The 57671-nt window shown below is 37.7% G+C and carries 53 protein-coding genes and 1 tRNA gene (2 of these 54 cut by a window edge); 23 read left to right on the top strand and 31 right to left on the bottom strand.

The window, feature by feature from the left end; genetic code table 11:
* Together rluF and PKC55_RS11880 are read right to left on the bottom strand one after the other, a co-directional pair.
* A protein-coding gene (gene rluF / locus PKC55_RS11885; protein ID WP_291128226.1) for a 23S rRNA pseudouridine(2604) synthase RluF crosses the window boundary here: on the bottom strand, positions 1 to 497 show its 5' portion. Its footprint begins 373 nt before the window's first position; 497 of the gene's 870 nt are visible here — the first part of the coding sequence; its start codon is at positions 495 to 497; its stop codon lies beyond the left edge, outside the window.
* A 244-nt stretch (positions 498 to 741) separates the two neighbouring features.
* Positions 742 to 1755, bottom strand: coding sequence for an NAD-dependent epimerase/dehydratase family protein (locus PKC55_RS11880; protein WP_291128229.1), 1014 nt, complete (start codon positions 1753 to 1755; stop codon positions 742 to 744).
* A gap of 183 nt (positions 1756 to 1938) precedes the next feature.
* On the opposite strand from PKC55_RS11880, the gene rpmB reads away from it, so the two are divergent.
* From rpmB to PKC55_RS11845, 7 genes are all read left to right on the top strand, one after another.
* A complete protein-coding gene (rpmB, locus tag PKC55_RS11875; RefSeq protein ID WP_006842175.1) occupies positions 1939 to 2178 on the top strand; it encodes a 50S ribosomal protein L28 in 240 nt (79 codons plus the stop codon).
* Between the two features lie 17 nt (positions 2179 to 2195).
* A complete protein-coding gene (gene rpmG / locus PKC55_RS11870) occupies positions 2196 to 2384 on the top strand; it encodes a 50S ribosomal protein L33 (RefSeq protein WP_006842174.1) in 189 nt (62 codons plus the stop codon).
* Between the two features lie 14 nt (positions 2385 to 2398).
* On the top strand, positions 2399 to 2560 hold the full coding sequence (locus tag PKC55_RS11865) for a DUF4295 domain-containing protein (protein WP_135103598.1): 162 nt from the start codon (positions 2399 to 2401) through the stop codon (positions 2558 to 2560).
* 146 nt (positions 2561 to 2706) lie between these two features.
* On the top strand, positions 2707 to 3660 hold the full coding sequence (gene ftsY, locus PKC55_RS11860) for a signal recognition particle-docking protein FtsY (protein WP_252638239.1): 954 nt from the start codon (positions 2707 to 2709) through the stop codon (positions 3658 to 3660).
* Positions 3661 to 3663: 3 nt separating this feature from the next.
* A complete protein-coding gene (gene rimO, locus PKC55_RS11855) occupies positions 3664 to 4959 on the top strand; it encodes a 30S ribosomal protein S12 methylthiotransferase RimO (protein ID WP_135103596.1) in 1296 nt (431 codons plus the stop codon).
* Positions 4960 to 4976: 17 nt separating this feature from the next.
* On the top strand, positions 4977 to 5267 hold the full coding sequence (locus PKC55_RS11850; RefSeq protein WP_006842170.1) for an HU family DNA-binding protein: 291 nt from the start codon (positions 4977 to 4979) through the stop codon (positions 5265 to 5267).
* Complete coding sequence (locus PKC55_RS11845) at positions 5260 to 6597, top strand: HU family DNA-binding protein (protein ID WP_291128233.1); 1338 nt, start codon at positions 5260 to 5262, stop codon at positions 6595 to 6597. Before PKC55_RS11850 ends, PKC55_RS11845 begins: the two co-directional genes overlap by 8 nt.
* Here PKC55_RS11845 and PKC55_RS11840 read toward each other — a convergent pair.
* From PKC55_RS11840 to PKC55_RS11810, 7 genes are all read right to left on the bottom strand, one after another.
* Complete coding sequence (locus PKC55_RS11840) at positions 6592 to 7398, bottom strand: LicD family protein (RefSeq protein ID WP_291128236.1); 807 nt, start codon at positions 7396 to 7398, stop codon at positions 6592 to 6594. The genes PKC55_RS11845 and PKC55_RS11840 overlap by 6 nt on opposite strands.
* Complete coding sequence (locus PKC55_RS11835) at positions 7398 to 8399, bottom strand: glycosyltransferase family 2 protein (protein WP_291128239.1); 1002 nt, start codon at positions 8397 to 8399, stop codon at positions 7398 to 7400. Before PKC55_RS11835 ends, PKC55_RS11840 begins: the two co-directional genes overlap by 1 nt.
* A gap of 184 nt (positions 8400 to 8583) precedes the next feature.
* Positions 8584 to 9459, bottom strand: coding sequence for an alpha-1,2-fucosyltransferase (locus PKC55_RS11830; protein WP_291128241.1), 876 nt, complete (start codon positions 9457 to 9459; stop codon positions 8584 to 8586).
* A 323-nt stretch (positions 9460 to 9782) separates the two neighbouring features.
* The gene (fucP, locus tag PKC55_RS11825) at positions 9783 to 11123 is read right to left on the bottom strand and encodes an L-fucose:H+ symporter permease (RefSeq protein ID WP_291124428.1); all 1341 of its coding nucleotides are present in this window, start codon (positions 11121 to 11123) and stop codon (positions 9783 to 9785) included.
* Positions 11124 to 11145: 22 nt separating this feature from the next.
* Entirely contained in the window at positions 11146 to 12606 is a 1461-nt protein-coding gene (locus tag PKC55_RS11820; RefSeq protein WP_291124430.1) for a rhamnulokinase, read from the bottom strand.
* 4 nt (positions 12607 to 12610) lie between these two features.
* A complete protein-coding gene (locus PKC55_RS11815) occupies positions 12611 to 13255 on the bottom strand; it encodes a class II aldolase/adducin family protein (RefSeq protein WP_291124432.1) in 645 nt (214 codons plus the stop codon).
* 29 nt (positions 13256 to 13284) lie between these two features.
* Entirely contained in the window at positions 13285 to 15072 is a 1788-nt protein-coding gene (locus tag PKC55_RS11810) for an L-fucose isomerase (protein WP_291124434.1), read from the bottom strand.
* Positions 15073 to 15716: 644 nt separating this feature from the next.
* Between PKC55_RS11810 and PKC55_RS11805 the strand changes: the two genes are divergently transcribed.
* The 3 genes from PKC55_RS11805 to PKC55_RS11795 are packed head-to-tail and all read left to right on the top strand — an operon-like array spanning position 15717 to position 17763.
* A complete protein-coding gene (locus PKC55_RS11805) occupies positions 15717 to 16088 on the top strand; it encodes a bactofilin family protein (RefSeq protein WP_135103586.1) in 372 nt (123 codons plus the stop codon).
* A gap of 52 nt (positions 16089 to 16140) precedes the next feature.
* A complete protein-coding gene (locus PKC55_RS11800) occupies positions 16141 to 17163 on the top strand; it encodes a ParM/StbA family protein (RefSeq protein WP_135103585.1) in 1023 nt (340 codons plus the stop codon).
* Positions 17164 to 17199: 36 nt separating this feature from the next.
* Positions 17200 to 17763, top strand: a complete 564-nt coding sequence (locus PKC55_RS11795; RefSeq protein WP_291124436.1) for a bactofilin family protein — start codon at positions 17200 to 17202, stop codon at positions 17761 to 17763.
* A 68-nt stretch (positions 17764 to 17831) separates the two neighbouring features.
* Here PKC55_RS11795 and PKC55_RS11790 read toward each other — a convergent pair.
* Positions 17832 to 17904, bottom strand: a tRNA-Lys gene (locus PKC55_RS11790).
* A gap of 226 nt (positions 17905 to 18130) precedes the next feature.
* Here PKC55_RS11790 and PKC55_RS11785 point away from each other — a divergent pair.
* The 4 genes from PKC55_RS11785 to queF all read left to right on the top strand — a co-directional run bounded on the left by PKC55_RS11785 (position 18131) and on the right by queF (position 21423).
* Entirely contained in the window at positions 18131 to 18502 is a 372-nt protein-coding gene (locus PKC55_RS11785) for a BlaI/MecI/CopY family transcriptional regulator (protein WP_291124438.1), read from the top strand.
* Entirely contained in the window at positions 18502 to 20133 is a 1632-nt protein-coding gene (locus tag PKC55_RS11780) for a M56 family metallopeptidase (RefSeq protein WP_291124440.1), read from the top strand. Before PKC55_RS11785 ends, PKC55_RS11780 begins: the two co-directional genes overlap by 1 nt.
* Positions 20134 to 20297: 164 nt before the next feature.
* Positions 20298 to 20954 carry a 7-cyano-7-deazaguanine synthase QueC gene (gene queC, locus PKC55_RS11775; protein ID WP_291124442.1) on the top strand — a complete coding sequence of 219 codons (657 nt, stop codon included), beginning with the start codon at positions 20298 to 20300 and terminating at the stop codon, positions 20952 to 20954.
* A 1-nt stretch (position 20955) separates the two neighbouring features.
* Positions 20956 to 21423 carry a preQ(1) synthase gene (gene queF / locus PKC55_RS11770; protein ID WP_291124444.1) on the top strand — a complete coding sequence of 156 codons (468 nt, stop codon included), beginning with the start codon at positions 20956 to 20958 and terminating at the stop codon, positions 21421 to 21423.
* 34 nt (positions 21424 to 21457) lie between these two features.
* On the opposite strand, the gene PKC55_RS11765 is transcribed toward queF, so the two are convergent.
* Positions 21458 to 22831: an MATE family efflux transporter gene (locus PKC55_RS11765; protein WP_291124446.1), complete on the bottom strand. Its 1374-nt coding sequence runs from the start codon at positions 22829 to 22831 to the stop codon at positions 21458 to 21460.
* Between the two features lie 9 nt (positions 22832 to 22840).
* Positions 22841 to 24160 carry a YihY/virulence factor BrkB family protein gene (locus PKC55_RS11760; RefSeq protein WP_291028919.1) on the bottom strand — a complete coding sequence of 440 codons (1320 nt, stop codon included), beginning with the start codon at positions 24158 to 24160 and terminating at the stop codon, positions 22841 to 22843.
* Between the two features lie 289 nt (positions 24161 to 24449).
* On the opposite strand from PKC55_RS11760, the gene dnaG reads away from it, so the two are divergent.
* Complete coding sequence (gene dnaG / locus PKC55_RS11755; RefSeq protein ID WP_291124448.1) at positions 24450 to 26450, top strand: DNA primase; 2001 nt, start codon at positions 24450 to 24452, stop codon at positions 26448 to 26450.
* A gap of 122 nt (positions 26451 to 26572) precedes the next feature.
* Here the strand turns inward: dnaG and PKC55_RS11750 are convergent, their stop codons facing one another.
* Entirely contained in the window at positions 26573 to 26854 is a 282-nt protein-coding gene (locus tag PKC55_RS11750) for a hypothetical protein (RefSeq protein ID WP_006844569.1), read from the bottom strand.
* A 416-nt stretch (positions 26855 to 27270) separates the two neighbouring features.
* On the opposite strand from PKC55_RS11750, the gene PKC55_RS11745 reads away from it, so the two are divergent.
* Together PKC55_RS11745 and PKC55_RS11740 are read left to right on the top strand one after the other, a co-directional pair.
* Positions 27271 to 28080: a metallophosphoesterase family protein gene (locus PKC55_RS11745; RefSeq protein ID WP_291124450.1), complete on the top strand. Its 810-nt coding sequence runs from the start codon at positions 27271 to 27273 to the stop codon at positions 28078 to 28080.
* Entirely contained in the window at positions 28061 to 28702 is a 642-nt protein-coding gene (locus PKC55_RS11740) for a hypothetical protein (protein WP_291028922.1), read from the top strand. Before PKC55_RS11745 ends, PKC55_RS11740 begins: the two co-directional genes overlap by 20 nt.
* A 3-nt stretch (positions 28703 to 28705) precedes the next feature.
* On the opposite strand, the gene PKC55_RS11735 is transcribed toward PKC55_RS11740, so the two are convergent.
* The gene (locus PKC55_RS11735) at positions 28706 to 29770 is read right to left on the bottom strand and encodes a tetratricopeptide repeat protein (protein ID WP_291124452.1); all 1065 of its coding nucleotides are present in this window, start codon (positions 29768 to 29770) and stop codon (positions 28706 to 28708) included.
* Positions 29771 to 29883: 113 nt separating this feature from the next.
* Complete coding sequence (locus PKC55_RS11730; protein WP_324373135.1) at positions 29884 to 31974, bottom strand: dipeptidyl-peptidase 3 family protein; 2091 nt, start codon at positions 31972 to 31974, stop codon at positions 29884 to 29886.
* Positions 31975 to 32248: 274 nt separating this feature from the next.
* On the opposite strand from PKC55_RS11730, the gene PKC55_RS11725 reads away from it, so the two are divergent.
* Entirely contained in the window at positions 32249 to 34156 is a 1908-nt protein-coding gene (locus PKC55_RS11725) for a TlpA family protein disulfide reductase (RefSeq protein WP_291126629.1), read from the top strand.
* Positions 34157 to 34253: 97 nt separating this feature from the next.
* Here PKC55_RS11725 and PKC55_RS11720 read toward each other — a convergent pair whose 3' ends face one another.
* The 12 genes from PKC55_RS11720 to PKC55_RS11665 all read right to left on the bottom strand — a co-directional run bounded on the left by PKC55_RS11720 (position 34254) and on the right by PKC55_RS11665 (position 46194).
* Positions 34254 to 35375 carry a universal stress protein gene (locus tag PKC55_RS11720; protein ID WP_006844563.1) on the bottom strand — a complete coding sequence of 374 codons (1122 nt, stop codon included), beginning with the start codon at positions 35373 to 35375 and terminating at the stop codon, positions 34254 to 34256.
* Between the two features lie 145 nt (positions 35376 to 35520).
* Positions 35521 to 35775 carry a DNA-binding protein gene (locus PKC55_RS11715; RefSeq protein WP_135103488.1) on the bottom strand — a complete coding sequence of 85 codons (255 nt, stop codon included), beginning with the start codon at positions 35773 to 35775 and terminating at the stop codon, positions 35521 to 35523.
* A gap of 78 nt (positions 35776 to 35853) precedes the next feature.
* A complete protein-coding gene (locus PKC55_RS11710) occupies positions 35854 to 36549 on the bottom strand; it encodes a phosphatase PAP2 family protein (protein WP_006844561.1) in 696 nt (231 codons plus the stop codon).
* Between the two features lie 44 nt (positions 36550 to 36593).
* The gene (locus tag PKC55_RS11705) at positions 36594 to 37436 is read right to left on the bottom strand and encodes a tetratricopeptide repeat protein (RefSeq protein ID WP_291126632.1); all 843 of its coding nucleotides are present in this window, start codon (positions 37434 to 37436) and stop codon (positions 36594 to 36596) included.
* Positions 37437 to 37447: 11 nt separating this feature from the next.
* Positions 37448 to 39283 (bottom strand): aerotolerance protein BatD, encoded by a 1836-nt coding sequence (batD, locus tag PKC55_RS11700; protein ID WP_135103485.1) that lies wholly within the window; start codon positions 39281 to 39283, stop codon positions 37448 to 37450.
* A gap of 52 nt (positions 39284 to 39335) precedes the next feature.
* On the bottom strand, positions 39336 to 40190 hold the full coding sequence (locus PKC55_RS11695) for a BatD family protein (RefSeq protein WP_324373129.1): 855 nt from the start codon (positions 40188 to 40190) through the stop codon (positions 39336 to 39338).
* A gap of 2 nt (positions 40191 to 40192) precedes the next feature.
* Complete coding sequence (gene batC, locus PKC55_RS11690) at positions 40193 to 40990, bottom strand: TPR repeat aerotolerance protein BatC (RefSeq protein WP_291028930.1); 798 nt, start codon at positions 40988 to 40990, stop codon at positions 40193 to 40195.
* 110 nt (positions 40991 to 41100) lie between these two features.
* A complete protein-coding gene (locus tag PKC55_RS11685) occupies positions 41101 to 42129 on the bottom strand; it encodes a vWA domain-containing protein (RefSeq protein WP_135103479.1) in 1029 nt (342 codons plus the stop codon).
* 24 nt (positions 42130 to 42153) lie between these two features.
* The gene (locus PKC55_RS11680; RefSeq protein WP_135103478.1) at positions 42154 to 43137 is read right to left on the bottom strand and encodes a vWA domain-containing protein; all 984 of its coding nucleotides are present in this window, start codon (positions 43135 to 43137) and stop codon (positions 42154 to 42156) included.
* 11 nt (positions 43138 to 43148) lie between these two features.
* Positions 43149 to 44210, bottom strand: a complete 1062-nt coding sequence (locus PKC55_RS11675) for a hypothetical protein (RefSeq protein ID WP_324373126.1) — start codon at positions 44208 to 44210, stop codon at positions 43149 to 43151.
* Between the two features lie 23 nt (positions 44211 to 44233).
* Complete coding sequence (locus tag PKC55_RS11670) at positions 44234 to 45103, bottom strand: DUF58 domain-containing protein (RefSeq protein WP_324373124.1); 870 nt, start codon at positions 45101 to 45103, stop codon at positions 44234 to 44236.
* Positions 45104 to 45201: 98 nt separating this feature from the next.
* Positions 45202 to 46194: an AAA family ATPase gene (locus tag PKC55_RS11665; protein WP_296949238.1), complete on the bottom strand. Its 993-nt coding sequence runs from the start codon at positions 46192 to 46194 to the stop codon at positions 45202 to 45204.
* 556 nt (positions 46195 to 46750) lie between these two features.
* On the opposite strand from PKC55_RS11665, the gene PKC55_RS11660 reads away from it, so the two are divergent.
* Positions 46751 to 48013: a phosphoglycerate kinase gene (locus tag PKC55_RS11660; protein ID WP_135103471.1), complete on the top strand. Its 1263-nt coding sequence runs from the start codon at positions 46751 to 46753 to the stop codon at positions 48011 to 48013.
* 91 nt (positions 48014 to 48104) lie between these two features.
* Entirely contained in the window at positions 48105 to 48434 is a 330-nt protein-coding gene (locus PKC55_RS11655; protein WP_291126039.1) for a hypothetical protein, read from the top strand.
* Positions 48435 to 48505: 71 nt separating this feature from the next.
* On the opposite strand, the gene bglX is transcribed toward PKC55_RS11655, so the two are convergent.
* From bglX to PKC55_RS11640, 3 genes are all read right to left on the bottom strand, one after another.
* Positions 48506 to 50779, bottom strand: coding sequence for a beta-glucosidase BglX (gene bglX / locus PKC55_RS11650; RefSeq protein WP_291126041.1), 2274 nt, complete (start codon positions 50777 to 50779; stop codon positions 48506 to 48508).
* A 25-nt stretch (positions 50780 to 50804) separates the two neighbouring features.
* The gene (locus PKC55_RS11645) at positions 50805 to 53147 is read right to left on the bottom strand and encodes a hypothetical protein (protein WP_291126043.1); all 2343 of its coding nucleotides are present in this window, start codon (positions 53145 to 53147) and stop codon (positions 50805 to 50807) included.
* 213 nt (positions 53148 to 53360) lie between these two features.
* Positions 53361 to 54107, bottom strand: coding sequence for an NUDIX hydrolase (locus PKC55_RS11640; protein WP_291126045.1), 747 nt, complete (start codon positions 54105 to 54107; stop codon positions 53361 to 53363).
* Between the two features lie 181 nt (positions 54108 to 54288).
* Between PKC55_RS11640 and PKC55_RS11635 the strand changes: the two genes are divergently transcribed.
* On the top strand, positions 54289 to 56715 hold the full coding sequence (locus PKC55_RS11635; RefSeq protein ID WP_291126047.1) for a beta-glucosidase: 2427 nt from the start codon (positions 54289 to 54291) through the stop codon (positions 56713 to 56715).
* A gap of 96 nt (positions 56716 to 56811) precedes the next feature.
* On the opposite strand, the gene PKC55_RS11630 is transcribed toward PKC55_RS11635, so the two are convergent.
* A complete protein-coding gene (locus tag PKC55_RS11630; RefSeq protein WP_291126049.1) occupies positions 56812 to 57243 on the bottom strand; it encodes an energy transducer TonB in 432 nt (143 codons plus the stop codon).
* Positions 57244 to 57323: 80 nt separating this feature from the next.
* On the opposite strand from PKC55_RS11630, the gene PKC55_RS11625 reads away from it, so the two are divergent.
* Positions 57324 to 57632 carry a DUF4286 family protein gene (locus tag PKC55_RS11625; RefSeq protein WP_283686900.1) on the top strand — a complete coding sequence of 103 codons (309 nt, stop codon included), beginning with the start codon at positions 57324 to 57326 and terminating at the stop codon, positions 57630 to 57632.
* A gap of 1 nt (position 57633) precedes the next feature.
* Positions 57634 to 57671 carry the 5' portion of a crossover junction endodeoxyribonuclease RuvC gene (gene ruvC, locus PKC55_RS11620; protein WP_283686901.1) on the top strand. It continues 523 nt past the right edge of the window, so only the first 38 of its 561 coding nucleotides appear in the window; its start codon is at positions 57634 to 57636; the stop codon falls past the right edge of the window.

The raw sequence follows: 57671 nt of genomic DNA, 5'->3' as shown, positions 1-57671 counted from the left end.
GTCCCCGTTTTAACGACTTCACATTTACGAGTAACAACTCCTAAAATTGACACTCCGCCTTGCATCTTTTTAACGAAATCCTCATTTATAAGCTTATCCACAGTTACATGGTATTCTTTTTCATGATTATTGTCGACGCGCAGCATCTTATTCACCATATCTCCTTCATTGGTCAGGATTATAAGACCTTGCGAATCTTTATCAAGCCTCCCTATCGGAAATATTCGTTCGTCATGCCCAACGGCATCAATAATATTATTGGGTTCATCCACATCTGTGGTACTTACAATTCCAATCGGCTTATTGTAAGCAATAAAGACAGGCTCAGTATTACAGGTAACTGTCTCTCCATAGACTTTCACTTCTTGCCCGGCCAGCACCTGACTTCCGATAGAAGCTCTTTTTCCATTAATTGTAACACTCCCCTGTTCTATCAGTTTATCAGCCTCTCGTCGCGAACAATAACCGCTATCGCTGATATATTTATTTATACGCATTTACTTTATTTAAGATGTTTTTTGTTAGAAACAATTTGAGATATTTCTTCGAAGTTACAAGACCGACAATAGAAGAATCAAAAAAAATTAGTGGCACATATTTTACGGATATAGATAAACTAAGATGTGCCAGATGAAAAGTAGGCAACCCCACTTTACGCATTAAATATTTTGAGGTCTACTCATCTTTTTTCAGCACGAACCTCTATGTAAAGTTACACATTTTTAGCGATAAACGCTAATTCTACAACCATCCATTTTCTTTATACCAACTCACAGATTCTTCGAGCCCATCCTTCAAGTTGTATTTAGCAGTAAAACCCAGATCGTTTACAAGAGGGGTTATATCACACTCCCAATTGCGCTGTTTCATTATTATATATTTATCCCTATTCAAGGTCGAAGGCTTCTTTGTTATCCTGGAAATACTTTCAGCCACAATAGAAACAGTCTTCAATATCCACAAAGGAACTTTAAGACTCAATACATGTTTCTTTTCTATAACTTGCTTTACCAACTGCGTATACTCCTTGTCTGTATACACATCTCCGTCGGCTACAAAATAAGCTTTATTCTTGAGTTCCGTCTTCAGCGCAAGAAATACGGCATCCACCAAATCTTTCACATATATGAAAGTCAGGTGTTGTGGCTTAAAACCGGCACCCACATCAAGTCCGGATTTGACAGTCTTTATCATCAGAAAGTAATCCTTTTCTCGAGGTCCATATACACCTGTAGGACGTAATATTATATAAGGGAAATCGTCCATAGAGCGCAGATAACATTCTGCTTTCAGCTTACTCTTCCCGTATGCCGTATTAGGATTCGGCGTATCGGTTATCTTAATAGGAGTATAATTTTCTTCATCTCCTACACCAAAAGCACTGAGACTGCTCATCAAGACAAATTTATCGGGAACAGCTTCTACTTCTCGCAATGCATCGATAAGGTTGGCTGTATATCGAAAATTTATTTTATCAAAATCTTCAGCATCTAAACATTTAGTGACTCCGGCATTGTGTACGACATAATCAAACTTGCCATATTTCTTTTTAAAGTCAGATAGCTGTTCTTTCAATTTATTTTTATCCCCAAAGTTCAGGTCTAAAAATTGAATACGATCATCCTTCAGATACTCACGACTGCTGCTTTTACGCACGCCTGCCCAAGTTTCACACCCTTCCTCCAAAGCCTTCTCGACAAGAAAACTCCCTATAAAGCCACTGGCTCCTGTAATCAAAATACGTTTGGTACTCATATCGAGAACAAATTTACAACAATCTGCGTATTCCTTACATTTTCAAAATCAATTAATTTATTTATTGCGTTTAGTGTAACTTTAACCTTTTAAATATTTGTAGGTTTGAAAAATATAACTAAATTTGCAACCCGATTTTGCACGATAAAACTAAAAAATAAACATATAATAAATACAATAGCAATGTCCAAGATTTGTCAAATTACAGGAAAGAAAGCTATGGTTGGCAATAATGTTTCTCACTCAAACAGAAAGACTAAGAGAAAATTTAATGTCAATCTTTTCAGAAAAAAATTCTACTGGGTAGAAGAAGATTGTTGGATCAGCCTGAATGTTTCTGCTGCCGGTCTTCGTACAATCAATAAAATTGGATTGGATGCTGCGCTTAAAAGAGCGGCTGAAGATGGTTTTTTGAACGCATAAATTAGGAGGATCAAGAAATGGCTAAGAAAGCAAAAGGAAATAGAATCCAAGTGATACTTGAGTGCACAGAGCACAAAGCAAGTGGTATGCCAGGCACATCACGTTACATCACTACAAAGAATAGAAAAAATACTACTGAAAGATTAGAATTGAAAAAATACAATCCTGTTCTTAAGAAAGTTACTGTACATAAAGAAATAAAGTAAAAACAATATAAACCATGGCAAAGAAAGCAGTAGCAGGTTACCGCGACGCTTCAACGAAAGACGGTCGTAACTATGCAAAAGTAATCAAAATGGTAAAATCTCCTAAAACAGGAGCTTACACATTTAAAGAAGAAATGGTTCCGAATGAATCAGTAAAAGACTATTTCACGAAATAATCTTGTTAAAAATATCTAAAAAACCTCCTTCATTTTCATGTGGGGAGGTTTTTTATTATCCATTTCGTAGCTTTGTATAGCAGGAAATAAGCCTGTTTTAACATTAAACAAGTATGCGATAATTACTTGATAATAAAGAGTAAACTATGGGACTATTCGATTTCTTTTCGAAGCAAAAAAAAGAAACTCTAGATAAAGGTTTAGAGAAAACCAAAGAATCTATGTTTTCTAAACTGTCACGTGTTGTAGCCGGCAAATCGAAGGTAGACGATGACGTATTAGATGATTTGGAAGAAGTACTCATTACTTCGGATGTAGGAGTGAATACTACATTAAAAATCATAGAAAGAATAGAGAAAAGAGTTGCAAAGGATAAATATATCAACACAGATGAACTAAATTCAATTCTTCGGGAGGAAATTGCTCATCTGCTGACAGAAAACAACACCACAGATACAGAAGGTTTCTCTACACCCGAAAATTACAAGCCTTATGTGATAATGGTTGTCGGAGTAAATGGTGTTGGGAAAACAACGACAATCGGGAAATTAGCAAATCAGTTTAAGAAAGCGGGCAAATCAGTTTATTTAGGAGCTGCGGATACATTCCGTGCTGCTGCTGTAGAACAATTGGTTATTTGGGGAGAAAGAGTTGGCGTACCTGTAATAAAACAGGCAATGGGCTCCGATCCAGCATCAGTTGCTTTCGACACGCTGAGCTCTGCTAAAGCAAACAATGCGGATGTTGTAATTATAGATACTGCCGGACGCTTGCACAACAAGGTTGGCCTGATGAACGAACTTACCAAAATAAAAAAGGTAATGGAAAAGATTGTTCCCGAGGCTCCCCATGAAGTTCTGCTTGTGCTTGACGGCTCAACAGGACAAAATGCTTTTGAACAAGCCACTCAGTTTACAGCCGCTACCGATGTTACGGCTTTAGCTATAACAAAACTGGATGGTACGGCAAAAGGAGGTGTAGTCATCGGCATTTCCGATCAATTTAAAATTCCGGTAAAATATATTGGATTAGGAGAAGGAATCGACGACTTGCAAGTTTTCACACGCAAGGAATTTGTCGATAGTCTTTTTGGAGCATAAAGAATGAAAAAAAACAGAATCGATGTCATAACACTGGGTTGTTCTAAAAACCTGGTGGATTCAGAGTTGTTGATGAAACAGCTTTTAGCAAATGGATATACAGTAAAGCACGACCCCGATAAACCGGAAGGAGAGATTGCTGTAATCAATACTTGCGGATTTATAGGGGATGCAAAAGAAGAATCCATAAATATGATTCTCGAATTTGCAGAAGCAAAGAAAGCAAGAAAGCTTAGTAAACTTTTTGTGATGGGATGCCTCACCGAAAGGTACATGGATGAACTGAAAGCCGAAATCCCGGAGGTAGATAATTTTTATGGTAAGTTTAACTGGAAAATGCTCATCTCTGATTTGGGTAAATCATTCAAACAAGATATAGCTTTGGAACGTAGCATAACAACTCCCAAGCATTATGCTTATTTGAAAATATCGGAAGGATGTAACAGAACTTGCTCTTACTGCTCAATTCCTATCATGACGGGCAAACATCAATCTCGTCCGATAGAAGAAATAGAAGAAGAAGTTAGGAATCTGGTAGCTACGGGTGTAAAAGAGTTTCAGGTGATAGCGCAAGACCTGTCATTCTATGGATACGACAATTATAAGCAAGCCAAACTCCCCGAATTGATCGAACGTATTGCAAAAATAGAAGGGGTGGAATGGATACGCCTCCACTATGCATATCCGGCAAACTTCCCTTACGATCTGCTAAGAGTGATGCGAGAAAACGATAATGTGTGCAAATATCTGGATATAGCTCTACAACATGTTAGCGATAATATGCTTACTAAAATGCGACGCAACATATCCAAGCAAGCAACATACGATCTGATGAAGCGTATCCGAGAAGAAGTACCGGGTATACATCTGCGTACAACATTAATGGTAGGTCATCCGGGCGAAACAAAGAAAGACTTTGAAGAACTATTGCAATTTGTAAACGATATGCGTTTCGAGCGAATGGGAGCTTTCCCTTATTCTCATGAAGATGGCACATACGCATACGACAATTATAAGGACAGCATATCAGACGCTACAAAGCAAGAACGAATGGACTTGTTGATGTCGGCTCAAGAAAAAATAGCTTTCGAGACGAATGAGGAGAAAATAGGCAAAACACTGAAAGTGGTTGTAGATAAAGAGGAGAGCGACTATTACGTAGGTCGTACCGAGTACGATTCGCCGGAAGTTGATCCCGAGGTCTTGATAAAGAAAAATAAAATGCTTAATATTGGGGAATTTTATAATGTTAAGATAACTGACACCCAATCGTTTGATCTGTACGGAGAAGTTATTTAACCTTAATAGGAATATCTATGACGAACCAGGAATTAATAGCCGCACTGGCAAAACGTTTGAGCTGGACACAGCGTCAGACATCAGAAGTGTTGGAAGCCACAGTTTCTATCATCAATTCAAACCTAGAAGAAAACAACTCTGTTAATATTCAGGGATTTGGATTGTTTGAAACAAAAAAGAAGGCTGAGCGTATTTCTGTCAATCCTGTTTCGAAACAGCGTTTTCTGGTTCCACCTAAAATCACTTTATCTTTCCGCCCCGGACAAACTATAAAAGAGAACCTCAAAAAACTTGAAATAAATGAATGAACGTCTTAGTCTACAGGATTTGATTGATCTTCTGGCTAAGAAACAGGAGATTACAAAAAAAGAAGCCGAAGTATTTCTGCGTGAGTTAATAGCTGTTATATCAGAAACGATAGAAAGCAACGAGTCTCTAAAGATAAAAGACTTTGGGACTTTTAAACTAGTAAAAGTAAATGCACGTAAAAGCGTAGATGTAAATACCGGCGAAGCTATCGAAATAGCGGCTCATTACAAACTGAGCTTCACTCCTGACAAGTTACTAAAGGAAGCTATAAACCGTCCTTTCGCCCACTTCGAGAGCGTCGTTTTAGAAGAAGGTGTTTCTTTTGATAATATAGAAAAAGACGAAACAGTAAATATAGAAGAGGCTGATGAGGAAGAAGATGTTTCTGTAGATGAAGAAACAAATGAGGCCTCACCTACCCCAACAGCAGATCCACAGCAAGTAGAGAATGAAGACTTCACGCCTGAATTAGTGAGTGAAGACACCACTATAATAGAGACAGAAAACACTTCCCCTAATACAGAGGAAGAGCAACTAGAGGAAATAAATAACCGGGAAGAAGAAGCACGACAATCTGATAATGAAGCAATAGCTCCAAGTGAAACTGAAAATATATCTGAACCAATAACTGATGAGGTCTCTGAAGAAAGAATACTAGAGTATAAGCAGAGGATTGAAGAGGCTAAATTAGCTGCTAAAGAAAAAGATCTGGAATACGAAAGGCTCGTGAAAGAGACGAGACAGGCTGCTAAGAGAAGAAAGAAATTCGTTTCCTTAGGATTCTTCATATTCCTGATTATCGCAGCATTTCTGATCGGGGGATTGTATTTCCAAGAAATTGCCAGATTCCTGACCGAAGGCCCCACAGGAAACGGTAATACAGCCATAGTTGCTGACAACCAAAATATTGACGACAAAAAAACTGATACTCTTGCCGTATCCTCCGACTCTATAGCTAAAGCGAAAGAACAAGATTCAATTGCCATTGTAACGGAGAAAACCTTGGCTAGCGAAAACTCGATAAAGCCTCAGACTCAAAAGACAGAGCAACCAACAGCCACAAAAGGAAATACACCTCTGGCAATCATAACGATAGAACCGGGTAATACCTTACGTAATATTTCACTAAAGTATTATGGACACAAATCGTTCTGTGTATATATCTACGAGGAAAACAAAGATAAAATAAAGAATATCAACAGTATACCTCTTGGAACTAAACTAACCATCCCTTCTCCATCAAAGTATGGAATAAATATTCAGGATCAAGCATCTCTAGACAAGGCAAAAGCGAAAGAAAGAGAGCTCTTCAAGACGATGGGACTATAAATATTCAACTTTAAGAAAGTGAGTTGCCCGCTTCTCTTTGGGAGGAATGGTAATGTAATCGCCATATTGCTTTTTCAGATATGTTTCAGGTTCCTTAGGTGATGAAAACTCTTTCCCTTCGAACATAACTTTTCCTACCGGAAACAGATACCCTGCATTGTGATTCGTAGAGTTTCCTATTCCATAGCTATGTAGTATATTATCAGGTTTTGTTATAGAACAAATCCCTCTAGCTGTATATTTCAACAACAACCCTATAGGGTATAACAACAAAGACGTTGCGTATTCATAAAAATATGTCAGTGAAAAGAATGGCCTCCCTCTCTTTAGACGCCTAAAAGCTCTTCCATAGAAAAAGTCAACAATATTCTTCATCCACCGATAGCTTCTTTCCTCAGGAAAGATATCGATGAATATACCTTTCTCCTTATAGCTTGCCATATCCTCCTCTTCGGAATAAACAATAGAATGTCTGTCTCTCACCTTAGAGAACAACAACCTATAACTTTTCTCTTTGGGAGTTTGCAGATACAGATTGTCCGGCAACTCCTTAGGCAGTATTTTCAATAACTTCTGATAGTCGGGAAAAAGCAATTCGATATCAATATCATCATCCCAGGGAATAAACCCTCCATGCCGGATAGCACCAAGCAAAGTACCGCCGCTTATCCAATATGGGATATTATGCTTGTCACATATATTGGCTACAATAGATAATATATCCAGCATCTTCAGCTGTAGCGTCCTTAATTCAGAACCATCAGGATTGTATATTTCTCTAAGTTCTTCTGTATCTGTCATTATTTTTTTCTTAAGAAAAAGATCAATTTTATTAATCGGCTCAATATAGCGGGATTGTATTTAGCAAAAGGAGGGAATAAAACTTTCCCATACTTCTTTTGCGAAATGCACAACACAGTCCAGCGAGACCAAAGAAAAGCAACCAGTGCCGGCTGTAAATAAATATGCTTTATTTCATTTTGTCGAATCAGCTTCGTAAACCAATTGGCTATATCTTCAAATCGGTCAACGGGGACATCCAACTTATTCCCCAAAGCATACAATTGGAAAGTTACTTTATGACAGTATAGCTCCAATTCGGTAGGAATTAAGTCGAGTCGGCTCAACTCTCTTTTTATAAGTTCATCTTTCAGTTCACGCTGTACTTCACTATTTAAAACCGACACATTGCTGTCGTGCCATCTGTATCGGAGCAGTTCATCATCAATATTTGCAACCTTGCCGAGCTTGGCTATCCTGCACCACAAGTCATAGTCTTCCACATGCTTATACGCCTCATCGTACTTATTCTGTTTCAGCACTTCGGTGCGAATCATCATACTCGGATGAATAAAAGAAGGGGAAAACATCAGGTTGATCTGAAGATAATCATCACTAGTCAGATTATGAATATTTCCGGTCTTCTTCCCACTATTATCAATCACCGTAGCGGCAGTGCCACACATCAGTACTTGAGGATGTGAATCGAGGAACTCAACTTGACGCTTCAATCTATCGGGGTGACAAATATCATCGGCATCCATGCGAGCTATATATTGTCCACCGCAATAATCAATACCCTTATTTAGCGTTTTTATCAATTTCAGATTGACAGGATTCTTTATATAAAAAATACGTTCGTCATCATAGTCCATAATAATAGACTCGCTGCGATCGGTAGACCCGTCATTTATAAGTATCAGCTCCCAATCTTCGAAGCTCTGCGATACAATACTGTCTAAAGCCTGAGACAAATATTGCTCGGTATTATAAACTGGCATTAATATCGATACTTTTGGCATAATCGGCTATTTTAATAAAAACTGTCACTTTTTGTAAAACACTCATTTCAAACAGTATAATCTTACAATTATGTTAAAAGGTGACAAAAGTGACACTTTATTGTATGTTTTTATACTGTTACCTTTTTCTCTCCTGAAAGGCTCAACCGTATATAATAAGATAATCTTGACACTAAAATATATATCAGATCTTGATCCACCCTTGAGGATAAAAACAATCTAGCAATTCATTTTTTTGCTCATCTACAAACCATCGCTTGGGAGCAATTATCTTTTTCTCTTCATTGTTGTTAAGCCACGCACTCCACCAACTAAAGCTACTGTTGGCTATAATATTATGTTTACACAAGCTCATCAGCTGCATGTCTATATAGCTGTCTTTTCCTTTATTCCAATCTATAAAAGTAACAGGAAATTCTTTAAAGTTAAGATTATCCTTTATCCAATCAAAATCCTCTGAGAAAACATAAAATTCAGGATTCTTTACATGCGCAGATATATAGTTGATGGCATTCTCGTAATAGTCTTTTTCAAGGATAGCAAAATTCGATTGTGAATTCTTATTCAGATAATCCCCTCTGCGTATATGAACGGCAATAGACTGATTTTCTGAAACCTGCCCTGCAATATCTTTATTTTTTCCGGTTAATGGATATTTGAAGGAAAAATCCTTCCGTAAAAGCTCAGATATATTATTGAAGTATGATTCATTCTGAAAATAGCCGGACATTATCACGTCTCCTGTCAGAGCTTCAAAAGCCGGTTGGTATAAGATTGCATACGTATCGGTAAACACTCCTAATCTCTGAAAAAAAGATCTGTACTTTTGAATAAAGGGTCTGGCTTTAGTTACAGCTTTTGCTTTCAGAGACGAGGTTTCTACTACATCTTCTATATTAAATATACCCAGTTCGTAGGGACGTATGGTAGCTTGCGTTTTTTTAGAAAATGTATATAGATCAACAGACAGAGTCGTATTTAAACGAATAGCCAACGACTTGGCAGCCGCATACTGAAACATCTGATTCCCCAATCCACCCGATAATAATACTGTAACCATTGAGTTTCCATTCGTTTTACAAGTATCTGCAAAGGTATTAAAATGCTCCGACAATATGCCTGCATTCTTATTATTGTTAAATCATTTCGTGCTCTTTTCCGATAATTCTTTTTGCTTTACATATTCGCTCAGTAATATAGGGTGAGGCTGAAACTTGCTTTTTATAATATGATGGATAAAAATATATAGAGCAATAAATTAAAAGATTGATTAAATCATCAAAAAAAACATATTAAACGAATGAGAAAGGGACTACTCCATAGAAGATAGTCCCTTATTTAATTAAAGTAATATATAAAAACGAAAAGAGTGTTTTATTCGATTTAAGCTTTTATCCGGCTACCTACATATCCAAAAAACGATATATATAAGAAGCAGATCAGCGGTATAATAAATCCGACATTCATACTTTCGGCACCCAATATCCCCATCAACGATGGGGCGATGGCTCCACCCACAACTGTTAGAACCAAAATGGATGATGCTGTTTTTGTCTTATCACCCAGATCTCTTAAACCCAGCGCAAAAATAGATGGGAACATGATAGACATAAATAAGTAACAGCTGATCAGAGCGATTATTCCAAACCGATTATGATTCATGATAACAAAAAACATCAGTAATGTATTTATAGCAGCACACAAACCAAGCAGAGATCCCGGCTTCATCTTCTGCATAATCATACTTCCCGAAAATCTTCCGACTGCAAATAACGACATTCCGCCTAAGCCAAGTAACAAACCGGCCTGTATTTCGGTCAGTTGCAACTCTTTTACTTCTATTGCGTAATTTATAAAAAAGCTACCAATACCCGTCTGCGCTGCTACATACAAAAATTGAGCAACGACCGCCAACACAAAATGTCTTTGTTTTATCAATGGCAGATCTCGCGTTACGGTATTATTATTTAGGATTGACGTATCTTTATGATTATCCGATTTTATTTCAGGTAGTTTTGCAAACAAGAAAAACACCAACACCAGAACTACCACACAACCCAATCCTACGTATGGAAACATCAAAACAGAATTGCTCGTATGATCTCCAACCGTTTCTACAATATTTGCAACCGCGTCATTAGCACCAAGAAAAACTTTTTTAATAGCATCAACAAATAATTCGATCGTCGACCGATCCGACTCATTTTTAAATATAAGAACAGAGCCTACAAGGGGTCCTAAAATCCAACCGATAGCATTAAAAGTTTGAGCCAGATTGATACGGCTTGCTGAAGTTTCGGGCGAACCTAAAACAATAGTATACGGATTGGCGACTGTCTCAAGGCAAGTAAGCCCGCAAAACAAGATCAGCAGTCCTAAAAGAAAAGCCCAAAAAGTATTTATCTCTACGGCAGGAACAAACCAGAAAGCCCCCAATGCAAAAAGAGCTAATCCGACAACGACTCCGCTTTTATAACCAAATTTACGAGCAATTAATCCCGCAGGGATAGCCATCAAAAAATATGCCCCATAAGCCGAAGCCTGAACAGCTCCCGATTGCGCCTTTGATAAATGTAGCGAGTCTTGAAAGTGCTTGTTTAACACATCCAGCAGACTATGGGCAAATCCCCACAAAAAGAACAAAGAGGTTATCAGAATAAAAGGGAACAAATAGTTTTGCCCATCCTTTCCGATAAATAAAAGCTTTTCTGATTTGGTCTTCATATTGGTCTTAAATTTGTTGTTTTTACGTTATCAAATGCTCCATTCTAGTAGCAAACAACTCCCACTCTCTCGAATTCTGAGGATAATAGGTTTTAAAGTTAAAGCTGTTTTTTACAATCTGATGTCCCTCCCTTATATTTTTTATTTTTTTATCTGTTACTGCTTGCTGAATAATATTTCCGATTGCTGTAGCCTCTGTTAGCCCGGTTACAACCTCTACATTCAGAGCATCTGCAATAAATTGATTTAACTGTTCGTTGCGGCTTCCCCCTCCTACTACCGAAAGATATTTAATCGTTCTGCCAGAACACTGCTCCAATTTCTTCATCACAAAATGATATTTCACAGCCAGTGATTCGAGAACACAGCGAACTAACTCGCCTTTGGTGTGAGGTATATATTGATCCGTCCGCTTGCAATACGATTGTATGGCATCTTTCATAGATGAGGGAATGGTAAAATCAGGATCGTCGCTATTGATAAGGCTTGCGAAAGGTTTACACTTTTCACATTCCGACAATAGGTATTGGTAAGAACATTCTTCATCACTCTTCTCCCATTCGGCTATTAATTGTTGAAGTATCCACAATCCCGAAATATTACGCATAAACAGAATCTTTCCAACCCCACCTTCGTTCGTAAATTCGTTATCCATAGCCTCCTGCGTGAGAATCGGGTTATCCGTTTGTATCCCCAGCAGAGACCATGTACCCGAACTAAGAAAAGCCCATTCTTCTCCATCAAACGGAATAGCAGCAATGGCACTTGCCGTATCATGAGACCCGACGGCAAATACTTTAATATTTTGAGCATTCGTTTCTTGTGCAATATCATCGGTAAGATTTCCGACTAGAGAACAAGGCTTAATAATATTTTTGAAAAGATATAAAGGAAGATTCAACTTATCGAATAGTGACTTTTGCCACGTTCTTGTTTTAGCATTTACCAGCTGCGAAGTGGAAGCTATTGTATATTCATTATAAACATTACCTGTAAGATAAAAATTTATCAGATCGGGAATAAACAATAAACCGTCGCCAACAGCAAGTGTCTGAGCATTATGCTCTTTCATGCTCAGCAACTGGAAAACGGTATTGATCTCCATTTGCTGAATACCTGTGATAGCATACATGTCTCTTTTAGAAATGATAGCCTCCGCTTTTTGAGAAACACCTTGCGTACGGCTATCCCTATAACATACGGGATTGGACAATAATCTTCCCGCTCTGTCTATTAACCCAAAATCAACACCCCATGTATCAACAGCAAGACCCTGTAAATCATATCCTTTCTTTACGGCCAAATAAATGCTCTGTTTTACATTTTGGAATAACGACAAGAAGTCCCAGCACAATGTATTTCCCAATTTTACAGGAACATTTCCAAAGCGGTAGATCTCATCTAGGCAAATACGTCCGTCCACTATTGTTCCTACAATAGCCCGTCCACTTCCTGACCCTAAATCCAGAGCCAAATATGCCATGTTGTTATTTTTGTGTTTTTCCTAAAATATAAACTTCCAAATCGCGAATTTCATCATCGCTCAAGATATCATAATTTCCTTCACCTGCACGCACAATAATGCTGCATGCCAACTCGAGGAAAACCGCTTTCTGAAAAGCATCATCAAAGTCTTTTCCACAAACAGCCTGCCCATGTTTACTCATCAACACGCAATCATGATCAGTCAGGGCATGTGTTACAGCATCGGCCAACTCCTTCGATCCGGGACGATAATATGGTATAACCGCAATCTCTTTACCGCAGTAGCAAGGAACTTCGGCAACTACATTAAAGCTTTTCGGCTTGTTTTTCATACAAGATACAATTGTCGCAAACTCTGACTGAAAATGCAACACCACATTCATATCTTTACGCTGACGTAAAACCCCGAGGTGAAAAACACTTTCCATCGATGGCTTAGGACCATCGACACGCATACCGATAGAGATATTACAGATAGCGACATTTTCTTTGGCAATACGTGGCAACCACGAACCTGTACCCGAAACCAAAGCTAAATCTTTATTTACTCTCCACGACAAATTACCACTGCTACAAAGCTGTAGACGTTCTTGTCCTACACGATGGGCAGCTTCTATAAACCGTTCTATATATTCCGCATTTATCATACTATTTTTATTATCGAAGGTACAAAAAACTATTTATAAAGAGGACCATAAACCTGACAAGCTCGATAATCCGCTCCTTCTTTATCCATCCCGAAAGCAGACCATGCGGCGGGGCGATAAATATCATCGGAAGATACATTATGCATACAAACAGGGATACGAAGCATAGAAGCCAACGTTATCAAATCGGCTCCAATATGTCCACTGCTGATAGAACCATGATTGGCTCCCCAGTTGTTCATCACGGAATATACATCTTTAAAATTAGGATCATCGGTCAGGCGAGGAACAAACCATGTGGTAGGCCATCCTTTATCTGTACGTTCATCTAAAATTTTATGTACATCCGGATCTAAATATACAGTCCACCCTTCGGCTATTTGCAAGACCGGGCCTAGTCCTTTTATAAGGTTTAGGCGAACCATCGTACATGGCATTCCACCACGAGTAAGAAATTTAGAAGAAAAACCTCCTCCACGGAAATACTCACGGTTGGCAGGCATCCATGTAGTAGCATCTAAACACGACTTGGCTTCGGCTTGTGAAATATCCCAAAAAGGTTTCATTACAGGTTTTCCTGCCTCATCGCTTTGGCGACCACTCCCATCCAGAGACGCAGCACCGGAATTTATGAGATGAATCATGCCACCCGAAGCTAAACCTTCTAACTTTTTCCCTGTCACTCGTTCTACAGCCTCAGGACTCCAATAAGTACGCACATCCGCAAAGATCTGAGCAGTATTTGTCAAAAGATAACCAAACAACATTGCCGTACCATTCAGCGAATCATTTTCTGTAGCTAATATATATGGTGCGCGAATACCTGTCCAATCGAAAGAAGAATTGAGAATAGCTTCTGTAAAATCGCCGTTAGGATAGAAATCTGTCCATTGGCGTTGCCCCTGAAAGCCCGCGGCAAGAGCATTATGCCCTAAGGCCTCTTCTCCAAATCCCATTTCTTTCAGTTTAGGATTGCCTATCATCAGATCACGAACAATCAATGTCATTTTCACAATGAATTCCCAATCCTTATCATTTGCCGCACGATCTTTTTTCAAATCGTCCCGATTTATCGTATCTTGCCCTTCTTTACAGTGGGTCTTCGCCCAAGCTAAGGCTTTTTCATATTCTTCTTTATCGTATATCCCTTCTGTCATGCGGCGAATAATTTCTACCTCGTCTACACTCTCGCAACGCATACCTAAATAATCTTCAAAAAAATCGGTATTAACTACCGAACCGGCAATACCCATACACACCGAACCAATGGAAAGATAAGATTTACCTCGCATAGTTGCTACAGCCAATGCAGCTTTAGCAAAGCGCAACAACTTCTGTCTTACATCGCCAGGTATTTCGGTAGTACCTCCATCCTGAACATCATGTCCATAGATACCAAAGGCAGGTAATCCTTTCTGTGCATGTCCAGCAAGGACTGCAGCCAGATAGACTGCCCCGGGACGTTCCGTACCATTAAATCCCCAAACAGCTTTAATTGTATGCGGCTCCATATCCATCGTTTCGCTACCGTAACACCAGCACGGAGTAACTGAAATTGTTATCCCCACTCCCTCTCTACGAAACTTCTCGGCACAGGCTGCACTCTCTGCTACACGACCAATTGTGGAATCTGCAATAACACACTGAACAGGCGACCCGTCGGGATAGCGTAAAGTAGAGGTTAATAAGTCTACCACACTTTTTGCCATATTCATTGTTTGGTTCTCAAGAGACTCTCGCACCCCGCCCATGCGTCCATCGATAGTAGGACGAATTCCGATTTTAGGCCATTCACCTTGAAATCTTTTCCCAGCCATATATTTTAGATTTTAATGGTTTATTACTATATTTTGGTTTTATATTCAATAAATAAACAGGAGATTGTGTTTTCTTTGATTGAATTAGATTTTTAATTGTTACAAGCTTACCACCGGTTTCCATATCCTTACTATATAAATAGGGGTGGTGATACTATAATTATATCTTAAGGAATTAAATTCAAAGACATTGAATCTAACATTAAAGAAATATCAGATAAAAAGTTAATTAGAGTGAGCTTTTTTCTATTCGGTCAGCATCTACTCTATTACAACGACTTACAACTCCAAATATATATTTTAGATACTCAACAAGCTTTCATTTTTCCGATGAATAAATAGTACTATTTCGACATCAGGCAGTTTTTATTTCGTTTTTTAGCCTCTATTTCCAGCCCTTATTATATTAATTGGCACAAATCAACAAGCATATACAGTTAATTATCAGACCATTTACCACTACAAAATCATATCCTTTATACTTTTCAAAGAGAATTAATTGCATATGAAAATAAATTTTATATGCAATTCTTAATGATTAATATTACTTTTCATATATATTTGTAAATAACAATTCGTTTTTAAGGAATTGCCCGGATTTCTGTACAAATGTGACTATATAAATATTGTTAACGTAATTGACTATGGCTAAAAAGGAGGATTTTAGGCAAGACTCGTTTGATCTTTCCTCTCAAACGCCTACAATAATCTGTAAAAGTTTTGTGCTCTATGGATCTGTAGAAGAAACGCATCACATACGCGTGGAAGGGACTATAGTAGGAGATATAAAACAGGCTCATACTGTTGTAATTGGTACAACAGGTATAGTTCGAGGAAATATTCATGCAAAAAATCTAGTTGTATTCGGTCGTATCGAAGGTAATATATGCGTAACCGAGTCTATCTCCATAAAAAGTACGGGTAGAATAGTGGGCAAACTTAATGCGCAAATATTCACATTAGAGCATGGCGCAACATACGAAGGACTCATCGCTATGAAACCTCTTCTTTCATAAAATAAAGTTTATTTATCCCCATAATTATTAACGAATCTAATATTTTATCGCTATGGTTTATGAAATCCAATCTTTTCCCAGCTTAGTTGAAAATAATAATACAAATCTGTCACAAACAGCGAAGGATTTGCTTCACGGCTTGAAAATTCAACATAATAATAAATGGTATATCTGTGGAGACCTTGCCCTGAATGAAGGTCAATCTCCTCATAAGTTAATAAACTCATCACCGGATGATATAGACTATCAGATATTAGCTAAAGCAGCTATGTTGTTAGTAGAAAATCAAGTGGAGCAACCGATAACAATCACCACAGGTTTTCCTTATTCTACTTATTATATTTATAAAGACAAAGCCATAGAATTTTTCCAACGCACTCATATGCTCGATTATGACATTTCAACACACAATGCGGGGAATAAGAAAAGAGTAATATTAGAAGTACAGAAGGTTGAAGTGATTCCTGAAATTGTAGGATGTACAATCGGAATACGTAAAGGAGAACCTCAGGTTTCGGGAAATTTCTTTGTATTCAGTTGTGGGTTTGGAACATTTGAATCTATCCTCAGTACAGATTCAGGTATTATTGAGCAAACAATGATCAGTACGCATGGAATTCGTTATGCTGTAAATCTGATGATAAATGAACTGAAGAGCAAATATTATTTGGAGCTTAGAAATACACATCAAATTGATGAAGCATTCAAACGTGGATATATTTTCTTGAATCGTCAAAATATCGATTTAAGAGAAATACGTAAAAGTGTTATTCAAACATATTATCAAGAAGTAATATCTCCAAACTTACGCAGTGTTATTAATGACTCTAATCTGGTTAAAGCCAACCGTATATATATGTGTGGAGGCGCTATGTATTATGAAGAGCTTATCGATTGCTTTAAGGAGGAATTCGGCAAATTCACAGAAATAACAGTTTTAGATAATCCGGAAACATTAGCAAGTAAAGGTTATGCAATTAACTCGTTACGCGTAGGACATGGCAAATTCAAATCATCTGTAGGTATAGATATAGGAAATGCCACTACTGTAGTAGCTAACTTTTCGGGAGAATAAATAATAGTATAGAATATTACTTTATAAAGATCAGGAATGTTTCTCTTTAAGCGAAAAATTGATGAGATCGAGCCTCAACCTGCTAGAATCGTAGAATTGGGACGAGACGTAATTGTATTAGGCTCACTATACCTAACCGAAGGACAAGAGAAAAATTTCTATGTAGAAGACACTCTGACTGTTGATATTAATGCTCACATTATCGGTAGTGTAACGGCCGCAGGTTGCATCATTGACGGCAAAGTGACAGGTAATATAATTTGTGCAGAGAGTTTAGAACTTGGCCCGACAGCGGTTATAGAAGGTACAATTACAGCCAAGGCAGCTGTCATAAATGCGGGTTGCGTTGTGAATGGTGAAGTTGTATTAGATCCTCTACTGGAAGTTCATATATTAAGTATAAAGATTGCTGAAGCAAAAAATTATCTTGAAAAAGAAGGAACAACTATTTCTGTAGATTCTTTTTCCAAAATAGAAGAAGAAATTCCCCAAAAGGATTCAAGAGCTTTCAACAACCCACCAAATAAAGAGCAAAGCCCGATAATCCAAGACAAAAAAACTGAAACAAAGCCCCTGAATGAAAGTGATAATTGGTGGTAACGCATATATACTCATAAAAACAAAAGCTTGTAAAGAATTCTTTACAAGCTTTATTTTTTAATAAAATGTGACCCCGGAGGGGCTCGAACCCTCGACCCATTGATTAAGAGTCAATTGCTCTACCAGCTGAGCTACGGAGTCGTTTGGTGAGTGCAAAAGTATAATAATTATTCTTTTTAAGAAAATTAATCTAGGAAAAATTAGCTTTTATTAATCACTCTTTTTCTTCGTCTTAAATAATACACTACTATAAATATAGCTAAACATTGATTTTGAATAAAATAATTCTTCTGAGAACACATTCTAACTAAAAAACATAGTTACAACTAAAAAATTTAGTTATATTTGTTTTAAATAAATATCTAACATGAAAAACCTAACAAAAAAAGAAGAGGAAATAATGGACATTCTTTGGTCGCAAGGTCCTATGCGAGTCAAAGACATTCAAGACCTGTATGATGACCCAAAACCTCATGTAAACACAATATCAACATTAATTCGTATCCTTGAGGACAAAGGCTATGTGGGCTACGAACCTACAGGAAAAGCTTACAGGTATTATGCACTGGTAAGCAAGGATAGCTTCAAAAAAAACACACTGACAAAGATAATCAGCGAATACTTCAACAACTCTTATTTGGGAGCGGTATCTTCACTTGTCGAAGAAGAGAAAATTTCCGTCGAAGACCTAAAGGGGTTAATAGAAAAAGTGGAAAAAGCAGCTAAAAATAAAAAGTGATGGCAGACTTATTAATATACAGCACCAAGGTTTCCTGTGCTTTATTCTTCTTCTATATAATATATAAACTGGTATATAGCCGGAATAAATTTTTCAGAATAAACAGATTTTGTATTCTTTTATTTTATATCAGCAGCCTTTTTATCTTTCTTATAAAAATAAAAACCTCTGCACTAAACGAAGTACATCAGACCATTGCCGCATACGAATCATCACTGACCAGCGAATCGGCTCCGATAGAATTCATCCCCGCCACCTCCGCCACTTCTATAGTAGTCGCAGAACATGCAACAATAGATTGGATTAGGATAGTGGGAATCATTTATCTGGCAGGAGCACTCTTTATACTGATACGTAACACTTACTCTACTTTGCACATATTGGCTATGATAAAGGGATGCGAAAGACTGAAAACAGAGGGGATCAATATTCTTATTACAGATAAAGACATCCCTTCATTCAGCTGGATGAATTACGTTATTATATCTCGAAAAGATTATAATGAAAACAAAGAAATAGTACTGACTCACGAATTATCGCACATAAGGAATAGGCACTCATTCGACTTACTCTTTTCAGAGCTTTTCGTACTTTTTCAATGGTACAACCCCTTTGCGTGGCTTTTTAGAAGAGAACTGCGTAATGTTCACGAATTTGAAGCAGATAACTGTGTACTAAAATCAGGCATCGATGCTAAAACATATCAAATTTTATTAATTAAAAAAGCTGTCGGCTCACAACATCTCACCTTTATGACCAACAGCTTTAACCACAGTAAACTCGAAAAAAGAATCACTATGATGTTAAAAGAAAACAACAATCCGCATGCAAAAATGAAGTATCTACTTCTGGTTCCTGTATTTGCAATTGCCGTATCAGTTTTTGCCCACCCTCAACTAACAAGTAAATTGGACAAGCTTTCAGACGCTGAAGGTATAGAAAAAAATGCTTATTCGCAAAAGACCGACAAGACTGATGAGAAAACTGAGGTAGCCGAAAATACGGAAATAAACGTCGAACAACAAAAAACTGTCACCCACCCTTCCGACACTATCGACCTGAAAAAGTATAGGGTAGAAGCCTACAAAAAGGGCAAAAGAATCGATTTTAATTCATGGAAAAACTTTGAAAGAAAAGACGGCAAGATTCTTGTTACGTCAGACTCCGCATTTTATTACAAAGGTGATAAAATGCTATCCTATACTCACGGAGGAACAATTCACATTGCAGAAAACACCAAAAATTTAAACGCAGCAACAATACAACGCAGAATGATAGCTGCATATGCCATATCCCATGAAAAACAAAAGGATATGATAAATGCAGCAGGAAGCGAAGAAGCTTTTTTTAAATCAATCGATTTGGATAAATACAGGATAGAAGCCTATCGGAGCGGAAAGAGAATCAACTTTGATGACTGGAAAAATTTCAGCGAAAAAGACGGTTATATCGTTATAGACTTGGATTCGGCAAATTACTATAATGGTGATAAAAAAATCGGACAAGAGTCTGCCACTCCCGGACCGTTTCAAAAAAATATATCTAAAAACACTGAAAACCTGAATGGTGAAACAATCCAACAGAGTATAATCGGTATGGTTTTACTACTAAATGGAATCAAGCCCCAATAAATAATCTTAAAGTATCAAAAAGAGCTGTATCCCCAAAATAAGGATACAACTCTTTTTCGTTTTCACTTTTCATTTTTCACCTATTATTCATTACTTTTGTAGCCGAAGAGAGATTTCTCCTCCGTGTATCTTAGGATTAACCACGTAAAAAACAAAGTTATAGAATGAATAAAACAGAATCAGCGTTGGTCTTGTTTTCGGGTGGACAAGATTCAACAACATGCCTCTACTGGGCACTTGAAAATTTCGCATCCGTTCGTACGCTGTGTTTTACCTACGGGCAACGTCACTCCAAAGAAGTGGAAGTAGCAAAGGCTATTGCCGAAAAAGCCAATGTACCGTTCCAGCTACTGGATGCATCTATTATCAGTCAACTATCCGTCAACTCTTTGACAAGCGATATTGTTATGGATCAGGAAAAACCGGCAGACTCTTACCCAAATACGTTTGTACCTGGACGTAATCTATTATTCCTTACTTTTGCGGCTGTTATTGCCCGCTCGCACGGTATACGCCACATTGTAACAGGAGTATCAGAAGCCGACTACAGTGGTTACCCCGACTGTAGAGATACATTTATACTTTCAGCAAATGCGTCTATTAATCTGGCAATGGACGAACATTTCCAGATACATACGCCATTGATGTGGAGAGATAAAACTGCTGTATGGCAATTAGCTGATGAGCTGGGTGTTTTCGATATCATTCGTACTCAAACCCTGACCTGCTACAACGGCATTATTGCCGATGGTTGCGGACACTGCCCTTCTTGCAAATTGCGTAAACAAGGATTAGACAACTATTTAAAGACAAAACTATAATATGACAATAGAAGGACTTAGCCATTTAGGTGGAAAAACCGAATATAAAGATAATTACGCTCCTGAAGTATTAGAAGCCTTCGAAAACAAACATCAGGGAAATGACTATTGGGTAACATTCAATTGCCCGGAGTTTACAAGCCTATGTCCTATTACGGGACAACCCGATTTTGCAACAATACACATCAACTACATACCTGATGTGAAAATGGTAGAAAGCAAGAGTCTTAAGTTATACTTATTTAGCTTTCGCAATCATGGGGCATTCCATGAAGACTGTGTAAATATTATGATGAAAGACCTTATTGAACTGATGAATCCGAAGTATATTGAAGTGGTAGGAATATTTACGCCACGTGGAGGCATTAGTATTTATCCGTTTTGCAACTATGGACGTCCGGGTACGAAGTTTGAACGACTGGCAGAAGAGCGTCTGATAAATCATAACCCACAGCAAATATATAAATAGTTAAGAGGCTTTAAAGCCTCTTTTTTTATTCTGATTATGCTATCTTAGGTCTTCGTTTTTGTACTCTTTTATAGACTACTGTAAACCAAACAGGCAGTATTATACCTTTACAAACCGTAGATATAGCAATTGCCCACCACACCCCAACAATGCCCATTTGCGAAGCCAGATAATAAGCCAAAGGGATGCGTAGCGCATTGAATGTGATGCTTATCACGGCAGGCTCTACTGTGCGGCCAATACCATTAAACATACCTTGTGTAGTCAACTCAAACATCATAAAAATCTGAACCAACCCCATAACAAACAAATATTCGGCTCCGGCTCGCATAGCATTCTCTTCAGGAACAATAATTCCAAAAATTTGAGCACCAAACAAAATAAATGCAATACTGACAAAAATTCCTAACGTAAACATAACACGTATCGTATAGATATATGCCTTTTTACCTCTTTCCAATTTATTGGCAGCATAGTTCTGAGCAACAAAGGCGCTCAGCGCCGTAGAAAATCCCTGCGATGTATTCCACGTAACCGCCTCTATCTGTCCTCCCGTTGTCTGAGCCATCATGCCTAGATGCCCACCATGAATAGAAGCAACACGTGCCAAGTTCATATTAATGATGGCATACAATGAGTTCATTATAGAGACAGGCGTTCCTAGAAAAATTATGCGTTTAAGGTAAATACCTTTCGGCTTAATAAAGAAGGAGAAATCGCCTAAAATACGATTACCATATTTAATCTGATAAAAGAACAAAGAAAACACAAACAATTGTGCAGCAACTGTGCCAATAGCGACACCGTGCAATCCCATCCCCATACCAAACATCAATATAGGGTCGAGTATCATATTTAATACAAGTCCTGCTGCATTATTTTTGAACGGAACAGTACTTCGCCCTGCACCATTGTATATCCCTGCGAAATTATATGACAAGAACTGAAACGGAAGACTAATAGTGAGTATTCGTAAATAAAGTACCGCATCGGCTGTAATATCAGCAGATAGTTTGAAAAAAGATAAGATAGGATTAGCAAAAATAAAGAGTGTAGACACCCATACCACGCTAAGCACAATAGAGGTAGTTGTAGAATGTGAGGCGTATATAGCTGCACGTTTCATTTTCTTCGCACCTATCGATTGACCGACTGCGACCTCCGATCCGATCATAGCCAGATATGCGACCGATGAAGTCAACCACAACAACATACCTATAGCACCGATTGCAGCTTCCGATTTGGTTGCTATTTCGGGATGAGATACAGTACCCAGCCTACCAACCCACGACATAGCCATCAGCGTGTAAGCCATCTGTAAAAAGCTTGTACCCATCAGGGGTAAAGCCAAACGTATTAAGGTAGAGAATATTTTTCCCTCGGTAAGATTATGAATACCTGATTTCACGTGTATGAATTATAAATTTTTGAGCAGTTTGTCCCCATTTTCGCTATCCGAAAGCTCTTTAATTTCTAAAATAGTCTCCCACTCTTTCCTGAATTTTACATTTGTATCAATCACAAAATCCTCTGAGCCATACATCTCTATTTTCTCAAACAGATAACTTACGGTAATATGATTGATATCCAATGCGGGTATAAAGGCGGGTACTAATGCGTTTTGAGATGGAGTCTCTACAATAAGCCCGATATCCTGCAAATAAAAAAGAGTATCACTAGTCAATTTTGTCGGAATTTTATATTGCTCCGAAAGTTCATCAGCAGTGTAAGGCATATCGCCTTTTTCAAACCGCTTAACAATCAAAGTCATTATTAGTAATGCAACAAAATCCTTATAGCGACGACTTATTTTAGAAGTTTCATGCTCGAAACTAAACTTATTTACATTCTGATAAGCAAAAGATAGCTGCACACCAAACAAAACAAAAAACCATGTCAGTTGCAACCATAGCAACAACAAAGGCAAAGCAGCAAAACTACCATATATAGCATTATATTTAGATATCCAAATCTGACCACCGATATACAGCATTTGGAATACCTGAAAACATATACCCGTAAACACACCGCCTAATAAGGCACTGGTAAACTTAACCTTCGTATTAGGAATATAGATATATAGTATTGTAAAGAGTAAAATGGTAATAAGAAAAGGAACAACTTTCATAAAAGGTCCAATAACCAGTCCCAGTATATACTGTTGCTCGGCTGTAGTGCTCAAAAGAATATTAACCCCGGCATTGCATATAAGAAAAACAGGCGCAATAATGATAAGAGCCAGATAGTCTGTGAACATCCGAAAATAGGTACGTCCTTTTTTTATCTGCCATATTTTATTGAAGTTATCTTCTATGTTCGAAAGCAGATTGATTACAGTATACAATAACAAGATGACGCCGACACCCAAGAAAATCCCACCCTGAGCATATTCGATCGATTTGTCGATAAAAGCTGTCGCCTTATTCAATATCTCTTCTTGTCCTGCAAAATAGCTAAAGAGTTGAGTCTTTACAATATTCTGAAAACCAAATCCACGAGCTATGGCAAACAATACAGCCAGCATGGGGACGATAGACAGTAAGGTACTGTATGTCAATGCTGATGCACGTGTAAAAAGTTGCTCTCCATCAATATTCCTGATGGCTAGGATAAAAGACTTAATAATATCGTACAATCCCATTTTACGAGACGATCTCTCGCGCTTGTTTATCCGCCAGATATCATACGTAAGAAATCGAATTACTCTTTTTACAAACTCTTTTATTCTTTCAATCATACAAGATTTTTATCCGAAATATCTACAAATATAGCTTGTTCTTTATAAGTAAACATACTTGATAGATAGAATCTTAAAAAATAGTAACAAATATATCTACCAATAAGATCAATCTTCATTGCTAAAATTTGTAAAAAATCTCTACACTATACCAATAACCTAACCATAAGAGACACTGTATTGAATATTCAAGAAAGAGGAAGGTCGATAAGTATAATTTAACTTTGGCATAGAAATATAAAATATCTATACTGGGATATTTTTATTACTTTCGTGTTAGTAAATAACAATGATAGATCAAGCCACCATAGACCGTATAATAGATGCTGCACAAGTAGTGGATGTAGTATCTCAGTTTGTTACGCTCAAGCGTAGAGGTATAAACTATGTAGGGCTGTGTCCGTTCCACGAAGACAGAACTCCGTCATTCTACGTTTCTCCATCCAAGAATATATGTAAATGCTTTGCTTGTGGCGAAGGAGGAACCGCTGTTCACTTCATTATGAAGCATGAGCAGCTCTCTTATTTCGATGCACTCCGTTATCTGGCGAAGAAGTATAACATCGAAATACAAGAGCGGGAGTTAACCGATGAGCAGAAGCAGGCTTACAATGAACGTGAAAGCCTTTTTATATTAAATGACTTTGCCCGAAATCATTTTGTAAAAACTCTGCATGAACATATCGAGGGTAAATCTGTAGGTCTAAGTTATTTTAAAGAAAGAGGATTCCGTGAAGATATTATACAGAAATTCCAACTCGGATACAGTCTCGAACAAAGAGACAGCCTCACGCAGGAAGCTATAAGAAATGGCTATAAAGAAGAATTTCTTGTAAAAACAGGTCTCACGATAAAAAGTGAGAGCAACGGGGCTCTTATCGATCGTTTTCGAGGGCGAGTTATATTTCCCGTACACACGTTATCGGGGAAAGTTGTTGCTTTTGGCGGACGTATTCTAAAAAAGGCAGAGAACACAGGAAAATATGTAAATTCTCCGGAGAGTGAGATATACCACAAGGGCAGTGAACTATATGGAATATATTTTGCAAAACAAGCTATCACCAAAGCCGACTGCTGCTATCTGGTAGAAGGATACACCGACGTTATATCAATGCATCAGGCAGGTATAGAAAATGTAGTTGCTTCATCAGGGACAGCACTTACTCACGGACAAATCAGGCTTATTCATCGCTTTACAGAATATGTAACTATACTCTACGATGGTGATGCTGCCGGTATAAAAGCAGCACTGAGAGGGATAGACCTCTTGCTTGAAGAGGGAATGAAAATAAAGGTGGTACTCCTTCCTGATGGTGAAGACCCCGATTCATTTGCACGTAAACAAAATGCCGAGTCGCTGACAAAATATGTACAGGAGCATGAAGTGGATTTCATACGCTTCAAAACACAATTACTATTAGATGATGCAGGCAATGATCCTATAAAGCGAGCAACCCTCATCTCCGACATAGTAAGTAGCATTGCGGTTATCCCCGACAATATTATACGCAGTGTATATATAAAAGATTGCAGTATACTACTGAATATAGACGAACGGATACTTATTCAGGAAGTAAATAAGAAAAGGCTTGCTCACCTAGAGAAGGCTCCTCAGCCGAAAATAGATCCTGAGCTATCGGCAATCAACGTTGACCTCTCACAGCCTGAAGCGCATAGAGGAAAACCCGTTGTAAAAAAGACCAACATCGACAAGTTTGAGTTGGCGATACTCTATTTCATTGTCCGGTATGGAATGGAAATATTGATTGAAGGAGGAGAAAACAATCCGGCAACAGGCGATATGCCGACAACCGTAATAGATTGGGTGAAATTTGACTTGCAAAGAGATGGTTTTTGGTTTACAAATCCTCTGTATAAAACAATACTGGAAGATGCAATAGAACACTCGGCAAATGAATATTTCAACCCTAGCCGTTACTTTCTGGCGCATACAGACGCACATATAAGCAAAATTGCAGCCGAGTTGGTAAGCGACAGATATCAGTTGAGTAAACTGCATATAAAACAATTTGGTGAGAATCTTAAAAAGGAAGACACCCCTCTTGCCGAAGAAAAGCATCTCTGGAAAAACGTACCTCGTGCAGTTACCGAGTTAAAAGATGCTCATATATCTAAACAGATGAAGGATATCAAAGAAGATCTGGAAAAGAAACAAAAGGAGAAAGACTGGGACGGAGCTATTATCCTTATGCAAAAGCTTAAGGAAATGGACGAAATAAAAAAGATTCTGGCAAAAGAATTAGGCGAAAGAATTATTCTGCGGTGGTAAACAGTCTAAAGTATTTATTGCCGTACCTCATCCTCACATCTCAATGCCTTTAGAAAAGGAAATGCTTAGTCACATATCTATATAAAATACGACAATAACTCTTCGCAGAGACTTAAAGTACCTTATTCTTCATCCTCGACTATAAACCAGCGAGTACTATCTTTTTCCCTTGTAGCAGCTTGTCCCGGTTGCAAATCAGGAAGCTTCTTTAATATCGGCTCCATCTCCAATATCTCATCTACCGATACCAGATAAGCATCCTCTTCGTCATCAACTTCATCATCCCCAAACAACTGCCAGTCTCCGTCTTCATCATAGAGAACGAAGGTTATGGGAGATCCGTTTGTTAGTACATAACTGGTTGTCAGTACCGATTTGTTTTTTTGTTCTTCTTTTAGCTTCATTGTTATATATTTTGAAAATAAAGGTAAGCATTATTTAATTAGACAAGGCCTGATTAACTCTCCTATTTATACGCCTTAACAAAGAAGCCTTTTTACATATATACATAAACAGCTTAGTGACAGGTGCGAAATAAAATATCTCAGCCATTATCTTCCGCTTCTTTATTGTTTTTATCACATCCCTATTTTGCTCTTGGAGATTGGTTTCTGCCGATAACGATACAACCCTGAATATTTTTCACAAGTAATCACTAAGCATCATTTATTACAGAATAGTTGACACGAAGAATCAAGGATAGATAAGGACTTTTCGTTAAAACATCCTTAAAAAAGCTCAATAAAATTGTACAGGTCTTCGCTTCTTTTCCTAATTATATTTATTGGCAGTACTCTTGTACCTCCAAATAATAAGTTAAATGAAAAAGTCTATAGGAATATTACTTCTTGGTATTTTATATATATTTCAGTCATGCGAGATGATCGAATATCATCCGTACGATGGTCGCATTTCAGGGAAAACAGATATCAACAAAAAGAATATAGCGCAAATAGAGGAAACTTGTAGAAACAAAGAAACAATACGGTTTGCGATGATTGGCGATACCCAACGATGGTATGACGAAACAGAGGCTTTTGTGAATGCACTAAATAAAAGAAACGATATAGATTTCGTTATTCACGGAGGTGATATATCAGATTTTGGCCTTACCAAAGAATTTCTATGGCAACGGGATATTCTAAACAAACTGAAAGTACCTTATGTAGTCTTATTGGGGAATCACGATTGCCTCGCAAATGGAATAGAAGTCTTTAGAAAAGTTTTTGGTGAAGAAAATTTCTCTTTCATTGCCGGAAAGACAAAATTCGTATGTTTAAACACCAATGCCTTGGAATTTGATTATTCGCTCCCTGTACCCGACTTTCAATTTATAGAACAAGAAATAAAAGACAAGAAGGATGAATACGATAAAACAGTAATGGCAATGCATGTCCGTCCTTTTTCAGAACAATTCAACAACAATATAGCCAATGTATTTCAACGCTATATAAAAGAATTTCCGAATCTTCAATTTTGCCTCAATGCTCACGATCACAACATAGCAGTAGACGATCTCTTCGATGATGGAATAATCTATTATGGCACACCCAATATAGCTAAAAAGAAATATTTACTATTCACATTAAATTCAGATAACACCTATGACTATGAAGTGGTCGCTTATTAAATATATATCTTTTTTATCACTCGTCCTATTATTCAACCTATCCGGTTATTCTCAGAATGGCTACGAAAAACGTGTAGAAAAATATCAGAACCAGTGGGCCAATCTCATTCCTACACATATCAAATTTCAGTATGCAGGCGGGATGGGACTTATATCCATAGGAACAGGATGGGACTATGGAAAAAACAATCAGTGGGAAACGGATGTGTTCTTTGGATTTCTTCCTAAATACTCAACAAAAGAAAATAAGATAACATTTACCTTGAAGCAAAACTTTATTCCTTGGACAAAGCCAATAGGGACAAAAGGATTCTATATAGATCCGCTAGCCTGTGGCTTGTATATCAACACTATTCTTAACGGAGATTTTTGGATAAGTGAACCCGACAAATATCCAAACGATTACTATTCGTTCTCTACGAAGATGCGTTTTAATGTCTATATAGGGCAAAGGCTTACGTATAAGATTCCACACGAAAAGCGTTTTTTTGCTAAGTCTGTTACGGCTTTTTACGAACTAAGTACAAATGACTTATATCTTGCAAGTGCTTTTACGAACAAGTACCTTAAACCAAAAGACTATTTAAGATTATCGTTTGGTTTGAAGCTCCAATTCTTTTAAAAATCAATATTGATCTTTTACAAACTTGTTTTTAGAAGACAGCTTGATCGGATTGTTGGAAAACCAATCTGTAAAGCTTTTCCATTTACTTTCATTCGCAGACTTCCACTGAAGAAATTCGGAAGGATCTCCCTGCATCAATATCCAATAGTTATAGGCTTCAAGGTGTCCGGCATTCATCAACAACTTTTGATAGTCGAGCAGTACATTTGGATATATATTCTGTATATTATTTTTATAATAGATATTCAAAAAATTAGTGCGAATCGTACTCAATGTAGCCAAATCTAAAGTTTTGACATGCGGAAGAGACAACATAAGGATTGGTTCGTAAATTCCACTACCAAAAGAGGATTCCGAATTATTTTTTAAATCTAGTCCTGCATATTTACAAAAACTGACAGACACAGCAGAGTCACTCACAATCGTGATCTCACTCTTATATGTCTCATAGAGCAACTTACTCATCTCAACTGTGCGATGTGTATTACGCTCCAGATTCATAAACAGTTCACCGTAGAGCATCCCCCATACTTCATCTTCTGTATCTAAATATATTTTAGCTGCCCAATAATAATTAGACGGATATTTAGGGTCTGCTGCGATTCCTTTCTCAAAATAAGACAGTGCAGTGTATTTTTCATCTTGAGCCATATACACATTTCCTAATTCAAAATAAAGAGCACCTGAATCGGGGAATTTCTTTATACCTTCCTCAAAGGTCTTTATTGCACCTTCATTATTTCCTATAGAGTTATAGCAAATACCCAACATCTGGAAAAACGTATCCGAAGCATCTTCATTTTCCTGTATTGGTTTCAAAATATTAATAGCCTCTTCATAATTTTCTTCGAGACAATGCGCATAAGCTATTTCGTAAGGATACACAATATTGGCCGGATCAAGCTTTTGAGCTTCCTTAAGCAGAGTGATACTTTCTTCTACTTTTCCACAGTCCATTAATTTTACTGCTTCTATTCCCTTTTGTGCCGCAATATCCTTTTTGGACTGCGAAAGCAAGGGAAGAGTTGAAAGAAAGAAGATTGATGATATAATTAAGATTTTCATTTGCGTCTAGTACATGTTTTTTTATGGTGTTTAGCATAGCAAATATATAAATAAAAAAGACCGGAGATATAATTTCCGATCTTTTTTGCATTTATCTTAACGTCTATAAAACATTAATCATTGAATGTTGGCAATGAAGAGAACTCTTTCGAGTATCGAATCATTTGCTCTGCATAACCTTCTTTATAATTAATTTTCACATCTGTAATTTTACCATTGCCATCTTTCACCAATTCGAAAGTAGGGTTAACAAATCCTTTGTAAGGCTTCATATTCAACTTCTTATAACGAGCCAAAACTTCACTATGCAATTTTTGATCTACCTTGACAGCATAATTTTCTACAATAGCTTTTGCCCCTTTAAAATCGCCTTCCGATTTTATACGTTGAATTTCAGCTAACAGATCCCCAAACAGAGTACGTAATTTATTGTAATCGTTCACTACAACGTATGTTTTTCCGTCTCTCACTTTATATTCGACTACATTGTCTGCTTTTCCTTTTTCATAAACCCATTTAGCGATCAACTGACGATTGCGCATGTGCGATTCTTCTATATTCTTACCCGGTTCTATCCGCACCAACTGAGTCATAAGACCGTTCATCATAAACTTGTAATACTCTGCTTTGTATGCATCACCATTCGGTATTATGCCTAGTTCTACAAGCTTAGGATCAGCAAGGAAATAAAGTCCGAACAAATCGGCACGGGCTTCTTCTATTGTCGAGCTGAATTCTCCTAATGCATTCGGATCAACCTCCGGCAACAATTTACCCGAGCCATGTCCTAAACATTCGTGAAGGTCGGTATGCAATACGTCTGTTATAAAACCATATTGCTTTACGGAGTTAACTTCATGCTCTGACCACATAAACTCATCATTGAAGCCTGTATGTGCTCCAGCAGCATCGTAGGCCTCCATTATATTTTCTATTGTCACCGATTTTGACCCATGATCTTTCCGTATCCAGTCGGCATTAGGCAAGTTGATACCGATAGGCGTTGCAGGATAACAATCTCCTCCCAGTTGAGCTACTGTAATTACTTTTGCAGATACCCCTTTCACACTTTCTTTTTTGAAACGCTTATCCACCGGAGAATGATCTTCAAACCATTGAGCATTAGTGCTGATAACTTCTGTTCGTTTGGTAGCTTCTACATTCTTGAAGTTTACCACCGATTCCCAACTTGCTTTAATTCCTAGCGGATCACCATATACTTCGGTAAAGCCATTTACAAAATCAACCTGAGATTTCAGATCTTGTACCCACGCTATCGCATATTCGTCAAATGTCTTTAGGTCTCCTGTTTTGTAATAAGAAATCAGCTTAGTGATAACAGCTTTCTGTTGATCATTTTCAGCTACAGCCTCAGCCTTCTCAAGCCATCCTACGATTCGTTCAATAGCAGGGGAATAAAGACCTCCTACTTTCCATACATCTTCTACCAGCTTGTTCCCTTGTTTTATAAGGCGGCTGTTAAGTCCGTAGGAAATCGGAGTTTGATCTGTCGTATCTTTCATAGCTCCATAGAAAGCCTGTACTTCTTTCTGAGTGACGCCTTCTCCGTAATAGTTATTAGCTGAAGAAAGAATAAGGTCGTTACCCGACTGATTTACTTTCTTAGCCATCACATTCGGATCAAACATGACAGGAGTAATCATTTTTATAAAATCATCTGCATTCACAGATTCATTCCCCGAACGGCTGGTTCTTGGAATCAGATTATCGGGCAAGGCTTTAACCTGTTCGGCAAAAAACTGCTTAGAAAAGCCCGGAAGGAATTTTTCTTCTCCATAGTGGTGATGTATACCGTTAGAGAACCAAACACGTTTCAGATAAACCTCAAACTCTTTATAATCGTTCGTATTCTTGTCACCTTTATAATTTTCATATATAGCTTCGAGCACACGGCGGATAGCCAGATTGTATTTATTATTTTGGTCGTAAAGAATATCACGCCCTTCGATGGCTGCCATCGATAGATAGTAGACCAGTTCCTTTTGTTGTAACGAAAGGTTATTGAACCCGGGAACGTAATAACGTAGAATTTGGAGATCGGCAAAGGCATCAACCTCATATTTAAAATCAGCAGGAACAGAGTCTGTCAATGCAGCCTCTCCATGGGATGCTTTTTGCGTTCCTCCACAGCCTGCAAACAACATTGAAAATCCTGTCATAGCAATTAATACTGTTTTTTTCATTGAGTTATATATTTATTGTTCGATAGTCTCATTATATCTATAATCTCAAAAAGGTGACAAAAGTGACACTTTTTTGATTGTTTTTACGTGTTACCTTTTTATTGCGAAGAACAGGTTAAACGATATATTAGATATTTTATTCCAAAAGTAATAAAAATAGCAAAGAATATATCTCATTATTCATGACATAGTTTATTACAAATGATTCTAGTCTGGATTATTTAACTAACTTAGGAAAATCTTTTGTATTGCTAACTATCATAATAACAATACCATGAAAACAATTTATTTATTTTTTCTCCTTCTTTTGAGTTTATCTATAACCCAGTGTACAAAACCCGGTCCTAAAATAATAGAAAGACCTGTGTATGGATTAAAGAATACAAAAACGATTGAGATAGACAAGATCATCCTGACTGATTCGGCCACAATTTTGTATATAGATGCTTATTCTTATCCGGAAACCTGGATTCGGATAGATTCGGCCACATATATTCAAGCTGATGGAAAAAAGTATATAATAACAGGAGCAGATAGCATAGAACTCAATAAAGAGCATTGGATGCCCGAGAGTGGCGAGACTCATTTTACACTATTCTTTCCGCCGATACCAAAAGGAACTAAAACAATAGACTTTATTGAATCTGATTGTGATAATTGTTTCAAGATATGGGATATAGACCTTACAGGAAAAGCTAAAGCTTATAAACCCTCTTTACCTGATAATGTATTGAATTATAAAACCAATAAAGATTACAAGCTACCGGAGCCTGTATTTAAGTCCGGCAGGACAAAAGTGACTTTATACCTGACAGGGTTAAAAGATGGGTATGCAATAGGCGAACCCGAGCTTAGCGTAGAAAATATAATTGCACAGGAAAGGGATGAAGTTGCAGGGAAAAAAGAATCAGATGGGAAATACACTTTCGATATAGACCTGTATTCTACATCCACAGGATATCTTTTTTGTAATAATATATCGATAAAGGTAATACTCAACCCGGGAGAAGATATGGAAGTGTATTATGATGCGACGGCTTTCTCAAAACGGAATTCTCGCTATAACCCGCAGCCGGATTTAGCTTTCGGAGGATTCACCGGCGGATTATCCGAGCTGAATACACAGCTTTTACAATACAAAGATTCTGTGATTGCTTATAATTTTATGTTGCATGCATATTGGGATCTTAGCGATCCGGCAATTCTGGACATGGACAGCGAGCAGTACCTTGATTACATCTTTGGGCTTTATGACGAAAAGATACAGAAAGTTGAAAAATCAGACCTGCCTCAAGCTATGAAGCAAATTGTGAAGTATAATCTAAAAAGTTCTCTTATAAACAATATATCCCTGAAACACAGAGTATACGAATTGAGCTATCGCAAAAAGAACAAACTGGATTGGAATAAACCTGTTGAAAAAACTCTTCCTAAAGCAACAGAAAAAGATTTTCTTGCTCTTAAAAAAGTAAATCTTAATGACCCGATGTTGGTTTACTCTGATGATCTTAGTTATACGGTATTAAGCTTGCTGAATAGTAAACCTGCTGATTTAAGTATCGAAGAGATAACAGATACCAAATCCGGATATTTCCAAGACATGGAAAAGGTTTCAAAAATAATAAAGAAAGGTTTTCTTTTGGAAGAACTAACGTCAAATGATGAAAAGAAATTGTCTGAAGCTTCAACACCGTATTATAAAGAGGTATATACACAAATCTTTGAAAAAAGTAAGCGAGAACAGGAAGAAGCATTGGCAAAGGGTGGGTTTATGATTGAATCAACACCGGTTGTGACAAATGATAAAATACTGGAATCTATTATTGCTAAATACAAAGGACAAGTTGTTTTTGTCGATTTTTGGGCAACGTGGTGCGGCCCGTGCCTGATGGCTATGAAAACAATAAAACCAATAAAACCTCAAATGAAAGAGAAAGGGGTTGTTTCTGTATATATTTCGGGAGAAACATCGCCTAAGGGTAAATGGACAAGCATGCTGCCTGAGATCGGTGGTCTACATTATTACCTTACAGATCTACAATGGGGTGCTTTGGAAAAGAAATATAATATAGATGGAATTCCAACCTATATGATTTTTGACAAGAACGGTAAGAAAGTTTTTGAAACTACAGGATATCCCGGAAATGATAAAATCTTAGAAGAATTATCGAAAGTATGGTGAGTGAATAGCATAAGCTCTATTTTAAAAAAGCTATCCGTATCTTTTCAGAGATACGGATAGATATATAAAGTACAACTATATGTCTTATCAAGCCGCTCTACCCTCTCAATACAAATAACGGAGTATCTGAGTGGAACAACATCTTGCGGGAGATACTAGGACTAAACATCCGGGCAAATATATTGCGTTTGCTGGTTGTTAGTGCCAATACCTGTATTCCATCATCTTTGATATATTCGTCAAGGCTTTTCAGCATATCGGAAGTATCGATGAGCTTATAATCGAGATTCAGATTTGGATACTGCTTCGAGAAGTACGTTTTAATACCTTGAAGTTTAATTTCGTCCCACTGATCCGATTTCTTCACAGCAATATGAGTCAAAGAGATACGGATATCCTGATAAGGTTGTAATAATTTAGCTAACAAGTCGAACGAAATAAGGTCTCTTTGGCTAAAGTTTGTAAGAAACGCAATATGCTTCACATCCTTGAAATCCTTAAACGGAGTATTCTCGGGAATGGCTATCAGCGGCACATGTGTCATTTCTATCACTTCGGCTGTTACGCTACCTATCAGGTCGGCATCCTTCTGGTCTTTCCCTCTAGTGCCCATTACGATGATTGATGGCTTATATTCCTTTGTAAATGTCACAATTTCTTCTTCAGGCAAACCTTCTCTAAGCACATAAGAGTAGTTCACTGACGGAAATTCGCCTTCAGAGACTTTCTTATCGATGGTATTGCAGAGACGTTGAATATTTTCTTTTACTTTCTCTATTATGTTTTGAAATTCCTTTTCCTCTTTCCCTTGATAGGCAAAAGCCTCTGCCATAGGAAGGGCAGTAGGATAATAAGGATTGAAATACACATGGAGTATTTTGACCTTTGCACCCAGCTCACGAGCGAGATTGAAAGCGATACGACAAGCCTTAAGAGAGTAATCGGAGAAGTCCACAGGTATTAAAATCCTTTGGCGTCCATCATCGGTACGATATGTTTCTTCCTCATCGTAGCTAAACAGATGGCGACTTTCTACAACACTCAACGCCTTAGGAAGATCAGATTCTTTTATTCGGATACGAACTCCGGCCGATACTCCGGGATTATCAAGATCTACATCATTGATATGTACTTCAATGTTCTCACCTTCCAATACATGTTTTAATATTTGGGCTTTTTCATTTGTATGAATAGCTAGTGTTACTAATTTATCTTCCATAATCGGCATATTTATATAATTTCTTGTACAAATTTTGTAATCGTTTTTTCTCAGTATTGCAAATTATCATGTTCGCAGCTAAAAACGTTCGGATATATTTGAAAAGAGATGAACACTTTCTGGCGTATTCATCTCTCTTATTCTCTTAGGCCTCCCTTGATTCCATCATTTCTAAAGCCATATCCAAAATAGTGGTATCATCAATAGAGACATATCCTCCATCCGGGCCCGGTTCTATATGAATTCCGCAGCTTTGACCTTTTTCGTAACTATATCCGCCAAAGTAGTTCCATACAGTTTCCACCGGGAGTTCTAACTTTTCTGCTATTTGGTGTATACTTCCATCCGGTAAGGTGTCCTTAATCCTTCTTAGCTCTGCAAATCTGATAACTCTAGTCATACTCTCTAAGTTTTAAATGGTAAATGATTAGGAATATGTTCTAAAGTTATAAAATTCTTTTTTGAAAAACAATGGATTTTATGTGGGAATATTAAATACTGCGCTATAAATGGCGATCGAAATCACCAGAACCCAAATCGTGCACATTAGTATCTGAGCCCTAACTTTTGTGTAGACAGGAATTTTCAGTTCTTCTTTAGGAACTTTTAAGATATACCTGCGTGAGGTTAAATAAACATAATACATAGAAATACCGACCAATGCACCCCATATTGCACCTCCAACAACGTCGGATACAAAATGCACTCCAAGGTATATTCGGGAGTACCCTGTTATGCATGCCCATAAAAGAACGGTGATTGTATAATATTTATATCTGAAAAGTAGAGATGTAAAAGCGACAATACCAAAACCATTAGCGGCATGATTGGATATAAACCCATACTTTCCTCCCCGGTAATTACGGACAGTGTCTACATAGTTCTGAAAGTCGGGATGATGGGTAGGTCTGAGACGTTCAAAAAAGGGCTTTATTAGAGAAGAAGAGACATAGTCACAAAGCACGCCAACCAAAACGGCACAGAGTAATAATAGAAGTGCCTCTTTCCATTTTATTTTGTAGACAAAAACACCTATTGCAACGATTGCGAGTGGAAGCCATACAAGCTTGCCGCTATATATCCACATAAAAACATCCCAATAAGAGGTATGCTGATCATTAAGCCACAAAAAGAGATTCCTCTCATAGGGTAAAATTCGTTCTACTAAACTCATTAAAATAATATTCTCATATAAATATATAAATGGAAGAAAAGAAATCAGATTATTTCCAGTTTATCGCGCTGTATCCAGCCCACTGTACCATTATCTATTTCTACTTCAAGCCAGTTACGATCTTCTTTTGTTATCGATACCTTCGTTCCTGCGTGCAATACTGTAAGCTCTTTGCTATTTATATCGGGAGAACTAACCATAGGAGCCGAAGCAGCCATTACTACCGCTGTGTCCCGATATTCCAAGCGGCTCTTTTGCCTAAACGAAAACACATTGGCAAATATAACGACTATAATGAATACTATGCCGGTATAAAAAGCTATTTTTTTAATCGTAATCAGTTTCGTGAAGAAGAATAACACCAAACAGCCGATCAATAGGAGAAATGAAACAACACCGATATTCGCCCAGCTATTTGAGCTAAATAGATTTTGCACTCCATTGAACCAGATGCTAAGAAAGAAAGTATCAGCAACAGGAATCTTATCTTCAATCTTAGTCATAATATAATCTATATTATGCTTCGTATCCCTGTCTCCCGGATCGAGCAAATGTGCTCTTTCGTAATATAGACGGGCTTTTGCAATTTCATTAACCCGATAATATGAGTTACCAAGGTTATAATATAATTCCGCAGACTCTAACCCCTGTTTCTTTTGTTCATTCTTTTCGTTTTCCAGCAAACCTATTGCTTTGCGGAAGTCTCCGCTATTGTATAACTCGTTCGCTTTATCAAATACAGTATTATCACCGCTCTTGTTGTCTGCAATCGTAGCAGAAGGCTTCACAGTTGCACTATCTACTTTTACATTGGTTGTATCTTGTGCATATGAAGATATAGCGAATACAAAAAGGAAGAATATGTATGATAATATGACTCGTTTCATCTCACGCATCATTATTTTATTTTTTTGATTGTATTTTCCATTTTACCGATAGCATCTACCGTGTCGTTATAGAGCTTATCCATCGCATCATCCGATTCTGACGGAGCATAACGTGCAAACTCTCCAGTATCGAGTATATTTATAAACGTTCCTATTATATCGTCCCCAACGCCGTATTTGCGAAGCTCTGTTTCAATATTCTCTCTATTAAGATCAGCTACCGGAATAGTCAGTTTATCGCTCAGATATCCCCACACAGCACGAAGTATCTCTTCGTAGAAATTATCTTTTTTATGTGTAAGCAAATATTGTTTAGCAAGTTTCAGGCGTTTAGTTGCAACTTTATTTGCCTTCTTGGTACGCATCAACGCAATATCTGCATTTGCCTGTATTTGCTTCCTATATATAATCGAGAAGATAATAAACAATGCAAGCGGGATGAGATAGCAAAGAACATAGGAGAGAGAGCCGACAAAGAAATCGTTCGGATTCTTAAACGAGTAGCTGCCTGTTTTTATATAGCGTATATCCTGATTTATCTCCAGTTCTTTCTGATTAGAATAGCTTGTTGATACATTCTTTCCTGCATTCGGATCTTTATCTACATCCAATTCGTAAGATGGAGAAGATACTGTTTTGTAAGTATTGGTACGTGTATCGAAATATGAAAATTCGATAGGAGGAATAGTAAACTTACCCGGATAGCGAGGGATAAACATATATTCTATCGTCTTTGTACCCGACAAACCGTTCTCAGTCAACTTATAATCGTTTTTCACCTGAGGATCGTAAGTCTCTATATCCTTAGGGAATTTTATTTCCGGATTCTTTATAAGCTTCAGGTTACCTGTACCCGAGATATTTAGCTTGATGGTTACAGCATCGTTCGCTTTGACTTTCTGTGAAGAAATAGTAGGCGTAAACGTAAATGCACCCACTGCTCCCGAAAAGTTAGCAGGTTTATCTTGTAACGGAAGAGCCGAAATATCGACAGTAACAGGTGTTGTTTTCAATATCTTCTTAGCTTCTGTCATCACATCCTGAGGACCGAAGAAGGTCTGTACTTTACGTCCTGAAGAAACCTCAAAAACAATCTCCATCGTTCCCGAAGGAATAGTTATCTTGCCCGATCGCTGAGGAAACAACAAGGTCTTCTTTACATCTATTGCCATGTAGTTTCGACCTTTATAATGCTCAGCTGTCATTTGTCGGTTTGTGGCCATATCAAAATCCTCTGTCATGAAGCCTTCAAATTCAGGGAATTGTATTTTACCAACATCTCTGATATTAAGTACGGTATAGAATCGGAATGTTACTACAACAGCTTCCTGTTCTTTTACTTTAGTTTTAGAGAATATGGCTCTTACAAATGCATCATCAGGACTCACATTTCCTTCTTTCGATGTCTGAGTAATAACTTGAGGATTACGTCCCGGCTGTTGAGGCTGTGCGTTCTTATCGGGTGGCAATACTTTTATTTGAGCCGTTCCCGACCTATAATTCTTACCATTAGCCTTAATTGACGCAGCAGGTAGTGTAAATGTCCCCTCAGCATTAGCCATCAGCACATAGGTGAAAGTTGTATTGCTCTCAGAGCTAACTTTCCCATTGATATTAGAAGAGCTATAAACCTGGGATACAGAGGGTCCGAAAAGAATATCAAATCCTCTTATCTCATCAGGAATCTGGATATTGTTTCCACTCCCTCCTTTCAATATATATTGCAGCTGTATCTGAGCTCCTTTTACGGTAGATGCAGGAGCATTGATGACAAACGAGATGTCATCGGCCAATATTTTTGAAACACTTATGAGTAATAATATCAATAAAAACGAACACCTCTTCATTACTCTCTCAATTTATTTTTCTAAAGATTATCACAAAAGTAATATTTTTACTTTATATAGCTTTCAAGTCTTGAACACGTATAACTACCGAATCTATTTTCAGCACCTTGTCGTTAGTCACCGACTCGTCGTATACATCTCCCCAAATATCTCTTACTTTACGTCCGGTAGGAGTCGAATACTGAACAGTCACTGAACCCTCAGGCAATACCATTTCTCCGATTTTGCGAGGTTGCAAGAGTAGTTTTCGCATTTCCACTACTTTGTATGTTTTTCCGTTTATTACTTCTTCAGAAAGCGACTGTCTCAAACGGGTTATATCACTTGAATAGAAATCATTCAGATACGGAAAGTCTGCATCCACGATCTTATATATATCCTTCGTTGTATACAGACGATAAGAGAGGGTTAACGTATCGGAGAGGTTAACACTGGTTTTGGAGGCTACCACTTTTAGAAAAGCATCTACATCCTTCACCTTAGCTATATTCTCTTCCAGTGATCGTACTTCGATCTTAAAACTTTCCGATTTATACTTCTTACCATCGATATTCACTTCTGCCTGTGGCAAAGAAAACTTACCCTTTTCGGGTGCACGAAGTATATAGGTTGATGTAGCCGAAAAAGCCTGTACCCTCTTCCCTTTTTTAAACACGGTAGAACTTGATGCGGACAAAGAAGGCCCGTAAAGAATTTCAAACCCATTCATATTTTTGATGATTACAGGTTCTTTCACTTCCTTATCACTTTCCACAATATAAGCTACTGTAAACTGCTCTCCAACAGTTACCGTTTCAGGTGCTTTTATCCTCACTTTGTTCTCCTGTCCTACTAAAGAGATATAAAAAGATAAGGCGAAGAACAAAACTAAAAGCCGATGAAATGAGAGAATATTACTTCTTTTCATTATTACCAGTCTTTATTCTGCTTTCTATTATTTTCATTCTTTTGCTTGCGTTCCTGAGCCTTCGCTTGGTTTACGCGTTCTTGAGTATTTTTTTCGTCTTGCTCTATAGCTTGCAACATCTGTTGCATATTGTCCTGAGACATTTGATTTTGATCCTTCTGATCTTTTTGGTCTTGTTTCTGATCCTTATTCTGATTCTGGTCTTGGTTTTGATCCTTATTTTGGTCTTGTTTTTGATCTTTGTTCTGATCTTTATTTTGATCCTTATTCTGATCTTCGTTTTGTCGGTCTTGTATCATTTTCTGTACAACAGCCAGATTATAACGTGTATTGTCATCTTTCGGATTTAAGCGTAATGCATTTTTATACGCTTCCATCGACATTTTAAGATTGTCACCTTGCTGCTGTTGGGGCTGTTGGGGCTGCTGCCCCTGAGGTACAGGAGCTTGTTGACCTTGTCCTTTTTCATTTGCTTTCTTTTTCAAGAAAGTGTTTCCCATATTACTCCAAGCAGCACTCATCTTGATGGGATTCTGATTCTCCAATGTGAGATAATGTTGATACTCTTTCAAAGCATCATCCCATTTTTGTTGTTTGTAATATGCATTTGCAAGATTGAATGAAGCTTCTTTCGATGCGGCATCATCTTTCAGCGCTTTGTGATATTCGGCTTCGGCAGCACCATATCGTTGGTCTTTATATGCCTTATTACCTGAGCGAACGGCCTTGCGGGCTTCTTTCTGAGCCGATAAACTAACTGCGATCAGGGTAAAAAGTGTTATAAATATAATTTTTTTCATTTCGTCGATATTCAATTATGATGTCATTTCAAAACAAAGTAATAAATCTTATATCTCTCCGACTAAGCTCTTCGTTAAATTAGCATGACAAAAAACGTGCATTACTTATTTTACTTAAACAACCTTATATTTCTGAATATTCTATTCTTCTTTTCGAAGATACAAATCTCTACAAAGAGTAAAACCAATAGAGCCCATGCAAAAATCTGATATTTTTCGTCATATTCAGAATATGCAATACCATCTATTTCTTTCTTCTGTAGTTTATCCAGCTCTGCCTGTAAGCTTTTCAGCGCACTGTTAGAATTATCAGCATGCGCATACAATCCTTCTCCGGCTTTTGCTATCTGACGACACATTTCTTCATTGAGCTTGGTAACTACGGGTTGCCCTTGTGTGTCTCTTTTTATATCTCGTGAATTTTCAGCTTCGGGAATCATAGCACCCTCTGCCGTTCCTATTCCTACTACATTCACATGCACACCTTTACTCGCAGCACGGGCAGCAGCCTCTTCTGCATTACCCTCATGCCCCTCTCCGTCTGTGATAAGCACAATAGCTTTATCTATATCCGCATCGTTAGAGAAGCAACTCATGCTCATATCTATAGCACTACCAATGGCAGTACCCTGTACAGGCACAAGACTCGGATTGATCGTTTCAAGAAATAACTTCGCAGATTGGTTGTCTGGTGTCAGAGGTAACTGTATAAATGCCTCTCCTGCAAAAACCACAATTGCTACCTTATCATTCTTACGTTCATCGATGATACGAGTCAATATTTGCTTTGCCTTTACCAATCGGCTCGGGCTGATATCTTCCGCCATCATCGAATTAGAAACGTCTATAGCAATAACCAACTCTATTCCTTTTTTATCCACTTTCTCAACCTTTGTCCCAAATTGTGGACGAGCCAAAACGATGATACCAAATCCTATTGCAACCATCGTTATCCAAAATTTAAGATAAGAACGTTTTAACGATAGTTCCGGCATCATTTTCTTCACCAAAGACAATGTCCCCAGCTTTTCCACACTTTTACGTTTAGCTATATTCAATAAGATAAAGCCAATAACAAATAAAGGTATGGCAAGGAACAAATATAGGAATTCGGGATTTGCAAACTTAAATACACTCATAATTAATGCTTACACTTGTTTTATTTATGGAATATTTCTCAACCATGTACGTCGCAGAATAAGTTCTCCTCCGATCAGCACTAAAGCCATAATTGCAAAAGGCAAATAAAGCTCTTTACGCTTTGTCACAGTATTTACACTTATATGAGACTTTTCCATTTGATCTATTTCGTCATATATGCCGCTCAGACTGGTATTGTCCGTAGCACGGAAATACGAACCTCCCGTTTTAGAGGCTATCTCGGTCAATGTGCGTTCGTCAAAGTCGCCCGATACATTCATCGATTGCATTCCGTACGGAGTCATGACACGTGCCACTGAGGTTCCTCTCGAACCTATACCAATGGTATAAACACGTATTCCGTATGATGCGGCCAGCTCAGCAGCTGTCAACGGCGCAATCTGTCCGGCGTTGTTAGATCCGTCTGTCAGCAGGATAACAACACGAGATTTTGACTGACTGTCTTTCAACCTGTTTACGGAGTTGGCTAGTCCCAATCCTATGGCTGTACCATCTTCTATCATTCCGAATTTAACTTCGCTCAATAAGTTGAGAAGTACCCGGTGGTCTGTAGTCAACGGACATTGAGTAAAACTCTCGCCCGCAAATATGACCAAACCGATACGGTCGCTTTGCCTGTCGTTAATAAACTCAGATGCAACTTTTTTTGCCGCCTCCAAACGAGTTGGAGAGAAGTCATTTGCCATCATGGTTCCTGATATATCCAACGCCATAATAATGTCTATCCCTTCCGACTTGGATATATCTGAAGAATTAACACTCTGAGGTCTTGCCAACACTATTATAACAAGGGCAATAGCAATTACCCTCAACAAAAAGGGAAAGTGACGCATATATACCCTCAGTGTCGACGGTGCTTTTTCGAATGCATAGCCAGAAGACAACTTGAATGTAGCCTGCATTTTCCTTAGCTTAAAGATATACCACCCAATAAGAGGTATAAGCAATAAGAGTAAGTATAAATATTTCGGATTGGCATATTCCATTTCTGTATCTTTTAGCTTTGTTTATTATTCATATGTTGATTTCCTGTTGCACTTGTTTCTCCCTGCGCTTCTTTTCCTTCCTTCTGTTCTTCCAATGTAGGTCTTTCTTCTATTTTGGTCTGATTTACAAACAAGAATGCATTAACCAAACTAAGGTCGTTTTCATCGGCAAAAGGTGTATATTTTGCAAACTTCACAAGATCGGACAGTTTCAGAATTTGAGCAAGTCCGTCTGTGGCAGATTTTGTATCTGTAACCAGATGAACAGCTGCAATAATATCGTCCGATATCATTTCGGGAGCAGCAATATCAAAACGACGACCAATATACTTACGAAGGATATCCGTCAATTCGGTATAATATTCTTTCTCCATACCTCGCTGCCACATTTTCGAATCCTTAAGTTTATCAAGACCCTGCAATGCTTCGACGTGAGGAGGCAATACAATTTTAGGAGTAAAATAATATCCTTTTTTCTTTTTCCTGTAATAGAGATAAACTAAGGCGGCGATCAATAATATAATAAGAGATGCCAAGAAAAGTATATACAAGTATTCCAAATAGTCGAGCCATACAAATGGAGGAGATTGGACATCCTTAATATCGTTTATCTGAAGCTTAGCAAAATCGATAGAGTCAGTCTCATGATTTTTCAATCGTTCGAGATAAGCCAATGTAGAGTCGGACAGTTGCGGAGCAGATACTTTGAGCCCAAAATCATTTGTCTTCAGGGTATCTATGCCATCTATCACCATCATATAAGGTATATGATACAGCGTAGAGTCGAATGAGGTAACAATGTATTTCTGATTGATAGTCATCACCTCAGTCATTGTTGTATCCGGCTTCAACATCGCGAGAACCTCTACCCCCCTGATTAAAGTGTCCTTGTAGGCAGGGAAAATAATATTCTTCCCTTTGGGGGCAATAACTTCTACATTTATAACTGCTTGCTCACCAATCAATATATCCGACGGCTGTATAGTTGCCCTTACGGTCGACTTTTGTGCATGAAGCGCAAAACTCAAACAGAAGAATAAGCTAAGCAGTATTATATTTTTCAATTTCAACATATATCAATGTATCGATTTTATTTTCAACTTCTCTTTTTAAATAAAGCCAACAATGCTTTCACATAATCTTCATCGGTACGCACCGATACACTGTCCACCTTGCTGCGATTGAATGAGATCTGCATACTATCCTGTTGTTTCTGCCACCAATCTTTATACGTCTGCCTGACCTTACGAGACGATGTGTCGATCCAATGTTCGCTTCCGGTCTCTGCATCCAGTATCTTCATAAGACCAATGCTAGGCAACTGAGTTTCGAGAGAATCATATACCTGCAATGCAACAATATCGTGTTTACGGTTTGCTATCGTGAGCGCATTGTAATAATCTTTGACATCAATAAAGTCGGATATCATAAAGGTTGTACACCTCTTTTTTATAGCATTCGTCAAAAATTTCAGAGCCATTCCCATATCAGTTTTGGGACTTTCTGCCTGAAAGTTGATCAATTCGCGGATAATGTACAAGATATGTTTCTTCCCTTTCTTTGGAGGGATGAATTTTTCGATCTTATCAGAAAAGAAGATTACTCCGATCTTATCGTTATTTTGTATAGCAGAAAAAGCCAGAGTAGCAGCAATTTCGGTTACGACATCTCTCTTTACAGAAAGGTGTGTACCAAAATCCTGACTGGCAGAAACGTCGACAAGCAACATAACGGTAAGCTCCCGTTCTTCTTCGAAGACCTTTACATAAGGCTTATTGTATCGTGCTGTTACATTCCAGTCTATATCGCGGATATCGTCTCCATACTGATATTCTCGCACTTCTGAAAAAGCCATACCACGCCCCTTAAAAGCAGAGTGATACTGACCGGCAAAAATATTGCGGGATAATCCACGGGTCTTAATCTCTATCTGACGTACTTTCTTTAATAATTCGCTTGTTTCCATATTTTCTTAAAGCCATTAGCATATTTAGCATATAGTCTAAATAGCAAGTTTCTTAACTTAGACAAAGCGTACATAAAAGCTACGCTTATTAGCTCTAATTACGGAACTTCGATCTTATTTAAGATTTCACTTATTATTTCATCAGATGTAGTATTATTTGCCTCAGCTTCGTATGTCAAACCGATACGGTGACGCAATACATCATGACATACTGCACGTATATCTTCAGGTATCACATATCCTCTGCGTTTGATAAAAGCATAAGCTCTTGAAGCAAGGGCAAGGCTGATAGATGCACGTGGCGAAGCTCCGAACCCGATCATACCTTTCAAAGATGCCAGCCCGTTATCTTCAGGGAAACGAGTAGCAAATACTATATCTACAATATATTTCTCAATTTTTTCATCCAAATAAACATCACGAACCACTTCACGGGCACTTATGATTTCTTCGGCTTTCATTACCGGCTGAAGGTTACCATAATCTCCGGCGAGGTTATTTCTGAGGATCAATTTTTCTTCTTCTTTCTTCGGATAGTTTATCACCACCTTCAGCATGAAACGGTCAACCTGAGCTTCAGGAAGCGGATAAGTACCTTCTTGCTCAATCGGGTTCTGTGTAGCCATCACAAGGAAAGGAGACGGCAGCTTGTAGGTCTTCTCTCCGATAGTAACCTGACGCTCTTGCATAGCCTCAAGCAAAGCACTTTGCACTTTTGCCGGAGCACGGTTAATTTCATCGGCTAAAACAAAGTTAGAGAATACAGGCCCATGCTTCACTAAGAATTCTTCAGTTTTCTGGCTATAGATCATTGTTCCCACCACATCGGCCGGAAGCAAATCGGGAGTAAACTGAATACGACTATATTTAGCATCGATAAGTGACGCCAAAGACTTTATTGCCAACGTTTTTGCGAGACCGGGAACACCTTCCAGCAATATATGTCCATCAGCGAGCAGACCGATAAGCAACGACTCTACCAGATGCTTTTGGCCCACAATAACCCGATCCATTCCCATTGTGAGTGATTCGACGAATGAACTTTTGCTTTGAATTCTTTCGGTAAGCTCCCGAATATCAACATGTGCCATATTTTTCTTCTATTTTGAGTTTATATTGATCTTCATTTTTAGTAAGCACGACAAAAATAGAAATGTTAAATCTTAAAAGCGATAATTCGGAGTTAAAAAAAATTAAGCAGAATGAAGTATTTAAAGGCCTAGAAATAAATATCAAAAAGCAGATATAACATAAATCAGCTTTTTATATTTCCATTCCTTAATTATAGTCTAACAATCATAACACTATGAAAAGATTATCTTCGGATACGCATTGTACAAAAAGAACTATAGCCAAGCGAAAGATTTACCCTTTGATCTCAAAAATATAATATAGAAAATAGAGAAGTACATTCTCATTTTAATCACCTATAAAATGAGTGAACTAAAGTTTTATCTTTTTTGCAAACTCGGATTAACAAATCTTCGAGTTAAATTAATATTCTGTCAAATTTTACTATAATTTCATTTTTTCATAAAATATCTCTCACAGAATTTAGTATATTTGTATCACTTTTTAAAATGGGCAGCAGCCCCGAACAAAGCATTGATAATCAGTAATATTATTTATATTTAACTAAAACAAATCATGATTACAATTGACAAATTCAACTTTGCAGGCAAAAAAGTCTTTGTACGAGTTGATTTCAATGTGCCTCTAGATGCACAATTCAACATCACAGATGACACTCGTATTCGTGCGGCTATGCCTACCCTAAAAAAGATCGTAGCTGATGGTGGTAGCCCAATTATAGCATCTCACCTTGGCCGTCCAAAAGGAGTAGAAGAAAAATATTCATTGAAACATATCCTTGCTCACGTATCTAAACTTCTTGGTGTAGATGTACAGTTTGCAAACGATTGTGTAGGCGAAGATGCCGGAGTAAAAGCTGCTGCCCTTCAACCGGGAGAAGCATTATTGCTCGAAAATCTTCGCTTCTATGCCGAAGAAGAAGGCAAGCCTCGTGGTTTGGCAGAAGATGCAAGCGATGAAGAAAAAGCTGCTGCAAAAAAGGCTATAAAAGAAAGCCAAAAAGAGTTCACTAAAACACTTGCTTCTTATGCGGATGTTTATGTAAATGATGCTTTTGGTACAGCTCACCGTGCACATGCTTCGACTGCTCTTATTGCAGATTACTTCGATGCTGAACACAAAATGTTCGGTTACCTGATGCAGAAAGAAATTGACGCTGTAGAAAAAGTATTGAAAGATACAGCACGTCCGTTTACTGCTATCATTGGTGGTGCTAAGGTTTCTTCAAAAATCGACATCATCGAAAACCTATTGGATAAAGTAAACAATCTTGTTATTGGTGGTGGTATGGCATTTACTTTCATCAAAGCTGCAGGTGGTAAGATCGGAAATTCTCTTGTAGAAAATGACAAGCTAGACCTAGCTAACGAAATTGTAGCGAAAGCTAAAGCGAATGGCGTACAATTAGTAATAGCAAGCGATGCTAAAATAGCCGATGCTTTCAGCAACGACGCTAATACTGAAATATCAGAAGCTAACGCTATCCCTGACGGATGGATGGGATTAGATATAGGTCCTAAAGGCGAAAAAGAAATTGCAGATGTACTTATGGCTTCAAAAACTATTCTTTGGAATGGTCCTGTAGGTGTATTCGAGTTCGACAACTTCGCACAAGGAACAAAAGTAACTGCTGAAGCTGTTGCTACTGCGACCAAAGCCGGAGCTTTCTCTCTTGTAGGTGGTGGTGACTCTGTTGCTGCTGTAAATAAGTTCAACCTTGCAGATGAGGTATCTTATGTTTCTACAGGTGGTGGCGCTTTACTTGAATTCATCGAAGGTAAAGTTCTTCCGGGAATCAAAGCTATCAGAGGATACTAAGATTTTAATTAATCAAATAAAATATGTAAAGTCCGTATAATATTATACGGACTTTTTTTATCTTTATTCTAAAATAATCAAAACAAATGCTATGGCTAAAAAACTATTACTTTTAATTACTTTCAGCATGTTCCTGTTTTCATGTAGCACATACAATAGCATGAAAAATGCAGACAAAAACATCAGGAATATTAGCATAGGAATGTCTCAACAACAAATTGTCTCTATTATGGGAGATCAATATGAAGTAGTGGAAGCTAAAGACAATGTCATAGTCTGGGGCTATAAAGCGTTTGATGAGGGAATATATAAACTCAGGTTTGTGGACGGCAAACTGTTGGGGTGGAATAAAGTATGGCTAAACAAGTATGAATTTGAGAACAGACCATCTCCATCCTCGTCCTCTGAAACCTCAAAATAATAATAAAACACCTTCGGACTATTCATCCGAAGGTGTTTTTCTGTTATAATTATAATATTTAAGAGAATCGATTATTTCACCAACTCGAATTTACTTGATTTTACATCTTGGCTATTCTTTCCAATCATGACTTCAAACATACCCGGCTCACAAACATAATCTATATTATTATTGTAGAATTTCAACTGATCGGCAGTTATTGTAAACTTAACTGTTTTTGTTTCACCTGCTTTCAGGAATATCTTCTCAAAACCTTTCAGTTCTTTCACCGGTCTTGAAATACTGGCAGCCTCATCTCTGATATATAGCTGTACGATTTCATTTCCATCTTTATTTCCTGTATTCGATACAGTTACACTAGCTTCTACACTTCCGTTCTCATTCATCTTATTTGAGTTGAGCTTAACATCACCATACTCGAAAGTAGTATAGCTAAGGCCATATCCGAATGGATAAAGCGGCTCATTAACCTCGTCAATATAATTTGCTTTAAACTTATGAGGGCCGCCTTCCACATACGGTCTACCTGTATTCATATGATTGTAGTAGATAGGAATTTGCCCAACCGAACGAGGGAAAGTCATTGTTATCTTACCCGATGGATTGTAATCGCCAAATAAGATATCTGCGACAGCGTTACCCGCTTCACTACCGGGAGCCCAAGCCTCTACGATGGCAGCACAATTCTCATCTTCCCAAGTTAATGTAAGAGGGCGTCCGTTAAACAGTACCAATACTACAGGCTTACCTGTTTTCACAAGCTCTTTAAGCAATGTTTTTTGGTTTTCGAAAAGATCAATATTTGTTCTTGATGCCGATTCTCCACTTTGGCTATTTCCTTCACCTAAAGCCACAACTACAACATCAGACTGTTTTGCAACTTCAACAGCTTCTTTTAGTAATTCTTCCGGAGATTTAGGATCTTTGGATACAAATGGGAAACCATAAAAATTTGACTTATCAAAGATAAACTCATCATCAACTATATTTGCTCCTTTCGCATATACTACAGTAGCATTATCACCCACTGCATTTTTAATACCTTCTTTTAGTGTTATCGAATATTTCTTATCGGCAGTAAGTGCCCATGTACCCATCATATCATATTGTGAATCCATAAGAGGACCGACCAAAGCAATTTTCCCTTTTTTCTGTAAAGGCAAAGTTTGGTTTGCATTCTTCAGTAAAACAGTAGATTGTCTGGCAGCTTCACGAGCCAAAGCTCTCGATTCTGGTGTCACCAATGGCTCTCCTACACGTTTCAAATAGCGGAAAGGGTCTTCAAACAAACCAAGTTTATATTTAGCTTCAAGCACTCTTCTACAAGCCGCGTCTATATCTGCTTGTTTTACAACACCTTTTTTCACTAATCCGGCTAACTTTGTTAAGAAAGCTTCTCCGGCCATATCCATATCTACTCCTGCATTTAGAGCTAAGCCGGTTACTGTTTCCAGATCTCCCATACCATGATCTATCATTTCGTTGAGAGATGTAAAGTCAGTAACAATAAAACCATCAAAGCCCCACTGTTTTCTCAACACATCTGTAAGCAACCATTTGTTTCCTGTAGCAGGAATTCCTTCTACCAAATTGAATGATGTCATCAAGCTTCCTGTTCCGGCTTCTACGGCTGCTTTATATGGCTCCATGTAGTAATTAAACATCTGAACCCGACTCATATCCACTGTGTTATAATCCTTACCTGCCTCCGATGCTCCGTAAAGGGCAAAGTGCTTTACGCATGCCATGGCTGTATTATCAGCACTCAGATCGTCACCTTGAATACCTCTAATCATTGCTTTTGCAACAAGTCCGCCAAGATACGGATCTTCGCCTGCGCCTTCAGCCACACGTCCCCAACGCGGATCGCGAGAGATATCTACCATCGGTGAATATACCCAGTTTATACCTGTACTGGTAGCTTCTACAATAGCTCTGCGTGCTGTTTTCTCAATCAAAGCCGGATCCCATGTACATGCAAGAGCTAACGGAATAGGAAAAATAGTTTTGTAGCCATGAATAACATCCAATCCAAAAAGAAGCGGAATCTTCATGCGTGTTTGCGTAGTTACTATTTCCTGCGCCTTTTTCTGTTCTTCAGGGCTTATAACATTCAAGAAAGCTCCGAGTTGGCTTTTTGTAAGCTTTTCATTTATATTCTCAGTAAAAGTAGTCCCTGTCATCAGAGCAGGTGATGCTGCAAGATTTAACTGCCCCACTTTCTCTTCAAACGTCATTTGCTGCATCAGATTATCTATAAACTGATTCATCTTTGTATCGCCTTTGTTTTGACTATACACACATAAGGATAGTCCCCAAAGAGCTAATAATAAAACTTTTCTCATAATCTCTATTTATTAAAATATTATATTAAAATCTGTACTTAATACCAAATTCTGCTGTAAACGGACGAATATAGGTCGCACCCTGTATAGTTCCGGCAACTGCATTTGCCTGCTCTTGATTATATAGGTCTGTTCCTCCGATTGTACCGCCGATACCTTCTTGATTAAGCAGGTTTACAAAATTGGCATAAAAATCGAAGTGTCCTTTGTAGTTTATATTCAAACCTCCAAATGTTTCCCAGTGACCTTTATAATATAAGTTGTTTGGCAGGTTTGCATATTGCTTGCTATAATAACGACCACTTAGCCAAACTCTTGCGTTTGTATTTTTATCTATACCGAATGAATAGCTAGGATCTATCTCGAGTAAGAATTTAGAAACTACAAGAACATTTTTATCGTCAAACTTTACAGGCTCCGGAAGCATTGCTCCACTCGGGAACTTAGGATTGATCGAATAATTTTTGTAAACAGGATCTTGCAGTGTCACTAAAAAGTGAAGGTTAAAGTTTTTTAGAGAATTGTCGAAAAACTTAAACGGCGTAAACATAAAGTCCGTCGTCCAACCCAGTGTTTGAATGTCGTAGTAAATAACCGTGTTAGCACTTTCATTTCCTAACTTCAGGTCCATGCGTCCAACATAATTATTTTTACTAATAAAAGTACCTTTCGATACCAACTCTACCAGCGGGTGATTGAAGTATAAACCTAAGCCTCCACTTAATACTGTATTTTGCTTGGCATCTACTTCGTATTGACCTGCATAGCTTTCCAAGTGAGGTGATTGCCTGTTATATCCGGCATCAGCTAGTAAACCAAAGCTATTTGTCAGTTTATAAAGAGCATCAGCATTAAAAACAAGATTCAGATAATCATCATTTATTGCTTTATATTTAGATTTGTCTTTAGATAAAGTCCCATCGGCATTACGCGCTGTTACAGACAAAAGATCTCCATTCTTATTATATCTAGGGGCATAAGTTCCCTTAACTTTTTGCCATTCCACTCTCGCACCATATCCCACATTAAAATTTGGGCTGATATTCCATTTATCAGAAAAATATAAAGCCAGTTTTCTTTCATATCCGCTATCGTACTCTGTTCCTATATTGTACATTTCATTTCCTACTATACTTTTGATTTGACCGTATTGATCAAATTGAAATATCTGATTTGAGTTATCAACAACTTTAGAAGGGTTCTCTTTTACGTCTGTATAATATGTTGAGGTTTTTGTATAATATTCTCCCGGATTATACATAGCCCCCATTAAGCCTATATTAAAATCATGCGTATTGGTCTTTTTATTCAGATTCAAAACTCCTGATAGAGTTTTTATAGTCATTTCGGGATTAGAGAAGAGCCAATGCTGAATACCGGCATTCCCTTTTACAGGCGTACCATCCATATAGCTATAACCTGTGATATCGTGTGCACCTAACAGCACCTGGATCAATTGAGAGCCTTTGGTTTGTGACAATTTAAATGTATAGTTTAAGTTCCAGTTATTATCAAATTTGTTTTCTCCGATAAGATACAATTCATGTGTTTTCCATTTATTTTGGTCAAACATATCTTCTTCAATCATATTCCCTGAATACACGTCTTTCATCCATACTTTTCCTGATTTTTCAAAGAATGAAGACCGTCCGATTTTTACACCTGGAATTTCCTTTATACTACCATCCCCATTATAGTAAAAGGGACTGAATCCTAAAGATATTCCACCTGTATTCATATATTTATACATAACGCTGATCTTATCCCTGCCTCCGTTATACTTCTGGGTCAATGCACCTTTAAACATTTGAGTCTGGTCATTATAGTATTTTTTGAAAGGGACGTCTAATGTTCCGGGATCATAATTAAGATAAAATCCTGCTGCAAAAGAAAGTCCATTTTTATTGATCGGAGCACTTATAGCACCGGTAGCTTTCATCAAGCCGTAATGGTTTCCGGTAATGTCAAAATTACCAAATACCCTATCTGTCCCCAGATTATCATACGTAGCAATAGAAATGCCAACATCTCCCGTACGCAATGCTGTCTGATTTAAGTTTAGAGTTTCGAAACCTATAGTTGAAGCATCCAATCGCCATGCTCTAGTGGGGAGAACCGGCCAATAAAAGTAAGAGACAGGTAGTCCATTTTCCATAACCGATGTACCGCCAACGCCGGCAGGCAGTCCGATATTTACCGTACGAGGCCCTGTACTGCTGCTAGCATTCAGCATCATGTTTTTTTCATCCTTAGCATCGGCTGCAACCGTATCCTTTTTTAGCGCCTCAACCTTTTGCGCATATATAGTTGTACTACCCAATAAGGATAGTAAGATAGCGGTATATATTACTTTATTTATATTTCTCATATTTATGTTAAAACATTAGGGATTAATTTTGTTAAGTTCAGTCTTTTACGTGTGGTGTATTTAATACGCGATACAAAAGTATAGCATTATTTATTAGCGTACAATATACGCTACAACAAAATAACATGTTTTAAAACATAAAACAAGAAAAAAAATATCCAAGCATGGATAAAACATACTTGGATACACATAAATAATAACAAAATGATTATATCATAAATCCAACAGCTCTTCTATTCTCTTCATATTGAAAGAGTACAAGTTTGGCTGAGGATAGGGATCGGATTCTCTTTTTTTATCGAGACTAACAATTAATTCAGAAGTTAACATTCGTTTTCTAAAATTACGCTTATCAAGTTCCTCTCCCAATATATCTTCATATATCTTTCGCAACTCTACTATCGTAAACTCCTCGGGAAGCAATTCATATCCGATAGGAATAACGTCTATAAGCAGTCGTATATGCTTTATTGCCCGATTTATGATTTCATTATGGTCATGGCTGAGTTTAGGTATTTTATCTATATCAAACCACATACTCAAGTCTGTATCGTCTTCGCTCAACGATACCTGATCGTAACGCACGAAAGCAAAATAACCCAACGTCGCATATCGGCTCATCAAATTGGGGATATCGTCAGGGCTAACACCGTAACTTTCCAGCAGATCTCTATTGTTATCTATATTACAACGATCTTTCTTTCCAAATAAATAGAATTGTCTCAATTTTATGTTAGTCAAACCGGTGCGCTGAAGTAAAACCCTTTGTACAGCTTCATCAACATCCTCTTCTTTATGGACTAAACCTCCCGGCAACATCCACAGTTTACTTAATTTATATTTATTGAGCAATATCTTCATTTTTTGCTCATGAAAAGATATAATAACACAGTCTACAGATAGTCCCGGGTGTATATTCTCTGTCTGTGCTTTAAAAGTCTCCAAGTACAATGATTTCATAAGTCTCTCTTCTTTACATCATTAAACCAATATCTATTTTTCAGACGACATGATCCCTCATGCTGCATGTTATACAACATAAAAAATAAAAGCGTATTGTGTACGTCATATGGGCATATGTATTAATTTTGCCTCTGGTGTGTAAAATACGTTATTATAAAATTGATAAAAAAATATTGATATGATAAAAAAATATATTTTAACAGGTTTTTGTTTAATTATCGCAACTTTTGAATTATTAGGCCAACCGCCTAAACAAATTGTTGTAGATGGAAAAACATTCCCAGACTTAAATAATGACGGAAAACTACAACCGTATGAAGATACTCGTTTGCCCAACAACAAACGAATTTCAGACTTAATGACTCGCCTGACACTAGACGATAAAATAAATCTAGTGTTGGGAACGGGCATGAAAGGCTTCGAGGGGTTGATAAAAGACATGGTAGTAGGAGGAACAGAATACCTAGTCCCGGGTGCTGCCGGCACAACTTATCCTCTTGACAAATATGGTATCCCGGCTATTGTGATGACAGACGGGCCGGCAGGTGTGCGCATCAGCCCAAACAGAAAAAACACAGATCAAACATTTTATGCAACCGGCTTCCCAGTGGGCACTCTATTAGCTTGCACTTGGGATACAAAGTTGATAGAACAAGTAGGGCGAGCAATAGGAAACGAAGTATTGGAATACGGATCTGATATACAACTTGCTCCGGCTATCAATATTATGCGGAACCCACTCTGTGGACGAAATTATGAATACTACTCGGAAGACCCTTTATTGACAGGAAAAATTGCGGCGGCAATGATAAACGGTATACAGGAGAACGGTTCGGGAACATCGGTAAAACACTTTGCGGCAAACAACAGTGAAAAAAACAGAATGGACTTGAATGTCAATGTATCTCAGAGGGCATTAAGAGAGATTTATTTAAGAGGTTTCGAAATCGCAGTTAAAGAATCAAACCCAGCAACCATAATGTCTTCTTATAATAAGATAAACGGAATATATACTTCTGCCGATTATGATTTGCTGACAACAATACTAAGAGACGAATGGGGATACAAAGGTGTAGTTATAACAGACTGGTTTGGTGGATATAGCAACGGACTAGAAGCTCTGATGGGTAAAGGGAAAGAACACAACACATCGCTGCAACTAAAAGCCGGTAATGACTTATTAATGCCGGGTATTCCTTCACAAAAAGAAGACATACTGAATGATTTAAAATCGGGAGCTCTTACCGAAGGGGATTTGGATATTTGTGTAAAGAGAATATTGGATATGATCTTGTCTTCAAACAAAATAAGAAACTATCAATTTTCAAACAAACCCGACTTGAAAAAACATGCAGAACTCACACGTCAGGCAGCAACCGAAGGCATGGTTTTATTAGAAAATAAAGAGAATGCTCTCCCTCTTGCTCCAAGCACAAAGAATCTGGCTGTTTTCGGAAGCTTATCTTACAATCTCATTGCCGGAGGAACAGGTAGTGGAGATGTAAACAAGGCATATATTGTATCACTAAAAGAGGGACTAAAGAATGCAGGCTATTCAACGGATCAGAAACTAGATCAATTTTATACTCCATTTGTAAATGCTGAGGTAGCCAAAGTAAAAGAAGCGTTGAAGGCTAACCCGTTAATGCTGGTTCCCCTAATGCCTCAACCAAAACTTAAGGAGTCGATGATAAAAGAAAGTGCCTCAAAAAATGATGTTGCAATAATTACTATAGGAAGAAGTTCGGGAGAATTGGACGATAGAAAGATTGAAGCTGATTTTAAACTGACACAAGAAGAACTGAACCTAATAGATAATGTATCATCTATATTTCACGCTCAAGGGAAAAAAGTGATAGTGGTTCTCAATAATGGAGGAGCAATAGAAGTTGCAAGCTGGAAAGACAAAGTGGACGCAATCTTAATGGCTTGGCTTCCGGGGCAAGAAGCCGGAAACTCTGTAGCGGACATTTTATCAGGGAAAGAAAACCCATCGGGAAAATTATCTATGACATTCCCCGTAAGATATGAGGATGTTTCTTCTGCCGACAATTTCCAAGGACTTCCTGCCGACAAGCCGACTGAAGTGATGTATAAAGAAGGAGTATATGTAGGATACCGATATTTCAACACCTTTAATGTAAAACCTGCATACGAGTTTGGATATGGTCTGTCTTATACAACATTTGAGTATTCTGATATGAGAATAAGCGACAAGGTGTTTGACAACGAACTGTATGTAAGCGTTAATGTGAAGAACACAGGAAAAGCGGCAGGAAAAGAGATTGTTCAATTATATTTATCCTCGCCAACGAATGTTATAGATAAACCCGCAAAAGAACTTAAGGCTTTTGCCAAGACCCGATTGCTAAAACCGGGAGAAGAACAAACAGTAACTTTACGTTTAACTCTTCGCGATTTAGCTTCTTTTAATCAAGGAAAGAGCGCATGGGTAGCAGACAAAGGTTCTTATCAGATTGAAGTGGCGGCATCTGCTCTAGACACAAAGCTGAAAGAGTCATTTATGTTGCCGGAAACAAAAATTGTAGAAAAAGTAAATAATGTACTGAATAACAAGGCTTCTTTTGTCGACTTAAAACCTTAATTAACTTATATAAATATTCAAAGAGGTTGTTCTGAAAATTGGTTCAGGACAACCTCTTTAATTTAAAGAAATCATTTACTAACAATATTAATATGCCTATTCTGACTTTAATTTAAAAATGACAGGTAAAGTAAATTCATCCGAGAGCCTATTCTTATTTACCGGAATCCATTTAGGCATCATTTTTACCATTCTTACAACAGCGCTATCACACGAAGACTCTAAACCCTCTTTTATTCTCACATTCACGACTTCCCCATTAGGCGCAATATTGAATTGTACAACGACCTGTCCCTCTATCCCTTGTTTTTGAACAGATTTGGGATATTCCAAGTTCTTTTCGATAAAAGAATATAAAGCACTTTCTCCACCCGGATATGTCGGCATTGGTTCTGTTGTAATTAAAACGTTCCCGTTAGTCTGTGCATTACAAATAATAGCAATATAAAAAAATAAGTAAAAAACATACTTCTCATAATCATAATAATTATCTTTCTCTAATAGATATCTAAATCTATAAAATTCCATAAGCAAGAACAGCTTGTTTCATTCTTGAAGAAAAACCCATAAACTTTTCGTATTTTTGTTTAGAAAAAAAACACTGACAAATGATCATTTTCAATACTACATTTCATGTAGAAGACGAAGTCTGCAACGATTATATCCGTTTTATCAAAGATGTTTACATAATCAAAGCAACGAATAGCGGTTTCTTATACGAACCTCGTTTCGCACGTATCCACGCACAGCATGAGGAAAGTGGAACCAGCTATTCATTACAGTTCAAGGTGAAGAATGTAGATACGCTCAATCACTGGTATGCTACAGAAGGCGAAGCTCTCCAGAAAGAGCTAACCTCTCTGTTTGGAAATAAGGCTTTGGGGTTTGTTACATTATTAGAAGAAATAAGCTTGTAGTATGATACAAAAAGAACGAATAATATTGGGTATCGACCC

Origin of the sequence: Dysgonomonas sp. (assembly GCF_035323175.1) — a bacterium.
GTDB lineage: Bacteria > Bacteroidota > Bacteroidia > Bacteroidales > Dysgonomonadaceae > Dysgonomonas.
Note: the sequence above shows the minus strand (reverse complement) of the source record. Positions and strands in the feature narration are given on the sequence as shown.

Coding starts and splice junctions, on each gene's coding strand:
- PKC55_RS11880 (WP_291128229.1), bottom strand. CDS start 1,755: ATGAGTACCAAACGTATTTTGATTACAGGAGCCAGTGGCTTTATAGGG.
- rpmB (WP_006842175.1), top strand. CDS start 1,939: ATGTCCAAGATTTGTCAAATTACAGGAAAGAAAGCTATGGTTGGCAAT.
- rpmG (WP_006842174.1), top strand. CDS start 2,196: ATGGCTAAGAAAGCAAAAGGAAATAGAATCCAAGTGATACTTGAGTGC.
- PKC55_RS11865 (WP_135103598.1), top strand. CDS start 2,399: ATGGCAAAGAAAGCAGTAGCAGGTTACCGCGACGCTTCAACGAAAGAC.
- ftsY (WP_252638239.1), top strand. CDS start 2,707: ATGGGACTATTCGATTTCTTTTCGAAGCAAAAAAAAGAAACTCTAGAT.
- rimO (WP_135103596.1), top strand. CDS start 3,664: ATGAAAAAAAACAGAATCGATGTCATAACACTGGGTTGTTCTAAAAAC.
- PKC55_RS11850 (WP_006842170.1), top strand. CDS start 4,977: ATGACGAACCAGGAATTAATAGCCGCACTGGCAAAACGTTTGAGCTGG.
- PKC55_RS11845 (WP_291128233.1), top strand. CDS start 5,260: ATGAATGAACGTCTTAGTCTACAGGATTTGATTGATCTTCTGGCTAAG.
- PKC55_RS11840 (WP_291128236.1), bottom strand. CDS start 7,398: ATGACAGATACAGAAGAACTTAGAGAAATATACAATCCTGATGGTTCT.
- PKC55_RS11835 (WP_291128239.1), bottom strand. CDS start 8,399: ATGCCAAAAGTATCGATATTAATGCCAGTTTATAATACCGAGCAATAT.
- PKC55_RS11830 (WP_291128241.1), bottom strand. CDS start 9,459: ATGGTTACAGTATTATTATCGGGTGGATTGGGGAATCAGATGTTTCAG.
- fucP (WP_291124428.1), bottom strand. CDS start 11,123: ATGAAGACCAAATCAGAAAAGCTTTTATTTATCGGAAAGGATGGGCAA.
- PKC55_RS11820 (WP_291124430.1), bottom strand. CDS start 12,606: ATGGCATATTTGGCTCTGGATTTAGGGTCAGGAAGTGGACGGGCTATT.
- PKC55_RS11815 (WP_291124432.1), bottom strand. CDS start 13,255: ATGATAAATGCGGAATATATAGAACGGTTTATAGAAGCTGCCCATCGT.
- PKC55_RS11810 (WP_291124434.1), bottom strand. CDS start 15,072: ATGGCTGGGAAAAGATTTCAAGGTGAATGGCCTAAAATCGGAATTCGT.
- PKC55_RS11805 (WP_135103586.1), top strand. CDS start 15,717: ATGGCTAAAAAGGAGGATTTTAGGCAAGACTCGTTTGATCTTTCCTCT.
- PKC55_RS11800 (WP_135103585.1), top strand. CDS start 16,141: ATGGTTTATGAAATCCAATCTTTTCCCAGCTTAGTTGAAAATAATAAT.
- PKC55_RS11795 (WP_291124436.1), top strand. CDS start 17,200: ATGTTTCTCTTTAAGCGAAAAATTGATGAGATCGAGCCTCAACCTGCT.
- PKC55_RS11785 (WP_291124438.1), top strand. CDS start 18,131: ATGAAAAACCTAACAAAAAAAGAAGAGGAAATAATGGACATTCTTTGG.
- PKC55_RS11780 (WP_291124440.1), top strand. CDS start 18,502: ATGGCAGACTTATTAATATACAGCACCAAGGTTTCCTGTGCTTTATTC.
- queC (WP_291124442.1), top strand. CDS start 20,298: ATGAATAAAACAGAATCAGCGTTGGTCTTGTTTTCGGGTGGACAAGAT.
- queF (WP_291124444.1), top strand. CDS start 20,956: ATGACAATAGAAGGACTTAGCCATTTAGGTGGAAAAACCGAATATAAA.
- PKC55_RS11760 (WP_291028919.1), bottom strand. CDS start 24,160: ATGATTGAAAGAATAAAAGAGTTTGTAAAAAGAGTAATTCGATTTCTT.
- dnaG (WP_291124448.1), top strand. CDS start 24,450: ATGATAGATCAAGCCACCATAGACCGTATAATAGATGCTGCACAAGTA.
- PKC55_RS11750 (WP_006844569.1), bottom strand. CDS start 26,854: ATGAAGCTAAAAGAAGAACAAAAAAACAAATCGGTACTGACAACCAGT.
- PKC55_RS11745 (WP_291124450.1), top strand. CDS start 27,271: ATGAAAAAGTCTATAGGAATATTACTTCTTGGTATTTTATATATATTT.
- PKC55_RS11740 (WP_291028922.1), top strand. CDS start 28,061: ATGAAGTGGTCGCTTATTAAATATATATCTTTTTTATCACTCGTCCTA.
- PKC55_RS11735 (WP_291124452.1), bottom strand. CDS start 29,770: ATGAAAATCTTAATTATATCATCAATCTTCTTTCTTTCAACTCTTCCC.
- PKC55_RS11730 (WP_324373135.1), bottom strand. CDS start 31,974: ATGAAAAAAACAGTATTAATTGCTATGACAGGATTTTCAATGTTGTTT.
- PKC55_RS11725 (WP_291126629.1), top strand. CDS start 32,249: ATGAAAACAATTTATTTATTTTTTCTCCTTCTTTTGAGTTTATCTATA.
- PKC55_RS11720 (WP_006844563.1), bottom strand. CDS start 35,375: ATGGAAGATAAATTAGTAACACTAGCTATTCATACAAATGAAAAAGCC.
- PKC55_RS11715 (WP_135103488.1), bottom strand. CDS start 35,775: ATGACTAGAGTTATCAGATTTGCAGAGCTAAGAAGGATTAAGGACACC.
- PKC55_RS11710 (WP_006844561.1), bottom strand. CDS start 36,549: ATGAGTTTAGTAGAACGAATTTTACCCTATGAGAGGAATCTCTTTTTG.
- PKC55_RS11705 (WP_291126632.1), bottom strand. CDS start 37,436: ATGAAACGAGTCATATTATCATACATATTCTTCCTTTTTGTATTCGCT.
- batD (WP_135103485.1), bottom strand. CDS start 39,283: ATGAAGAGGTGTTCGTTTTTATTGATATTATTACTCATAAGTGTTTCA.
- PKC55_RS11695 (WP_324373129.1), bottom strand. CDS start 40,190: ATGAAAAGAAGTAATATTCTCTCATTTCATCGGCTTTTAGTTTTGTTC.
- batC (WP_291028930.1), bottom strand. CDS start 40,990: ATGAAAAAAATTATATTTATAACACTTTTTACCCTGATCGCAGTTAGT.
- PKC55_RS11685 (WP_135103479.1), bottom strand. CDS start 42,129: ATGAGTGTATTTAAGTTTGCAAATCCCGAATTCCTATATTTGTTCCTT.
- PKC55_RS11680 (WP_135103478.1), bottom strand. CDS start 43,137: ATGGAATATGCCAATCCGAAATATTTATACTTACTCTTATTGCTTATA.
- PKC55_RS11675 (WP_324373126.1), bottom strand. CDS start 44,210: ATGTTGAAATTGAAAAATATAATACTGCTTAGCTTATTCTTCTGTTTG.
- PKC55_RS11670 (WP_324373124.1), bottom strand. CDS start 45,103: ATGGAAACAAGCGAATTATTAAAGAAAGTACGTCAGATAGAGATTAAG.
- PKC55_RS11665 (WP_296949238.1), bottom strand. CDS start 46,194: ATGGCACATGTTGATATTCGGGAGCTTACCGAAAGAATTCAAAGCAAA.
- PKC55_RS11660 (WP_135103471.1), top strand. CDS start 46,751: ATGATTACAATTGACAAATTCAACTTTGCAGGCAAAAAAGTCTTTGTA.
- PKC55_RS11655 (WP_291126039.1), top strand. CDS start 48,105: ATGGCTAAAAAACTATTACTTTTAATTACTTTCAGCATGTTCCTGTTT.
- bglX (WP_291126041.1), bottom strand. CDS start 50,779: ATGAGAAAAGTTTTATTATTAGCTCTTTGGGGACTATCCTTATGTGTG.
- PKC55_RS11645 (WP_291126043.1), bottom strand. CDS start 53,147: ATGAGAAATATAAATAAAGTAATATATACCGCTATCTTACTATCCTTA.
- PKC55_RS11640 (WP_291126045.1), bottom strand. CDS start 54,107: ATGAAATCATTGTACTTGGAGACTTTTAAAGCACAGACAGAGAATATA.
- PKC55_RS11635 (WP_291126047.1), top strand. CDS start 54,289: ATGATAAAAAAATATATTTTAACAGGTTTTTGTTTAATTATCGCAACT.
- PKC55_RS11630 (WP_291126049.1), bottom strand. CDS start 57,243: ATGGAATTTTATAGATTTAGATATCTATTAGAGAAAGATAATTATTAT.
- PKC55_RS11625 (WP_283686900.1), top strand. CDS start 57,324: ATGATCATTTTCAATACTACATTTCATGTAGAAGACGAAGTCTGCAAC.